Origin of the sequence: Bacillus cereus, assembly GCF_015071065.1 — a bacterium.
GTDB lineage: Bacteria > Bacillota > Bacilli > Bacillales > Bacillaceae_G > Bacillus_A > Bacillus_A cereus_BA.
This window is the reverse complement of the sequence record NZ_VOVA01000018.1, coordinates 1-57,671: the sequence shown is the minus strand read 5'-3', so window position 1 is coordinate 57,671 and position 57,671 is coordinate 1. Positions and strand designations below refer to the sequence as shown.

Below are 57,671 nucleotides of genomic sequence, written 5' to 3'. Positions count from 1 at the left end.
GACACATCGATTAATTGGGAATACAAGCAAGTGAATCGAAATGTATATGATAATCGCGGAGGAGATCGCTTATATCCACTTCGCTATAAGCAAGAAACCCAAAAGACAATCGAGGGTGATTTAACAGCAGATATGAAAGATGCTGCAGATGTGAAAAAAATGATGCTTTCAAAAGCACTTGAAAAAGTACAATTGCCACTTTCATTTAAAACGACAATTGGTTATGGTACCGGACATGAGCGTGTTTATAATATTAGTCCAAGTCAACTTGGATACTTATATGCGTATACACCAGCAGTAAATGAAAAAGGAAAAGTAACGTTTGGAGAAGTGTACCTCGTGTTAAAAGGGAATCAAAAAAGGCTTGTCGTGAAAAATATTACATCTCAAGGAATCGGAGCTGCTATTCCCATTCATGATCATTTGTATTTTAAATTTGTTTCTTCATCACATTCACAATGAAATAAAAAACGTCAGCCTATGAGCTGACGTTTTTTATTTATAACATAATATTTGATGTTTTTGATAAGAAATCTTCTTTCGGATAGTAGCTGTTTTTTACAAGAACATTTGGTCCAAGACATTTAACGGCAGGACAGTGACAGCTTAATGATTTTGCTGTTTTTGAAGCGCTCCATTTGTCGTAAGCTTCTTGTAGTGTATTTGTTTGTACATTACCTAGAAGCGGGACATCACCGAAATCGGTCACGATAATATTTCCATCGAAAATATTTACGTTCAAACGAGAACGACCATCTGGATCATTGCGGACAGTTACATTTTTACTTTCATGTAATCTCTTCAATGTGTATAAATCGCGTTCATTATCACTACATGCATAGAAAGGTAATGTTCCGAATAACATCCACACATTTTCATCACGAATTTCTAGTAAATGCTCAATTGCATCGCGAATTTCTTCTTTTGTTAAAATTTCAAGTGTGCTAGCGAAGTCACTCGGATACATCGGATGAACCTCATGACGTTTACAGCCCATTTCTTCAACGATTTGACGGTGAATATGTTCAATATGTGGTAGAGTTCGTTTGTTTAACATAGTTTCGGCTGATACGAGTACACCTGCGTTTGATAGAGCTTTACTATTTGTAATCATTCTTTCAAATAATTTAGCGCGCTGTTCATAAGTAGGTTTACGCTCCATCATTGCAAATCCGCCTTCAACGAAGTCATCAATTGTTCCCCAGTTATGTGAAATGTGCAATACATCTAAGTAGGGAATAATTTGCTCGTAACGTGCTAAATCTATAGTTAAGTTTGAGTTGATTTGAGTGCGAACGCCTCGTTCATGGGCGTATTTTAAGAGTGGTGTTACATAGTTGTCGACGGATTTTTTTGAAAGCATAGGCTCTCCGCCTGTAATACTTAAAGAACGTAAATAAGGAATCTCATCTAATCGTTTTAATAAAAGCTCCATCGGAAGCGGATTTGGATCTTTCGGCTGTAATGTGTAACCAACAGCGCAATGCTCGCAACGCATATTGCATAACGTCGTCGTTGTAAACTCAACGTTTGTTAATAGTAGTTTGCCGTACTCTTCAAGGTCCATATACGCTTCCCATGGATCGTAAGAAGGAGTAATCGGCTTCATTATTTGTGATATCGTCATATGAAATACTCCTTTGACTATTGAAATAACAATTTGTCCATTCTCTATAATAGAAGAATATGTGCTTTTTATAAAGTGAAACTTTTTTGTGAAAAAAGAGAGAGGGCTTACATTATAATGAATTACTGCGACAAATTTGATGAAATTACATGCCCATAGCAATCGTTTTTGCGGTATAATAAAAGCAACTCGAATTAAAAGGAGAGTGCCTTCATGGGAAAAGCAATTCAAGATAAAGATTCACAACTAGTATATTTGAAAGAACGTTTAAATATGTTCATTGAAGTAATTGATACGATTGAACCAGAAGAGGTAGAATTAGAAGATGTAGATCGTCTTCTTGCAATGTTAGATGAATTAGAACTGAAATGTGAGCAATTTAAAAAAGACGAATAATATATTAAAAAGGCTGCCACTACAAAGTTGGCAGCCTTTTTCTGTACGGATAATAGAAGGAATATAGAAAAAAAGGTATAATCAAGTTGTGAAAAATTTCATTTAACCTTTATTAGCCTTCACCAATCGGGCGTTAATGCGGGATAAATAAAAAGCTGAAGAGTATAACAATGGAATTTTCATTTCATAATGTTTTGGTAGCGTTCACAATTGAGGGGGAAGTAACAATGGAAAAGCTTCAAGAAAGCATGTATCAATTAATTGTTGAAACGTCAACGAACTTACCGAAAGATGTTCGTCGCGCAATTCAACAAGCGAAAGAACGAGAAAGTGCAGGAACTCGTTCGGCGATGGCACTTGGCACAATTACGAATAATATTAAAATGGCAGATGATAATATCTCGCCAATTTGCCAAGATACAGGGATGCCAACGTTTAAAATTTATACACCAGTTGGTGTGAATCAATTAAAAGTGAAGGAAGCTATCTATAGTGCGCTTGAGCGGGCGACAAAAGATGGTAAACTTCGTCCAAACTCTGTTGATTCTCTTTTTGGAGACAATAGCGGAAATAATTTAGGACCAGGTACACCTGTTATTAAGTTTGAACAATGGGAAAAAGATTACATTGATGCACGTTTAATTTTAAAGGGCGGGGGCTGTGAGAACAAAAATATTCAATATAGCTTGCCTTGTGAAATAGAAGGACTTGGACGAGCTGGGCGTGATTTAGAAGGAATTCGTAAATGCCTTCTTCATGCAGTATATCAAGCGCAAGGGCAAGGATGTAGCGCTGGGGTAATCGGTGTCGGTATCGGGGGAGACCGCACATCAGGTTACGAATTAGCAAAAAATCAATTATTCCGTACATTAGATGATGTAAATTCAGTTCCAGAATTACAAAAGCTTGAAGAGTATGTGTTAGAGAATGCAAATAAGCTTGGCATTGGTACGATGGGATTTGGCGGAGAAACAACTTTATTAGGTTGCAAAATTGGAGTATATAATCGTTTGCCAGCGAGCTTCTACGTATCTGTTGCGTATAATTGTTGGGCATATCGTCGTCTTGGCGTAACAATTCATCCTAAAACAGGTGAAATTATGGATTGGCTATACCAAGAAGGGGAAGATACACTTCAGCAAGATGCTGCGCAAGAACAAACAGAGCAGCGTGAAATCGTATTACAATCTCCAATTACAGAAGAGCAAATTCGTGAACTTCGTGTTGGTGATGTTGTTACAATTAACGGCATGATGTATACAGGGCGTGATGCAATTCATAAACATTTAATGGATAACGATTGTCCAGTAGATTTAAAGGGACAAATTATTTATCACTGTGGTCCAGTTGTAGTGAAAGATGAGAATGACAATTGGCAAATTAAAGCGGCAGGTCCAACGACAAGCATTCGTGAAGAGCCATATCAAGGCGATATTATGAAAAAGTTCGGTATTCGTGCTGTAATTGGTAAAGGCGGTATGGGTGCTAAAACATTAGCAGCTTTAGAAGAACACGGTGGTGTGTACTTAAATGCAATTGGTGGTGCAGCACAATATTATGCTGAATGTATTAAAGAAGTGAAAGATGTTGATTTCTTACAATTCGGTATCCCAGAGGCAATGTGGCATTTACGTATCGATGGTTTTAAAGCAGTTGTAACGATGGATTCTCATGGTAAAAGTCTACATGCTGATGTTGATAAAACATCACTTGAAAAATTGGCGAGCTTTAAAGAACCTGTATTTAAGTAAAGAGAAGTGCATCTCGAATTATTCGAGGTGCATTTTTTGGTATATATAGAAAAACATGTTCAGCATGAAAGAAAGCAGGGAAACAGAAACTACAGGTACGATTATATATGGAAAGGAGACTATTTATGAAATATAAATGGTTATATATAGGTCTCATTTTTTCAATTATGATGGCACTTGTTCCAGTTTCAACATTTGCTTATACGAATACACCACATAACTGGGGAATCCCACGCCCTAAAAATGAAACGGTGCCAGATGCAGGGAAATTATATACAGAATTACTACAAAAAAACGGTGGTTTTTACTTAGGGGACACGAAGAAAAAAGATATTTATTTAACATTTGATAATGGATACGAAAATGGATATACAGGAAAGATTTTAGATGTATTAAAGGAGAAGAAAGTACCAGCAACTTTCTTTGTGACGGGACATTATATAAAAACACAAAAAGATTTATTATTAAGAATGAAAAATGAAGGACATATTATTGGTAATCATTCTTGGAGTCATCCAAATTTTACAGCAGTAAATGATGCGAAACTTCGTGAAGAATTAACGAGCGTAACGGAAGAAATTAAAAAAGTAACAGGGCAAAAAGAAGTGAAATATGTACGTCCTCCGCAAGGGGTGTTTAGTGAAAGAACGCTAGCTCTTACGAAAGAAATGGGATATTATAACGTGTTTTGGTCGCTTGCATTTCTTGATTGGAAAGTAGATCAGCAAAGAGGATGGCAATACGCTCATAATAATGTAATGACTATGATTCATCCAGGATCTGTTTTGTTACTTCATGCAATATCAAAAGATAATGCAGAAGCACTTGCGAAAATCATTGATGATTTGCGCGAGAAAGGGTATCATTTTAAAAGCCTAGATGATTTAGTAAAAAGCAATCAACCGTAAGCATGTATGCTTGCGGTTTTCTCATGCTATAATGATGTTTGACACTCCCACCCCTAAAGGGGCCAGCTGACTAACATCAGTGGGATTCTTGCTACCAAAGGCGAAGTCCATTTCTGGTATCGCTGACGTGCAAGATTGCGGTGTGCCATCACCACTCCCACAACAGACCATATAGGTTCGTGGGCTACGGTACTGTGACCATACCGTACAGATTGTTGGTTCTCACATGTTTTTACGTCTTTTGCATGACGACTTAATACATTTTACGGAGTAGAAGAATTTGCTACCCCAACCTCATATGTATTCTGTTTTCAGAGAACAGTCGTTTTAGAGTCTTTTGCATGACTATAAATAAAGTATACCATGTTTTGCTATGCAAAAATGATGCTTTCATCTCACGTCTAAAGACGGACTAAAGTCCTACGTGGGCTTTCACGTATCGTAAATTCTGTAAAAAGGATGGGGAAACGTATGTGGAGCGAACATGTTACGTTAGAATATCCGTACCATTTTGAAGAAGTGCTAAAGCGTTTATCTTTCGACCCGTTAAACGTCATTCAATTAGACGAGAAAGTAATTTATGTCCCGCTTTTTATAGACGAAGAACAAATTGTTGTTCGTTTGCAAGGGGTTGGTACTGTTCAAAATCCACAGTTTTGGATTTCTAGTCAGGCAGGAAATCAAGAGAAAGTAATGAAACGAATGAGGTCCATTTTTCACTGGAATGAACCGTTTCAAAATATACAAGATCATTTTTTAAACACATCGTTACGTCCACTATTTGAAATGTATGCCTATACTCCAATTATTTTAGAATTTGATTATTTCGCTTGTCTTCTTCGCTGTATCATTCATCAACAAATAAATTTGAAATTTGCTACTGTGCTAACAGATCAATTTGTAAAACGATATGGAACAGAGAAGAACGGTGTATTCTTTTTCCCAACACCAGAAAGAGTAGCAAATATTTCAATAGAGGAATTGAGAGAGCAGAAGTTTAGTCAGCGAAAAGCTGAATATATGGTAGGATTAGCAAAACATATTGCGGGCGGTAAATTAGATTTAGTGAGGATAGAAAGCGAAACAGAAGAAGAAGTATCGGCACAATTGTTACCAATAAGGGGTATTGGAGCATGGACAGTGCAAAACTTTTTAATGTTTGGGCTTGGGCGGAAAAATATGTTTCCGAAAGCAGATATCGGGATTCAGCGTGCAGTACAAGGTGTATTTCAATTAGAGGATAAGCCTGATGATGCATTTTTAGAAAAAGTGAAACAAGAGTGTGAACCATACTGTAGTTATGCAGCGTTATATTTATGGAAAAGTATAGAGTAGAGGTGTAATAATGATACAAAAGCAACAAGAGAGTAAGTTGGAAGTTGGTCAAACGTTTCCTGTGACAATTAAACGTCTTGGGATTAACGGAGAAGGCGTTGGTTATTTTAAGAGACAAGTTGTTTTCATTCCAGGGGCATTACCAGGAGAAGAAGTTGTTGCGGAAGCAACGAAGATTCAGCGTGGCTTCGCTGAAGCGAAAGTGAAAAAAGTTCGTAAATCATCACCACATCGTGTGAAAGCACCGTGTCCAGTATATGAGGAATGTGGTGGCTGTCAATTACAGCATTTAGATTATAAAGAACAATTAAATCAAAAGCGTGATATCGTTGTACAAGCATTTGAGAAGTACATGAATAACAGTCTAGAAGAAAAAATTCGTCCGACACTTGGCATGGGAAATCCATGGCATTATCGTAATAAGAGCCAACTACAAGTAGGGCGTAAAGACGAAAAGGTTATTACAGGACTATACAAACAAAACTCACATCAATTAATTGATATTTCTCATTGTATGATTCAACATAAGGCAACGAATGAAGCGACAAAAGTTGTAAGACGTATATTAGAAAAATTAAACGTTTCTATTTACAATGAGAAAAAACAAAAAGGTTTAGTACGCACAATTGTGACACGTACTGCAGTTCAAACAGGGGAAGTCCAAGTCACACTTATTACAACAAAAGAAGAATTACCAAATAAAGATCAATTTATCGCAGAAGTACAAAAACAGATGCCAGCTGTTAAATCAATTATGCAAAACGTAAACTGGCGTAAAACATCTGTTATTTTCGGCGATAAAACATTCCGTTTAGCTGGAAAAGAAGTAATCCAAGAAACGCTAGGTGATTTATCATTTGAATTATCAGCTCGTGCTTTCTTCCAACTAAATCCGGAACAAACAGTTGTTTTATACGATGAAGCGAAAAAAGCAGCTGCTTTAACAGGAAACGAGAAAATTGTGGATGCGTATTGTGGTGTCGGTACGATTGGGCTCTGGCTTGCGAATGATGCAGCGGAAGTGCGCGGTATGGATGTAATTCCAGAAGCAATTGAAGATGCAAAGAAAAATGCAAAACGCCACGGATTCACAAATGCAAAGTATGAAGCTGGAAAAGCTGAACAATGGTTACCAAAGTGGGTAAAAGAAGGATGGCGTCCAGATGTAATTGTTGTCGATCCACCACGTACAGGTTGCGATGATAAATTACTGGAAACGATTTTAAAGGTGAAACCGAAACAAGTTGTTTACGTGTCTTGTAATCCTTCCTCATTAGCACGTGATGTGCAAGCATTAATGGAGAGTTATGAAGTGGAGTATGTACAACCAGTTGATATGTTCCCGCATACAGCTCATGTAGAAAATGTAGTGAAACTTGTTAGAAAGTAACATTCAACAAGGATATGTCCCTCACAAAGCAGGAGCTAGGTGAGGGTATATTTTATTTAGCGAATGGAAGTAAGGAGAATATAATGAACAATTATAAATTAACAATTCAATATGACGGTGCGCGTTATAAAGGGTGGCAACGTCTCGGTAATAATGACAATACGATTCAAGGGAAAATTGAAAGTGTAATATCTGAAATGGTCGGGAAAGAAACTGAAATTATCGGCTGTAGTAGAACAGATGCGGGTGTACATGCTTTGAATCAAGTAGTTAACTTTCAAAGTGATGAGAAGTTAGTGGAACATAAAGTGAAAAAGTATTTAAATCAATATTTACCAAATGATATTAGTATTACGAATGTAGAAGAAGTTTCAGATCGCTTCCATGCTCGTTACAATTCTAAGGCGAAAACATATTTATATAAAATTTGGAATGAAGAGCATACGCACCCGTTTATGCGTAAATATAGCATGCATGTTAATAAAAAATTAAATGTGAAAAGCATGAAGAAAGCTGCTCAATATTTAATTGGTTCACATGATTTTACTGCTTTTTCGAATGCGAAGTCTAAGAAAAAGTCTATGGTTCGAGAAGTATATACGCTTGAGGTTTCCGAAGAAGCAGGATTCGTACAAATTAGAATAAGTGGTAACGGATTCCTTCATAACATGGTGCGAAAAATTGTTGGAGCATTAATTGAAGTTGGATTAGGACAATTAGAGGCGGACGCAATTCCGCAAATTTTAGAGGATAAGCAGAGAAATCAAATTAATTGCCTTGCTGAGGCGAGCGGATTGTATTTGGAGAAGGTTGAGTTTTAGAAAAGATATGGATAAGAAAAAAGCACTCATTTGAGTGCTTCTTCTTTTATGCTGATGCAGTAGTCTTATCTTTTCGGAAAATCCCCATTAATCCTCCGATTAATAATAAAACACCTGGTAATAAGTAAACAATAGAAATACAAATAAATCCACCAATGGCAGCGATAGTCATCATAATGCCACCTGCTTTAGCTTTGCTCTTAACCATAATACATCCAACAATTCCTAAAATTGAAAGAGCTACAGCAGCCCAGCCTAATCCAATAACTTGATTAGCTCCGTCAGCTTCAACCGCTGCGCCAACGCCTCCGATAAATAAAGCGATGAATGCACATAAAATCCCGAATATACCACCGATTAATCCTAATACAAATTCTGTTGTTCTTTTCATAGTATCCACCTTTTAGAAAATATTTTATTTAGAGTTAAAGAAAACTTTTTTACTTTCGTGAGTTTCGAATTGAATTTTAAAATCGTCACCAGTGTTAACCAATTGAGAGATGTAACCTTCTCCTTCGGCTCCTTTATAAAGTTTTTGATGCAGTTCATTTGGTGTTACAGCATACTGTTCGTTATTGTAAACATGTCCATCATTTGAAACAATTTTGAAATTCGATCCGAATAAATCATATTCGTGATCTTGTGTTTCGGCATCAGTAACTTTACCTTTGATTTTTACTAGGGCCCATTCTTTTCCTTCTGGAGCAGCTTCGTTAAATTGATTTTCATTTTTTAATATTTCAAAGGCTTGATTGCCACGAATTACTTCTAAAATCGATAATTCAACTTTAGCTTTAAATTTTTCAAATTTGCCGTCTTCGCTATTGAAGATAACATCGTTAACGGTAGCAGTTTCATTGAAGTTAATCGGGTTAGAGCGATTCCCTGTAGTTGATTCTTTTTTCTTTTCCTTCGCCGTGTCTTGTGGAGATGGTTCTTTTTCTTTTGTTTGTACACTATTATTTGTTTGTTCATTTGATCCGCAAGCAGCTAATCCAAAAAATAATGAACTACATGCTAATGTAAGCAAAATTTTTTTATACATAAATTAGTCCTCCTAGATGTTGAAATGTCAGATTCAGAACTTACATGATAACAAATATAATGAATACAAAATGTCGAAATTTGTCGGTGTGATTAAAGAGCATGTATTCTGTATATAATCAATTTTAAATAAAATTTCAAAGTCTTGAGATAAAGAGAGTACAATGAAAAAACACGAGAGCGGTAAACGTCTCGTGTTTGAATATGATAATTAACTTTGTCCGTTTAAGAAGATTTTTCTCTTTTCATACGTAGCTTCAAATTCCAAAAAGCAGCAAGCATAATAGCTGCAAACGAGCCACTAATTGTGCCTAATAGCTTTGCATAAGGAAAGGTGTTCATATCAGCATTAATGAATAACATCATACATAGAACGGCCGGGAGAAGGTATAAGTATTGTAATAACTTTAATTTTTTATCATTACTCATATATATAGCCCCTTTCTAGCATGTTACATGTATATTGCAACATATTTTTCCAAATAATCACTTGCACGTGGAGAAAGATTCATTTCATATGTGTAAATGCAGCTTTTTAATTCGATATTGCAAATTTTGTCTACTCAATCCTAAAAATTTTGCGGCTTGTGAAATATTACCTTTATTTTCTTTAAGAATTTGATTGATATATTTCTTTTCCATTTCTTCTATTGTATATTTTAAAGTTTTTGGCGCATCATCATTGTGACCAGTTAGTGGAGTTTGCATATTGAATCCTTTTTTTGCTAGTTCACGAAAGCGAGTGGGTATATGAAACGCTGTAATGATACTTTCATCTTCTATCAAGTTCATTGAACCTTCAATTATATGTTCCAATTCTCGTACGTTCCCAGGCCAATCGTATGTATAAAAGAATTCTCGTACATTTACATCTATACCTGTTACACTGAGACCGAATTGAATATTGTACTTTTCGATAAAGTGCTGAACAAGATATGCAATATCTTCTTTTCGTTCCCGTAAAGGTGGAAGACATAAAGTAACGACGCTTAATCGGTAATATAAGTCTTCTCTTAACCGATTGTGTGCAATAGCTTCAAGAGGGTCTTCATTAATAGTTGCTATAATACGAACATCAATTTCTTTTTCTTGTGCGCCTCCGATTCTTCGTATTGTTTTTTCTTGTATAGCGCGTAGTAACTTAGCTTGAAGCGTTGGGCTTAATGAGTTGATTTCATCTAACAACAAAGTCCCGCCGTTTGCTTCTTCAAATAAACCAGGTTTATCTATTGCTCCTGTAAAAGCACCTCGATTCGTACCAAATAGTAGACTTTCCATTAAGGTTTCTGGTATAGCCGCACAGTTTTGCGAAATAAATGGTTTTGTTGAACGCTGGCTTTCATTATGGATGCTTTGCGCAAATAGCTCTTTACCAGTCCCTGTTTCTCCGATGATAAGTATGGAGGAGGATGTACGTATTACTCTCTTTGCTTCTGCAATGACCGATTGAAGAGCTCTAGAATCACCAATTATGTGATCAAAGGTAAACTTAGTATTTTGTTTTCGAGAAGGGTTCGTTTTCATTATTTGTTTTAAATGACTAATTTCTTTTGAAATTTCAATAGCGCCTTTAATTTTTCCGTTTTCTATTATAGGGAAAGTATTGTTAATTGTCGTAATTTCTTGTCCTTTATTGTTAAAATATGTTTGTTTTATATTTTTGTTGGTCTTTCCAAGCTTTAATGCCTCTATAAGAGTACTATTTTTATTTTCTTCAAATGCAAATACTTCTAAAGGATTTTTATCTAGCACATCTAAGCGGTCCATTGATTCAATTTCCATCATTTTGCGGTTATAGATAATCGTTTTACTTTCCTCATTAATAATATGAATCCCGATATCGAGTTCATTGAGTAAAGTTTCATATAGCATATTCATTTCAATAATTTGTTTAAAATTAATTTCTTCTGTATGCATGTATCATCTTCTCCTCGTTTCACCCTATGAAGACTGACTCTTTATAATTTTATTAAAATTCTAACAAAACCGCAAAATTTTTTTGCTATTTTCTCTTAAAACTTTTCAAATGATAGAAAAATTTTGCGGTTATGCAGATTTTTTTCGTAAGAAATCCCAATTTTACATAGGTGTTGAGGTTGGTACGTATTTTGCATGAATAGTAGTTGAGATCTCTAAATTTAAAAAGTAGGGGGATTATGAATCTTTATAGGTTATGCAACGTTTCAGTGCCAATTAATAAGAGGGAGGAATTTATAAAGTGAAGACGGTTATAGAAGGTGTGTATAGTCCTTGTTACGGGAAAGTAGAGAAATTATTTGTTACTGAAAGTTCTTACGTATATGAGTGGGAGAAATTAGCATTAATTGAAACAAAAGATAAGCAGAAAGTGGAAATTAAAGTGGGAATCAGTGGTTATATCGAATCATTAGAAGTGGTAGAAGGAGAAGCTATCGCTGATCAAAAACTATTAATAACAGTGAGGGATGACCTTTTAATAACAGGTAGTGATTAATATAAGTAATATGTATTTTTGCTCTTTTAAATAATTATTTTTACTATGAAGAATTTTAAAAACGCTTACATTAAATGGATTTGCAAAGTGAAAAGGGGGGATTTATATGATGGATCAAAACCAAGGATTAAAAAGGGAATTGAAAAGTCGGCACATATTTATGATTGCACTCGGAGGGGTTATTGGTACTGGGCTTTTTTTAGGATCCAGTTATACAATTCATGAAGCTGGACCTGGAGGAGCGATTGTAGCGTATCTTGTCGGTGGATTTGTTATGTATTTAACGATGCTCTGTCTAGGAGAGTTAGCGGTTGCGATGCCTGATGCAGGATCTTATCAAACGTATGCTACAAAACACATTTCACCTGCAGCGGGTTATGTAGTGGGATGGATGTCGTGGCTAAACTGGACGGCTACGATAGGTATTGAATTAATTGCAGTTAGTATTTTAATGAAACGATGGTTTCCTGATGTACCGTCATGGATTTGGTGTGTAGTGTTCGCAGTGTTGCTCTTTGCTATTAATGCATTATCTTCAAGAAGTTTTGCGGAAGTTGAATTCTGGTTTGCGAGTATTAAAGTAATTACAATCATTGCATTTATTATTTTGGGCGGGGCAGCAATGTTTGGTTTTCTAGATATGAAAGGAAATGAACCAGCGCCGATGTTTTCTAGCTTTACTGATTATGGTGGGTTGTTCCCAAATGGATTATCAGCCATTTTAATTACGATGATTGCAGTTAATTTTTCCTTCCAAGGAACAGAACTAGTTGGTATTGCAGCTGGTGAGAGTGAAAATCCAGAGAAAACGATCCCGAAGGCAATTAATAATACAGTTTGGCGCATACTTATTTTCTTTGTACTATCTATTTTTATTCTTGCGGGACTATTTCCTTGGCAGCAAGCAGGAGTGATAGAAAGCCCATTCGTAGTTGTATTTGATAAAATTGGTATTCCTTATGCGGCCGATATTATAAATTTCGTTATTATTACAGCGGTACTATCAGTTGCGAATTCAGGATTATATGCAACTTCCCGTATGCTATGGTCTATGTCGAATCAAGGAATGATTAGCCCGATTTTTGGTAAGTTATCTAAAAACGGTGTTCCTATTTATGCATTGATTGTAAGTACGATTGTAGGCTGTCTCTCATTACTATCAGGGATTTACGCGGAAGATACAGTTTATTTATGGCTTCTTTCTATTGCTGGGTTTGGAGCGATATTAGTTTGGGCATCTATTGCTCTATCTAACCTATTAGCTAGAAGGACATACGTGAAGCAAGGGGGAGATATTAAGGATTTGAAATTTAAAACGCCATTGTATCCATTTGTACCACTTCTTGCTTTAGTATTAAATTTAACAGTAATTGTAGCTATGGCTTTTATTCCAGAACAAAGAATGGCATTATATTGTGGTATTCCATTTATGATCGTTTGTTTACTGTTTTACCGTGCTACAAGAAATAAGAGAAGCAAAATAGAATATGTTGAAAAGGTAAATACAACAGAAGCAGAAAGTTTATCCCGCATTAACGGGCAGTAAAACTCCCACCTCAAAATTCGGCTGGAGCAAAGAAGTTAGGTGGGAGATAAACTGCCCGTAAATGCCCGATTGGTGCGGGCTAATAATCAGTGGGGGATGAACAACCCCCCCCCTCACTGATTATAGTTTCACTTTATAATATTGATTAATTTGGAGACTGTCAGATTGTAAACAGTCTCTTTTTTTGTGAAAATAAAGCTGGAAACATACTACGTATGCAAAGGGGAATTAGCAATGAATCAAGAAGTTTCACAGCTATTAGAACAGATTGATTTACGAAAAGAGGAGCTACTAGAACTTACAAAAACTTTAATTCGCTTTGAAACACCTGCACCACCAGGGAGGAATACAAATGAGGCGCAAGAATTTGTTGCAGAGTTTCTAAGAAAACGAAATTTTAGTATTGATAAATGGGATGTATATCCGAACGATCCGAATGTTGTTGGGATAAAAAAAGGGACGGAAAGTGAGTTACATAAAAGTCTTATTATAAATGGCCATATGGATGTAGCAGAAGTATCGGTAGATGAGTCGTGGGAAACAAATCCATTTGAGCCGTTTATAAAAGACGGCTGGTTAGTTGGGAGAGGCGCGGCAGATATGAAAGGTGGACTAGCTGGAGCCTTATTTGCAATTCAGCTTTTAGAAGAAGCGGGAATTGAATTGCTAGGGGACTTAATGTTTCAATCGGTAATTGGAGAAGAAGTAGGAGAAGCAGGAACACTTCAATGTTGTAAACGTGGTTATGATGCTGATTTTGCAGTCGTAGTGGATACGAGCGATTTACATATGCAAGGACAGGGCGGCGTAATTACTGGATGGATTACTGTGAAAAGCCCGCAAACGTTTCATGATGCAACACGTAGACAAATGATCCATGCTGGCGGACGTCTATTTGGAGCGAGTGCGATTGAAAAAATGATGAAAATTGTGCAAAGTTTACAAGAATTAGAGCGTCATTGGGCAGTCATGAAAACATATGAAGGCTATCCATCTGGAACAACAACAATTAATCCAGCTGTTATTGAAGGCGGACGGCATGCAGCGTTTATTGCGGATGAGTGTCGATTATGGATTACGGTTCACTTTTATCCAAATGAAACGCATGAACAAATAATAGAAGAAATAGAAGAGTATATAGGAAAAGTAGCAGCATCAGATCCATGGTTAAGCGAGAACCCACCACAATTTAAGTGGGGCGGAGAATCAATGATTGTGGATCGTGGCGAAATTTTTCCTTCTTTAGAAGTAGATAGTAATCATCCGGCTATTCAGAAACTAAGTTCTGAACATGAATCTATATTACAGAAAGTCGCAACTTTAGATATGTCTGCTACAGTAACTGATGGCGGATGGTTTAGTGAGTTTAACATTCCAGCTGTTATTTACGGACCAGGTACATTAGAAGAAGCTCATTCAATAAATGAGAAAGTTGAAGTTGAGCAGTTAATTGAATTTACAAAAGTAATAACAGCGTTCATATATGAATGGTGTCATACGAAAAAATAAGAAAATAGTTTGATTTTTGAATCGTGCGAGTAAGTATGCTTGTACGATTTTTTAGTGCACTACTTCAGAGTTGAACATAGACAACAACTGAAATAGTTCCTTACTTTTCTATGTTTTTCGTCTTATTTCAATTAATTTCTCGTTCGCCAATTCAACGGCAATTGCATCATCTAAATAGCCAATTGGAAAGAGATAATCAGGGATAATATCTGTCGATAAAATGAAATAAAGTAATGCGCCACCAAGAACTGCACGTTCTTCTTTTGAAATGGTTTCAGTGCAAAATTGTTGATACATATCTGTTAATTGTTCAATGAAAGGACCAGCACTATCAATTTGTTCTAGTTTACTTTCGAAACTTTCATGAATACGTTTTTCGCCTTCTGTTGTTTGGGCATAGCGCTCGTAATTTTCAAGTTCTTGTTTTACGCGAGTTGTTGTGTAATCGAAATCGAATAAGTTAGAGGATTGTAAAGTTTGCTGAATTGTATCAAGAGATGTGTACATATCCGTCTTTTCTTTATTTATGTGAGGAGAATCAGGATACATCTCATCAAATAACAATTGAGGTGGGATTTGAAGACATTCTGCAAATTTTTGTAGATGTTTTTGTTTTGGGTGTTGTTTGCCATTCATAATTCTTGAGATTGTTGCAGGATCAATATTTGTCAGTGTTCCTAGTTGGCGCATAGATAGAGCACGCTCCTTTAACAGTTTCTTTATTAATTTACCGAGCCGCTCATTTGGATTTTCATTGGGCATAATGTAGGCACTCCTTTTCTATTGTCTATCGTTGAAAAAATGTTGAGCATTTATTACAAGTATATGAAACAGACAGGCACAGTTGCTCAACATTTTCATAATATGCATTGAAAAGTGAGAAAAGGGGTGACTGTACGATGAGTACGGCAGGTTTATTTTCAATTTTTTTAATCGGAATCGCGTCTAATTTAGATAATGCTGGTGTAGGGATTGCTTACGGTATCCGCAAGGTTCAAATTTCATGGTTTAATAATTTTATCATTGCTTTTTTTGGATTTTTATTTACTTTATTAGCTGGATTTTTTGGGAATTGGATTGCATTATTTATTTCAGATTTCACCGCAAAACTTATTGGAGCAATTGTATTAGGGATAATTGGGTTGTTTATTTTATGTCAGCCTTTCTTAGGTAAAAAGGAAAAAAAGCAAGATGAAGATGCCGGTATACTTATAGGGATTTTACGTGATCCAGAAAAAGCGGATTTTGATGGCTCTAAAACAATTAGTTTTTCTGAAGCTATTGTATTAGGAGTTGCATTATCTATTAACAATATTGCCGGTGGGTTTGATGCAGGAGTAACAAATTTAAACCTTTGGCTTACAGCGATTATCTCTGGGGCTTTTAGTTTCATTTGTATTAGTGGTTTTGCGTATGTTGGTAAAAGATTTTTAGCTGAATACTTAGGGAAATGGGCGACTATTCTTGCGGGTGTTTTATTAATACTCATTGGGATAGATCAATTGTTGTAAGAAGAATAGAGAACAATGTTCGAGTATTTCCTTGGAAATACACTAAGAACATGCATATATCGACGTACTTTTCTTCATACTAATACGGATTTCTTGTAAAGAAAGGGGGGATCCGTATGGGACGCGGGAAAGCGTTTGATCATAAGAAAAAAGGGCATGATCATCAACCACCTAAAGGTGCTCATATTCATAAAGATGTAAATGAACATACGTTAGAAGAGGAAGAATTACCTGTTAATATTGAAACGTATAAAAATAGTTTGAAAAAACATTAAAAGCACCTATATAGGTGCTTTTTAGCGTATATCTTCAATTAATTGTTCTGATTCCTCGTGCATACTGTACTCACTTAAAACTTGAATACAAAGCCATTTCAGTTCTTCAATACTATGCTCAAGTTCTTCGGGAAGTACATGGTAAATGTCTTCAAGTCCCATTCCGAAATGAATGAGTTCTAGTACTTGGTCATCAATATTCCGATCCATTAATAATTCTAGAACTTCTAAATTAAATATGTATCGATGTGCTTCATCGAGTGAAACAACTTTTAGCTTTAAACTTTCTACAATACTAAGTATGAAAAGAAGAATTGTTTTTTCGAGGACAGGCTGCTTTTCCATTTGAAATATAAGTTTCATTTTTACACCTCCACCATATAGCGCTAGGTTGTACTATATTATTCGGGAGGGGGGAGCAAATATGCATAATAAAGAGAACTTTCATTACTGTTTTTTTGAATTGTGTTGATGCCTAGTAGAACGGATTTTTTTGTGAAATAAAAAATCCTGCCAATATAGCAGGATAACTTCTAAATTAAAACATACTCCAACCTTCTTGGGCAGAAAGTAATTCAAGAATTTTAAAACCACCGATACTATTTCCGTTTGTATCTAAAGCCGGTCCGAAAATACCAATTCCCATTTCGCCTTTTACGCAGCCGAAAATGCCGCCTGCTACACCACTTTTTGCAGGGATTCCAACACGAATTGCAAATTCACCAGATTCATTATACATCCCGCAAGTAACCATAAATGTTTTACAAATTTTCGTAATATGTTTAGGGATGATCTGTTTCTTTTTATATGGATCATATCCATCCATTGCAAAAATTAAGCCAATACGTGCTAAATCGATACAGTTTACTTCAACTGCACATTGACGAGTGTATAAATCCATAAGTTCTTCAATATCACAATCGATAATTCCGTTTTGTTTCATATAGTAACAAAGTGAACGGTTTAAGTAAGCAGTCTCTAATTCTGAATTGGCAACTGTAGAAGAATAATTAATAGTAGGATTATCTGTTATTTCACGTACAAAATGAAGAATATGCTCCATTTTTTCTTCGTTATCTTTTCCTGCTAACATGCTTGTAATAGCTAGTGCTCCTGCATTAATCATTGGATTAAGAGGTTTGGAAGGACTTGTCGTTTCTAACTTAATAATAGAATTGAAAGGGTCACCGGTTGGTTCCATTCCAACTTTAGAAAATACATATTCTTCACCACGATCTAAAAGAGCAAGAGCAAGTGTGATTACTTTAGAAATACTTTGAAGAGTAAATAGTGTTTGTGAGTTACCAGCATGGACATATTCTTTCTCTTTATGGAAAATGGCAATACCTAAATCATCTGGATTTGCATTGCCTAGTTCGGGGATATAAGTAGCAAGCTTTCCTTTTTTCGTATATGGTGTTACTTGTTCTAACAACTGTTGTAAGTTGTTTGTTTTAATGCACTGCATAGTACCAACGCTCCTATTTCGAATTAACTAAGTTTACTTTTCCCGATATGCTCGGAAATAAATAATAACATGAAAAAGTGGAATGATAAAACGAAAGTTATCTGTGCTATAATTAGTTTTTTTGCCTGTATATTTTGTATTCAATAAGGAGAATTTCCCTTTTATATAACAGTTTGGAAATAGAAAACTTATCCATAAAAAGTTCGGAAATAAAAACTACACATCTATACAACTATATGTTATTATGGTTATGTAATAGAAAGCGTTTTCTAAAGCGTACTTATAATGATAACGATTTCATAAATTTGATAGGGGGAATTAAAATGTTGCAGTTTTTACAACGTATTGGTAAAGCGTTAATGCTTCCAATCGCAGTACTACCAGCAGCAGGATTATTGCTTCGTTTAGGGCAACCAGATGTATTTGATATTCCTGTTATGGCACAGGCCGGCGCAGCGGTTTTTGATAATTTAGCACTTATTTTTGCAATTGGTATTGCAATAGGTCTTTCAGTTGATGGTAGTGGTGCCGCAGGTCTTGCAGGTGCAATTGGTTATCTGGTTATGAAAAACAGTATTGATGCACTTAGTAAGGGATATTCTACTGCAGAATTACAAGATAAATTAGGTAAAGTCCAAGATTTAATAGGCAATAGCGCGAATGTAGATCCATCTAAGCTTGCAGATACAATGACACAAGTATCTAAGGCAGCCGAATTATCGACTAAAGTGGATATGAAAGTTTTAGGTGGTATTATTGTCGGTGTTATAGCAGGGTTCCTTTATAATAAATTCCATAAAATTAAACTTCCAGAATGGTTAGGTTTCTTTGCTGGAAAACGTTTCGTTCCGATTGTTACATCGGTTGTGATGCTAATATTAGGAATTCTATTCGCACAAATTTGGCCAGCAATTCAAAATGGCATCGATGCATTAGCTCATGGAATTGTTAATTTAGGTGCAGTTGGTTCAGGTCTATTTGGTTTATTAAACCGTCTATTAATCCCAATTGGTTTACACCATGTAATGAACACATACTTCTGGTTCGTATTTGGTGACTTTACAAATGCAGCAGGTAATGTTGTAAATGGTGATATCGCTCGCTTCCTTGCAGGGGATAAAACAGCAGGTATGTTTATGACTGGTTTCTTCCCAGTTATGATGTTCGGTTTACCAGCAGCATGTTTCGCAATGATTGCAGCTGCTAAACCAGAAAAACGTAAAATGGTTACAGGGATGTTAGGTGGTCTAGCATTAACTTCATTCTTAACTGGTATTACAGAACCTATTGAATTCTCATTCATGTTCTTATCACCATTATTATATGGTATTCATGCCGTGTTAACAGGTATTTCTTTATTCGTAACAACATCACTTGGCATTCACGATGGTTTCACATTTAGTGCCGGTGCAATTGATTACTTCTTAAACTTTGGTATTGCAACAAAACCAGTGTTACTAGCTGGAATCGGTTTAATTTACGCAGCAATTTACTTTGTAGTATTCTACTTCTTAATTAAGAAGTTCGACTTAAAAACTCCTGGTCGTGAAGATGACGATGAGTTAGTTGAAGATGGAGACGCACCAGTTGCAGGTTCAATTGGTGAAACTTATGTAGCTGCTTTAGGTGGAAAAGACAATTTAACAGTTATTGATAACTGTGCAACGCGTCTACGCTTACAAGTGAAAGATGCAGGTTTAGTAAATGAGCCGGCATTAAAACGAGCAGGTGCAAAAGGCGTTATGAAATTAAGTAACACAAGTGTACAAGTTATCGTAGGTACAAATGTTGAATCTGTTGCCGATGATATGAAAAAACACGTATAAATAGTTAGATAAGAGGATATCCAAAAAGATTGATAACACCAGTCTTTTACAGGATATCCTCTTTTATTATATTGAAATTTTAAAGGGAATCTTACTTTTGTAAATTTTCTTTTTCTTTTTTATACATATAGGTTGGTAATATGTTCAGCGCGTGATAAAGTAGGGATGACATAGAATGGAGTGTCTATAATCTACTGAAATGATTTGGAAAAATTTTTGTGTAGATGAATTAAATTATCGGTAAATAAGGGGAAAAGGGTAATCATGGATCAGGAAAAAAATACTGTTAATGGGAAAGTACGTCGTCCGATTGTATACATAAAAAGAACAATCATTCTCGTCCTACTACTTTCACTTGTATATTTCATGTATACAAAAATTGTTGCGCATAATAAAAAAGAGGAAACTTTAAAAGCAGCAGCAGAAATGAAGAAGCAAGAAGAGATAAAAAAGAAAGAAGAAATGAAAAGGCAAGAAGCTGAAAAACAAAGAAAACAAAAAGAACAGGAAGAACAGATAAAACAGGCGCAAGTTATAGAGAAACCTGCTGAAGGACCGCCTCAAGAAATTAATGAAAACGCTCAATTGGATCAATATTTACAAAACGCAGGATTTAGTGGAACAGCTGTTATTGTGAAGAACGGAAAAGTTCTTTTGAATAAAGGATACGGTATGGCGAACAAAGAGAAGCAAGTACCGAATAATTCAGAAACAACCTTTTATATTGGCTCTATTTCAAAGGCATTTGTAGCGACCGCTATTATGCAATTGAAAGATCAAAATAAATTACAAGTAGAGGATACGGTAGCAAAGTATATTCCGGATTTTCCTCAAGGTAATGGTATTCAGCTAAAACATTTATTAACACATACATCAGGAATTCCTGAATATGAGCAGGGAAAAGATGATATTTCTCATGAGGAATTGATAAAGCGAATAGGAAACCAAAAGCGTATTGCAGGCCCAGGAGAGAAATGGAAGTATTCAGATTCGAACTACTCTATACTTGCCTACATTGCCGAGAAGGTAAGTGGACAACCATTAGAAGAATATATTAAACAACATATTTTTGCGACTGCTGGCATGAAGCAGTCTGGTTTTGGTAAAGCGTTAGAACAAACAAGGTTCCCATCAACAGGTTATAAAATAGTGAATAACAACATGACAACACCTAACATTCCGAGCATGTCACAACTATATGGTTGCGGTGATATATATACAAGCGCGCATGATTTATATTTATTTAATGAAGCGCTATTCTCTGGAAAATTAATTTCAAAAGAGAGTTATGATCAAATGTTTACAGCCGTGAAAAAGGATTACGGATTTGGCTGGTATGTAGATCCAGGCAGTTATTCAAATCACGGTGTAATGCCAGGTTGGAATTGCTTAAATGGATTTAGTAAAAATGGAAGTGTGTATGTCGTTTTATTATCAAACATTCAAAATAACATTAAATCGTTTGGTAAAGTGAATAACGATATTTATACGATGTTACGAAATATAGAAGTGTAAAAGACTGTTCTTTTGGATAGTCTTTTTTGTATTGAGGAAATATATGTGCGGTGCGATAATGAAATAAATGGAAAAGGGGGAGGGTTATGAGTATACATAAGCATCATGCACGCAATGCGAAACGAACTTTGTGTATAGCTATCATTGTATGGATTATCGTTGTAATTGGATTAGTTATGGAATATAAAAAAGGAACAATATTCACTTCAGATAAAGAAATCCTGAAATTAATAGGTATTTTGCTACCAGCGTTTGGATTACTAATATATAGTTTTATAGAAAAACGAAGAGCGAAAGTGCTTAAGCAGGATAATTGGAATATAGAGACTTCTAAATTATTTGAGCAACAAAAATTCGTTGTTCGTGGAGAGGTAGGAATATTTAAAGTAATAACGTACTTTGGATTAGATGGACGTGCAGTAGGTGTTTTAAAAGAAGAGTATAATTCTGTTATTCAAAGTATATGGAAAGTGCTACTCTCTTTTCTTTTTAAAGGGCTACATGAGCAACAATTTTATTTATATAATCAATCGGGAGAAAAACTGTTGCGTGTTCAAAAGAAGACAGGAGTGCGTAACTTCTATATATTTTATAGTATAAATGGAAAGAAAATTGGAGAATTGAAACAAGTACTAAGTTTAACAAAATGGGAATGGATATTTTTAGAGATGAATGGTAAGGAAATTGGTAAAGTGACTGGGGACTTTTCAGCAACAATGCAGAAAATAGACTGGCAAGATGGAACGCATATTGATGTGAAAGAAGATGGTATTCCGTTAGAAGCTGCAAAATATTTTTCGGCAAGTGGTGGATCCCTTGTTACAGCTTCTATATCCAAACAAGCAGAATTATCAAGAGCGGTATATTACGGCGTAGCTCCCATTGTGACAATTAAAAATTAAAGATTAGCAAAGAGATAGATGGGACACCATCTATCTTTTTTATGCTCTGAAAAAATTATTTCTTTTAGAAAATGTATGCCTTACCTATCACAAAAAAAGCCTGCTTTGTATAAATTAAGATGTATGGATGTAAAATTTTATACTTTAAAAATAATAGGAGGAGAAGTGTATGTGTCTGTTCAGAAAATATTGGCATAAATTATCCCGACTGTTTAATAGACAATTAGGTTATTTTTTAGATGACAAGTTACTGCCTGCTGTGGAACGACTTTTATTTTCACAAAACTTCGCGAAGTTTATTCAAAGAAATTCTAAGCAAGCTACGGAAGAATTTATAGAATCAAGTGAGTTTCAAACTATTATTTGTAACATTTTAAAAGAATGTAATACATCACCTTTTAAAGAAATTGCAAAGCAGTATTTAGGTGAAAACGTGGAAATTACTGTGACAGTTGGGCAGTTAACAGGTGTTATTGTAGCAGTTGGTGACGATTTCTTAACGCTGCAAGAAGGAATAGGAACAGAAGTTTTATTACCATTTACAAGTATTATATCAATTAAAGAAGCGTAAGAAAGGAGACTTATATATGTTATTTACTGATGAATTGCGTAACCATGTTGGTGAACTAGTGCAAGTTGTGACAGCTGTTGAAATTGTTGCGGGCATTCTTTTATCTGTGACGGACGGGGCAGTAAGTGTTCGTACTTCTCCTTCTTATGGACCACCGGAAGATGTACTTGTACGTACTCCTATTATTGCTTATGTTCGCTTGGAAGGGTAAAAGTGATACAAATATGAGAGTATCAGTTGTTATTCCAGCGCACAATGAAGCAAGTACTTTATCACAAGTTTTAGTAGAAGTGGAAAAGCTCGAGCCTTATGAAATTATTGTAGTAGATAATGGATCGACAGATGGAACGAAGGAAGTCGCATTACAACATCATTGCCGTGTAATTTATTATAAACATTCTCTTGGCAATGATGTAGGAAGGGCAATTGGAGCTAGAGAAGCCAAAGGTGAAATTGTATTGTTTTTAGATGGTGATATCGTCATTGATAGTAAAGAACTACAACGTTTCGTGAAAGGAATTCAGCAGGGGCATCAAATTGTTGTTAATAATTTAACATGGTCTGTTTATTTAAAGATGAGACCACATTATACGACAGTTGGAAAATTCATGTTGAATCGTTATTTGAATAAAAAAGAGCTTGTTGTTGGTTCTTTAATCGCAATTCCACATGCGATGAGCCGGGAAGTTATCGAGAGACTTGGATGGTGGAATTTAGCAGATCCCGCATTATTTCAAGCGATGGCGATGTCTAGAGGAGTAGATATTGTTGATATGGCTTCGGTCGATGTAATTCACACGAATAAGGTTCGTCCTGTGCATACTGGTACATCACCTGGTTCTCCTTATCCGAAAGCGACTAGTCGTATTATGGGTGATCATTTACGTGCTTTGCAATACGTAATCGAAACATATGGTAAACGCGGCGGTTTTTCGGAGGGAAACAGGGATAGAGAGTTTATAGGGAAGTATAAACCAGTTTTATTACAAGGAGAAAAAGCGAAATACAGTGCGATTATACCAGTATCAGAAGAAAAAATGACTATAATATCTGTCATACAGGAAGTGAAAAAAGCAGGTGTAGATGAAATTATAGTTGTTGCGAATGGAGCAGATGCCGAGACAATTAAACAAGCGAAACTAGAGAATGTTATTGTTCTTGAATTTTCAAAAGCGCTTGGGCACAATGTGGCACGGGCAATAGGAGCTATGCATGCTACAGCTGATATTTGTTTATTTTTAGATGGTGATTTTGTGATTGGTGCGAAAAAACTAATTCCATTTTTGCATGCTATTGAAGACGGAAATGATGTGGCGTTAAATGATTTGCAATGTTTGTTAGATATGTTTCACCCCGCAGATCCAATTAGTATGGGGAAATATTTCGTGAATTTGGTAGCAAAACGACCAGACTTATGGAATAACTCATTAACGGCAGTACCACATGCTATGCATAAAAAAGTAATAGAGAAGATTGGATACGAGGCCCTCGTTATTCCACCATTAGCTCAAATGAAAGCTATTTTAGCTGATTTTTCTGTAAGAGCAATAGACTTTGTGGATGTTATAAAACCGAACCGTATACGTCCAGAACAACACGGGTTTGTAAACGGACGAATTCCTGCATTTGATCGTATTTTTGGAGATCAGCTTGAGGCGATTGCTTATTTATTACAACATACGAATGGGCGTGGGAGTTTTACAGACGGAGAACGGGATAGAGATATAATACTACAATTGAGAAGGGAAGAAGAGAATATAGATGAATGCTAGTAGTAAAGTAACCATTATTGGATTAGGATATGTTGGCCTTCCTTTAGCGGTCCTTTTTGCAGAAAGAGGACATGCTGTACTTGGATTAGATAAGGATACTAGAAAAATAGAATCAATTATAAAAGGAGAAAGTTATATTCCTGATGTGTCTTCTAAAGTATTACAAGGCTTAATAAACGAAAGAAAATTAATAGTGAATACACCAGATAAAGGTGTTGCGGATTTTAAGCATAGCGATTATGTCATTGTGACCGTGCCGACCCCAATTAATGAGCAGAAAGAACCAGATTTAAGTGCCCTCATTTCAGCCTCCCATTATATACAACAAAACCTTCAAAAAGGACAAACCTTCATTTTTGAAAGCTCCACATATCCAGGTACGCTTGAGGAAGTTATCATTCCAATTATTTCTCAAACAGGTAAAAAGGTAGGAGAAGATTATTATATTGGATATTCTCCAGAGCGAATTGATCCAGCAAATAGTCAATATTCAGTTCAATCGATTCCAAAAGTTATTAGTGGACAAACCGAGCGGTGTAAACAAAAAGTACAGGATTTGTATAGCACTATATTTGATGTTGTTGTTCCAGTTAGCTCTCCGAAAGTAGCAGAGATGTGCAAGTTGTTTGAAAATATTCAGCGTTTAGTTAATATTTCATTAGTAAATGAGTTAAATATACTTTGTGAAAGTTTGAATATTAATTTTTATGAGGTACTTGAAGCAGCATCTACAAAACCGTTTGGATTTACTCCGTATTGGCCAGGACCAGGAATAGGAGGACACTGTATTCCGGTAGACCCTTTATATTTTCAGTGGAGAATAAGAAAGGCTGGAGCAATTAGTCAATTAATTGAAGCGGCACATGTAATTAATGAAGAAATGCCAGAGAAAATAGTCGGGAAAGTAAAAGGAATGGTGCAATCACCTGCAACGGTTTTAATTGTAGGGATTGCATATAAGAAGGATGTAAATGATTTGAGAGAATCACCAGCGTTGCCAATTATTCAATTATTAATAAAAGAAGGATACGAGATAGAATATCATGATCCATATATTTCTTCTGCGGAAATTGGAGATAAGGTGTATCAATCTGTTCCTTTGGATGAACAAACAGTTAAAGAGGCGGATTGTATTTTAATTTTAACTGATCACTCTAATATTGATTGGAAGCTTTTTAAAAGAATTGAGCGATTAATAGATACACGTGGAATCGTAAAGAAGGTGAGTGTATGAGTAAAAAATGTTTAATTACAGGTGGAGCAGGATTTATTGGATCGCATCTAGCTGAAGAATTGGTGAAAAGAGGTTATGCAGTCACGATTGTGGATAACTTCTATAAAGGGAAAAATAAATATCATAATGAGTTAATGAAAGAGATTCCAGTTATTTCAATCAGTGTTTTAGATAAAAAGACAATAGATGAATTAGTAAATCAACATGATGTAGTATTCCATTTGGCGGCAATTTTAGGTGTTAAAACGACAATGGAAAAGAGTGTAGAGCTCATTGAAACGAACTTTGATGGAACGAGAAACATTTTGCAAGCAGCGTTAAAAGGGAAGAAGAAAGTAGTATTTGCATCTACTTCTGAAGTATATGGAAAGGGAGAGCCACCATTCTCTGAAGAAGGAGATCGTTTATACGGTGCAACTTCCAAAATACGTTGGAGTTATGCAATTTGTAAAACGTTAGAGGAAACATTATGTTTAGGATACGCATTAGAAGGTTTACCTGTAACGATTGTTCGTTATTTTAATATTTATGGTCCAAGAGCGAAAGATGGTCCGTACGCAGGAGTAATTCCACGATTTATTCGTGCGGCTTTGCAAGGTGACGATATTCTCGTGTATGGAGATGGAAGGCAGACACGTTGCTTTACGTATGTAAGTGATGCGGTCGAGGCAACAATTCGTGCAATGGATGAGAAGGTAAATGGTGAAATTATTAATATAGGTTCTGAGAATGAAAAAAATATAAGGGTAGTAGCGGAAGATATAAAAAAATTAACGAAGTCTATTTCCAAAATTGTGCACGTTCCATTTGAGGAAGTATATCCACATGGATTTGAAGAGATTCCAAATAGAAGACCAGACGTAACGAAATTAAGAGAACTTCTTCAGTTTCAAGCGAAAGTAACGTGGGAACAAGGATTGAAAGAAACTATTAAATGGTTTCGTGAAGAAAACAATGGTTAAGTCGTTATCAGTTATTATTCCCGTATGTAATGAAGTGGATACGATTTCAGACGTGGTTCAATCGGTAAAACCATTAAATCCAGTAGAGATTATTGTAGTAGCAAATGGTTGTAATGATGGTACAGAAGTAATTGCTGAGAGCTTAGGATGTACAGTAATCCAATATAAAGAGTCACTTGGTAACGACGTTGGACGCGCGGTTGGTGCAAAACATGCGATAGGTGATGTATTACTGTTTGTAGATGGTGATTTTGCTATTCAAACTTCAAAATTACAATTGTTCCTTAATCCGATTTTGCATGATCAGGCGGACATCGCTTTAAATAATTTGGACGCATTATTTTTAAAGAAACAAAAACCACATTCTATTACAGTGTGGCGCCAAATATTAAATGCAATGTTAGAACGCGAAGAATTGAAAATTGATTCTTTATTATCTGTACCTCATGCGTTGACGAAAGAAGTCATTCAAAGTATTGGATACGAATGTTTTGTTAATCCTATTGTGGCTCATTTACGTCTAGCACAAAGTAAATGGAGAATTAGTCGCCATTGTGCAATTGACATTATTACGCCGAATAAATTTCGGCCGACCGAGCATGCTGCATATGGCACGGATCTTTCTCAATCTGAAAAACGAATGATAGGTGATCATATAGAAGCTGTAGCAGAGCGGATAGTAGGCAGCGATGAGCGGGGAGGATATTATGATGGAAATAGGAAAAGAGAGTGTGTCTGTCATACTTTAAATTTTGAAGATTTTTATCAAGGATGGGGCGTTACATCTAAGTTGTATAAAGGAGAGCAATTATCGGTTGTAATTCCTGTACAAGATGAAGAGAAAACAATTGGAAACGTTATAGAAGAGCTTCGCAAAATTGAACCTTTTGAAATCATCGTTGTTGTAAATGGTTCGTCCGATAAAACGGCAACAATTGCAAAAGACAAGGGAGTAACAACAATTGTGTATAAAGAAGCACTTGGAAACGATGTGGGGCGTTCGCTTGGAACTTATTTTGCCAAAGGAGAAATTGTTTTATTTATAGACGGTGATTTTGTTATTCCAGCTAGTGAGCTATATCCCTTTGCAAAAGCTATTGCAGATGGAACGGATGTCGCATTAAATGATTTAAATCATTATTTAGATTTGAGAGTACCACTTCATCTTGTAACAGCATTTAAATATGCACTAAATTTAGCTTGTGATAGAAAAGATTTAGGAGTAGGCTCTCTTATTGCTGTACCTAATGCGTTTAGCCGGACGTGTTTGAAATCAATTGGGTATAGATCTTTACTGTCACCTTGCGTAGCGCAAGTGAAAGCTATTCTTTCAGGATTCGAAATTGCATGTGTAAGTCGTGTTGAGGTCGATAAGATGAACCGTATTCGGCCCAGTGAACATTTTGCAAAAATAGGTCATCCTCCAGCTGTCCTTCGAATTATTGGTGATCATATAGAAGGATTAGAGCAATTAATTGCATTAAAGGGTAGTCGTGGTGGATTCTATGATGGAAATAGAAAAAGGGATGTTTTAGAGTAGTAACAAAAAAAGTGTACAACGTATGTACACTTTTTTGCTCTGCTATAAAAACTATAACAGATTAGGAGATAAGAGTATTACAGCTCTACAATGGGTATCGTTCTTATATTACAAAATAGGACTCGTATATAAGAATACCAAAAAAATACAATTAAAGAAAGGGTTAATTATAAAGACTTTTAAACGAAGTTAACACTACGAGCATAGTAGTTTGTTCAACATTTCACAAACATGTCACAACTATTTCGTCCACTTTCGAAAAAAAGTAGTATTCTAAGTGTGTAAGCTGTTATATAAAAAAACGTAGTCCTGTACTAATCAAAAATGGAGGAGATTAGGATGACTCAAGTATTAGAAAATGTAAAAAACGCGTGGGAAAACTTTAAAGGTGAAAAATGGAAAGCAGAGATTGATGTTCGCGATTTCATTTTAAATAATGTAAACGTTTACGAGGGAGAAGACTCTTTCTTAGCGGAAGCAACTGAAGCAACGAAAAAACTTTGGGATCAAGTAATGGATTTAACAACAAAGGAACGTGAAAACGGTGGCGTTCTTGATATGGATACAAAAATTGTTTCTTCTATTACATCACATGAACCAGGATATTTAAATAAAGATATTGAAAAAGTGGTCGGTTTCCAAACTGATAAACCATTTAAACGTTCTTTACAACCATATGGTGGTATTCGTATGGCGGAACAAGCTTGTGAAGCGTATGGATATGAAATGGATAAAGAACTTAGCAGTATTTTCAGAGACTGGCGTAAAACTCATAATCAAGGTGTATTTGATGCATACACGCCAGAAATGAAAGCGGCTCGTAAATCAGGTGTTATTACTGGCCTTCCAGATGCATATGGACGTGGACGTATTATCGGTGACTATCGCCGCGTAGCGCTATACGGTATAGATCATTTAATTGAAGCGAAAAAGGTTGATTATAATTTAACTGGCGGTGTAATGAGCGAAGATACAATGCGTTTACGCGAAGAATTATCTGAGCAAATGCGTTCGCTTCAAGAGTTAAAACAGATGGCTGCTTCTCATGGATTCGATATTTCTAAGCCAGCTACAAATGCACAAGAGGCTTTCCAATGGTTATACTTTGCTTATCTCGCAGCAATTAAAGAACAAAACGGGGCAGCAATGAGCCTTGGACGTACCTCTACATTCTTAGATGTTTACATTGAAAGAGATTTAGCAAATGGTACTTTAACAGAAGAAGAAGCACAAGAAATTGTTGACCATTTCATTATGAAATTACGTCTTGTGAAATTTGCAAGAACGCCTGATTACAATGAACTATTCTCTGGAGATCCAACTTGGGTAACTGAATCTATTGGTGGTATGGCGTTAGACGGTCGTCCGTTAGTAACAAAAAACTCATTCCGTTTCTTGCATACATTAGATAATTTAGGACCAGCACCAGAACCAAACTTAACAGTTCTTTGGTCTAAACAATTACCAGAGAACTTTAAAAACTACTGTGCAAAAATGTCTATTAAAACATCAGCAATACAGTACGAAAATGATGACATTATGCGTCCTGACTACGGTGATGACTACGGCATTGCTTGTTGTGTATCAGCAATGAGAATCGGTAAACAAATGCAGTTCTTCGGAGCACGTGCAAACTTAGCGAAAGCATTACTATATGCAGTTAACGGTGGTAAAGATGAAAAGTCAAAAGCACAAGTTGGTCCTGAATACGCACCAATTACTGCTGAAGTATTAGATTATGAAGAAGTTATGCGTAAATTCGATATGACAATGGAATGGTTAGCGGGTCTATATTTAAATACATTAAATGTAATTCACTATATGCACGATAAATATAGCTATGAACGTATTGAAATGGCACTTCATGATACAAATGTTCTTCGTACAATGGCAACAGGTATCGCTGGATTATCTGTAGTAGCTGACTCTTTAAGTGCAATTAAATATGCAAAAGTAAAACCAATTCGTGATGAAAATGGTATTGCAGTTGATTTCGAAATCGAGGGAGATTTCCCTAAATACGGTAACAATGATGATCGCGTAGATGAAATCGCAGTAAATCTTGTGAAAACATTTATGAACAAACTTCGCAAACATAAAACATACCGTAATTCTGTTCATACAATGTCAATCTTAACAATCACATCTAACGTTGTATACGGTAAGAAAACTGGTAACACTCCAGATGGACGTCGTACTGGAGAACCATTTGCACCGGGCGCAAACCCAATGCATGGCCGTGATACAAAAGGTGCATTAGCGTCATTATTATCTGTAGCTAAATTACCATATGAAGATGCACAAGATGGTATTTCAAATACATTCTCTATTATTCCAAAAGCACTTGGTAAAGAAGATGATGTACAAGTACGCAACTTAGTATCTATGCTTGATGGATATGCAATAAAAGAAGGACACCACTTAAATATTAACGTATTTAACCGTGAAACATTAATGGATGCAATGGAGCACCCTGAAAAATATCCACAATTAACAATTCGTGTATCTGGTTACGCTGTTAACTTTATTAAATTAACTCGTGAACAACAAATTGATGTAATTAACCGTACAATGCATGAAAGCATGTAAGTGAAAAAAGTGTCCCTCCGCTTTTAATATATGGCGGAGGGAGGCTGTTTCAATAAAGGAGGAAGTAACATGGTAAAAGGAAGAATACATTCTGTAGAGTCTTGTGGTACTGTTGATGGCCCAGGAATTCGTTATGTCATATTTACACAAGGGTGTTTATTACGTTGTCAATATTGTCATAATGCTGATACGTGGGAAATCGGTAAAGGTAAAGAAATAACAGTTGAAGAAGTGATGCAGGATGTGACATGTTACCTTCCATTTATTGAAGCTTCTGGAGGCGGTATAACAGTTAGCGGTGGAGAACCACTATTACAGCTAGACTTCTTAATTGAGTTGTTTAAAAAGTGCAAAGAAGCTGGTATCCATACAACAATCGATTCTTCTGGCGGTTGTTATTCTGAAGAACCAGAATTCCAAAATAAGCTAGATATTTTAATGGAGTATACAGATTTAGTTTTATTGGATTTGAAGCATATTGATTCAAAGAAACATCGTAAATTAACAGGGAAACCAAATGAACACATTTTACAGTTTGCTCGTTATTTATCGGATAGAAAGAAAACAATTTGGGTAAGACATGTATTGGTTCCCGGTGTTACCGATGGTGAAGAGGATCTGCAAAAATTATCAAACTTTATTCAAAGTCTATCTAATGTTAAGAAAGTGGAAGTGTTGCCATATCATAAACTCGGTGTTTATAAATGGGAGGCACTTGGACATAAGTATCCACTTGCAGATGTGAATCCACCGGCAGAAGAAAACGTTGAGCATGTGAAACATATTTTAAAAGCAGTCTAATCCAAATATTGGATTAGACTTTTTGTTTCTTTATAATAAAATCTAGAGTATATATTTAGAAAAGAGTATACTGAAGAGATAATATCCATATTTTTGTAAAGGATAGGCGGAGAAATTTACATAATCGTAAAGGGAAATCAAAATAGTAAAAAGAATTAAGAAGTAAAAGAGTGAGTATCATGAAATATAGAACATTTGTAAGTTATTGCGAAAGCTCTTATAGGAAAGTATAATGTAAAGATATGAGCACAGATAGGATTAAGGGGTCAATCTTATATGCTTTGCATATCCACGACAGGTACATAGCTAACAGGGGAATATTGGAATCCAAGTATGTAATGTTTAAGGAAAATGTTTTTCCTATTGTCGTATATGCAATATGGAGAAACAAAAAGCTAGGAGTGGATTTGTTTGATAAAAAACCCCAAGGTTTTAATATTAACTGCACATTACGGTAACGGTCATGTGCAAGTAGCGAAAACATTAGAACAAACCTTTCGTCAAAAAGGAATCAAAGATGTAATTGTATGCGACTTGTTTGGAGAATCACATCCAGTTATAACCGATATTACAAAATATTTATATTTAAAAAGCTATACGGTAGGAAAAGAATTATATCGTTTGTTTTATTATGGTGTAGAGAAAATTTATGATAAAAAAATAGCATCTTGGTATGCGAATTTTGGGAGAAAGCGTTTGAAGACGCTATTACAGGTGGAGAAACCGGATATTGTTATTAATACCTTTCCAATCATCGCTGTACCAGAATTGAAAAAGCAAATAGGTATTTCTATTCCTGTTTATAACGTATTAACGGATTTTTGCGTGCATAAAATATGGATCCATCGAGAAGTAGATCGTTATTTTGTAGCAACCGATCATGTGAAAAAAGTGATGGTTGATATCGGTGTACCTGCAGAGCAAATTGTTGAAACAGGGATTCCGATTCGTAGCAGTTTTGAGCTAAAGATAAATCCAGCAATTATATATAATAAATATCAGTTATGTAAGGATAAAAAGATGTTACTAATTGTAGCAGGTGCTCATGGTGTGCTGGGGAGTGTAAAAGAGCTATGCCAGTCATTTATGTCAGTACCAAACTTACAAGTAGTTGTCGTTTGTGGGAAAAACGAAGCTTTAAAGCAGGATTTAATGGAACTACAGGAACAAAGTTCTGATGCTTTAAAAGTATTTGGTTATGTTGAAAACATTGATGAGTTGTTCCGTGTTACTTCTTGTATGATTACGAAGCCAGGTGGTATTACATTAAGCGAAGCAGCAGCATTACAAGTACCTGTCATTTTATATAAACCTGTCCCAGGACAAGAAAATGAAAATGCGTTGTATTTTGAAAAAAAAGGGGCTGCAGTTGTAATTCGTGATGATAGTGAAGTTTTTGCAAAAACAGAGGCGTTATTACAAGATGATATGAAGCTTCTTCAAATGAAAGAAGCAATGAAAAGTATTTATCGTCCTGAGCCAGCTGGTCATATTGTGGATACAATTTTGGCAGAAAATCATGCAGAGCCGAATCATATACCTATCAAATCACCAGCTCTTGCCGAATCTTTTACTTAATATGAAACCCCTCTTTTAAGCATTTAAAGAGGGTTTTTTTATTGTTGTAAAAAAAAACGTGAATTATTAACTTATCCACAAAGGATTGCGCTTCAATTAGACAGTAAAGTCGGAATATTAACAACTATATCCACACAATCCACAATTTTTAGAAAATTATCCACAATTCTCACGTTACGAATTCATGTTAATAAATGAATTCGTAAAATACTTTTGGAATTTATGCACAATTTTACGATTTTTGTGGATAAAGTTGTCCACAAAAAAGGTTCCTTATTTATAAGGAACCTTTTTTGCCAATCCATTGGAAAATCTTATGTAATGAAACTGAATAATTAGGGGGGAAACCTTCTAATTATTCAGTTTCACTTTAAATGCTTTTTGAGCGATAGCCCGCTGCACGATCTGCTTTTCGAAATTCTCGTTGATAGAGAACTTCTTGTGTACTAGATAATGTATTTTTTGCTTTATCACGTTTCTTTTTATCCATTACAAATCACCTCGTGTCCTAAAGTCACTATCTATCGTTTCCAAAGACATGGGGTGATATACATATATGTCAAACTATCACTAGTTAATTATCATTTCTGAATTTTTAGATTACGCTTCTTTTAATTGGTGTGCTTCTTGGAATGTTGTATCTCGCATTGTTGCAAGTGTATATTGATCTTTTGGAATTTCATATAAATTATATACTTCTTCATGCGCGTTAATTTCATCATAAACGGCTTTTCTTGTTTCATTTGCTAGATTTACATATTCTAGTTTTTCGGCAGCTTTAATAGACCGGATATTTATTTTACGAATACGCATAAAGATCGTTTCAATATCTAATTCGTAGAAAAGTTCGCTAAAAAATGAATCTTTCGCTAATTTATTATATCCTTTACCATGATAGGGTTTGCCAAGCCAGGTTCCGAGGAATCCGGCTTTTTCTTGCACATCAAATAAAGTAATTGTACCGATAGGGTTACCCCATTCATCTAAAATTGTGCGTGAGATTAATTCTCCACGCTCTTCGGCTTCAATTGTTTGTTTCGTTAAAAATAAATATTCTTCATAAGAATAAGCCTTTTGACGCACAAAAGGGAAGACAGCTGGATCCACCATTAACTCGTATAGAACGTGGCTGTCGTGTAAGTCGCGTTTTTTCAACACACTAACTCCTCCTCACACGAGGGTAGCATGACGAAAAAACACCCACCCTCGAAATTTTTATATCGATCTTTAAAAAATTTCGGGGTGGGAATCGAACCCACTAGAACCAGTCTATAACGCTGGTGGCGCACCATTTGCCTTCCCCATTCATCAATTTGAAAATGATACTCACGACACAAATTGATTATGGTTTCATTCAGTTTATAATCGTATAATACTTTATCTAGTCAAAAAAATAAACTAGTTTTTTTTATTTTTTTTGTAAATTATTTTTCCGTCAATCATGGTGAGTACAGGCTTGGCTAAATAATGGAAAGGATGGTGAGTCCATAACACGAGATCAGCATCTTTTCCAACTTCAATGCTTCCAATTCTATCTTCTAAACGTAAATTACGAGCTGGAAAAATGGTTATTCCTTCCAAGGCTGTTTTTTCATCTAATCCTTCTCGAACAGCGATAGCGGCACAAACATTTAAATATTGAATCGGTGTATAAGGGTGATCTGTTGTAATAGAAACTTCTATGCCACTTTTCGATAATATATGATAAGTATCCCATGTTTTGTTTTTAAGCTCGATTTTCGAACGTCGTGTAAGAGTCGGACCAACTGAAATCTTTAAATTATGTTTCGAAAGTTCCTCAACAATAAAGTGTCCTTCTGTACAATGTTCAATACGTAAATCAAGATTGAATTCTGTCGCAAAGCGTAAAGCTGAAGTGATATCATCTGCACGGTGAGCGTGGATACGTACCGGTATTTCTCGGCGGAGTGCTTTTAAAATAGGGAGCATTCGAAAATCAGCTTCATGCCCGTAGTGTTGTGCGTCATAGAATGATTCACGAAGTAACCCCATAATTCCCATACGTGTTATTGATTCTTTTGTGCCGTTGCTATGGACTTTTTTAGGGTTTTCTCCAAAGGCAATTTTTAACCCAGCAGGTTCCTGAATAATCATATGATCAATACAAGTTCCAGCAGTTTTTATTACACAAGTAGTACCGCCGATAATATTTTGACTTCCGGGCATAACGTGAACGGTCGTAACTCCATTTTGTACAGCGTCTTGAAATGCAATATCAAAAGGATGGATCCCGTCTAAAGAACGGATATGTGGTGTTGAAACTTCAGATGTTTCATTTGCATCATTACCAGCCCAACCAGTGCCTTCATCATAGAGACCAAGGTGAGTATGGACATCAATAAATCCAGGTAAAAGATGAAGGGCTCGTGCATCTATAACGGTCATATCTTGAGTAGGCTGAATAAAAGGTTTGACCTCGGTGATTCGTTCTCCTGTAACGAGTACATCTCCTTGAAATTTTGGAGAGGTAATAGGATATACAATGGCTTGTTTGAGCAATGTTTTCATAGTTACCTCATTTCTGGTACTTTGTAATATTTAGTGTAAGTTAAGACAAAGTAACTGAAAGGTTGTTCGTGTAGTAATGCTCCGGAGTTTAGAAAGTGAGAAGTTTTGAAGGAGATAAACTACCCGTAAAACTATTTTAGAAGTACTACATTGTATGCAAGAGTATATTTTGTAATGCATGGTTAACTGTAGGAAATGTGTATTGATATCCATGTTCAATCGCTTTATTGGGTAATACATGTTGCCCTTCTAATACAAGTATACTCATCTCACCGAGTAAAGCGCGAAGTACAAATGAAGGAACAGGTAACCAATGAGGTCGCCTAGTTATAGTGGCAATAATTTCACCGAACTCTTTCATCCGTATTGGCGTTGGCGCTGTAATATTAAAAGGTCCGTCAATTTCTTTTTTGTGAATGATGAAATCAATCATGCGAACGACATCGTCTATATGAATCCATGATAACCATTGGTTTCCAGATCCAATTGTACCCCCAATATATAATTGATAGGGAAGTAGCATTTTTGGAAGAGCTCCTCCGTCTGCACCTAATACGACTCCAAATCTTGAGTAGATTGTTCTTATTCCAAGAGAACGTGCTTTAGATGCTTCTTGCTCCCATAAAAATACTGTTTCTGCTAAAAAGTCATTTCCGGGAGTTTCTTGTTGCTCGGTAAAAGACTCTGTTTCAGATGGTCCATAGTATCCAATAGCACTTGCGTTAATAAATGTGTGTGGTTTTGTTGCGAGTGCTTGTAATTGTTTAATGAGTCCTCTTGTTGTTTGAATCCTACTGTTTAAAATTGTTTCTTTTTGTTTCTTTGTCCACCTACTATTAATAGACTCTCCAGCTAGATTAATAACTACATCGATAGAGGAGAGGGGGAAGGTCTGTAAATCCGGTGTCCATTGTACGTATTGAAGGTTAGTGTGTGAAGTTTCAGCAGTTTTTTTTCGAGTAAGAATGTAAACAGTATATCCCTTTTGAATAAAAAAACTAGAAAGGTAGTTGCCTATAAAGCCAGATCCACCAGAAATTGCGATTTTCATAATCATTTCCTCCTCATTATATATATTCTTGAAAAGTAAAAACGTGCCTTGACTATGTTAAAATAATAGAGAGGTGAGAGTATGACTGTCATTACAAAAATAGAAGTGCAAAAACGATCGAAAGAACGATTTAATATTTATATTGATAAAGGTCAAGGTCAAGGTGAAGAGTACGGATTTAGTGTGAATCAAGTAATCTTAATGAAACATGGATTACAAAAAGGCCTAGAAATTGATGAAGTAGCGTTAGGGAATATTTTGTACAATGAAGAGGTGCAAAAAGCATATTTACAAGCAATCTCCTATCTATCCTATCAAATGAGAACGAAACAAGAAATAGAAGATTTTTTACGAAAAAAAGAAGTGGGACAGGCCATCATCTCTGAAGTCATTTCGAAATTATTACATGACCGATATATTAATGATAAAGAGTACGCTATTTCATACGTGCGAACGCAAAGTAATGTGAATCAAAAAGGCCCAACTGTTATTAGAAGAGGGCTGTTAAGTAAGGGTGTTCAGGATTTAATCATTACACATAGTTTACAAGAGTATCCAAAGGAGAAGCAAATTGAGAATGCTTTGTTTCTTATAGAGAAGAAGAAAAAATCTTATCAAAAGCATTCATTTTTACAAATGAAGCTAAAGTTAGATGAAATGCTTGTTCGTAAAGGATATTCTAGAGATGTGATTCAAATTTGTTTGGAAGAATTGAAAGACGAAAAAGATGACGAACAGCAACAAGAGGCGTTACACTATCATGGGAATAAATATTATGAGAAATATAAGAAGTATGATGGTTGGACATTCGAAAATAAGGTGAAGCAAGCGTTATATCGAAAAGGATTCTCTATTGATGAGATAGAGACTTTTTTACAAATGAAACGTGAAGAGGGATGAGGAAATAAGATGGGTATGCCAAAACGCTACAGTGAAATGACGCCACATGAGCTAAGGGAAGAAATTGGGATTCTGAAGGAGCAAGCAGTAAAGGCTGAGCAACTTGGAATTGTAAATGAATTCGATGTATTAATGAGAAAAATGGCTATGGCTCGTGCTTATATGATAGATATAAATAAATTCCATATTGGTGAGACATATGAATTAGTAGAAGAACCTGGTGTGGTATTTAAAATTACGTATTTCAATGGGGTATTTGCTTGGGGATATAAGCAACATGATAATGAAGAGATTGGAATACCAATTTCCTTGCTACAAGAAAAATGAAAACCAGAGAGCGAATCTCTCTGGTTTTCATCTTTGGTAGGCGTTAAAGGAGATAGGAGATTCTAAAATTGGCGTTTTTTACATTCGTTTGCCAGTATAATGAGAGACTGGGTTTGTTGCGTCTGTCCGTTAACTTGCGCCTTCGCATGTTTTGGACGAGTCCACGTATGGTTAAATAATTCAGAACGACTATCTAAATGGTCACGGTAGCTCATCTTTATCACCTCGTGTAGGAATTTAATTTGTACTACTCTTCCTGCTGATTTGCAGCACGCATACGTTCTTGTGGGTGCGTGTTAATTGTGCCGTTAGGTCGTTTCGAAGCGAAGCGTGATTTCGCTTTCGGTTGACCGTCGATTTTGCTGTTGTTTTTTGACTCAGACCAAAATTCGGCTTGTCTACCCATTAAGAACGCCCCCTCATTATCAGTTGATACCTCTTTAAGAAGTATCAATTATAGAATGTGCAAAATTGAAGAAACTATTCTTTAGAAATGAAGGGAATAAAGTGCAACTTTAACCAGTTTTTTTCATCCACCACCGGTTATTAGCTCGCACCAATCGGGATAAATAGATAAAAGGAGAATAGAACATGAATGATATTTATGAAATATTAACGAAAGAATTATTAGATAAGAATGATCACCTTTCTTACGCACAAGCTCGTGCATGGGTCGAATTACTGTGGGAAGACTTCCAAACAACTTATGCTAAATCAGGTCGTTACCAAGGTGAGAAAATGGCTGAACAAGTGGTACGAACATGGATTAATAATCATGGAGGGCGCCTGCATGAAATGCGTACAAATAATCCGAAGTATAGCCATTTAATCAATCAAGAAGATCATTTGAAACATTAAAAAAAGCGACGTAGGTCGCTTTTTTTAATGTGGAAGCAATTCCAGTTTCTTTCGAAGTTTTTCTTCGCTGAAAATCCATCCTGTATATGAACTAATAATATTTAAATTTTGATCGAGCTGAACGATTGCGACGAATGGATAATAATCTTTACTTCGATACCGCAAATCAATAAATCGAACTTCATAATAGTTATCATAATCGAAAATATCCCAGCGATATACAGGCGAGAAAGATAAGAAAGCAGATATATTTTCATCTCGCACAGCAGCTTGCATAATGGCAGTATTCGGGAACGGTATACGATCAAATTTATCGTATACAAGGATGTTACCGCGGTGCCATCTTGCGACGTAGTAATGTTCAGTTGTAACGATTGCTAAATGATAATGATAAAATTTGTAAGAAGGAGAAATAATTACTTTCTCTACATTTTTGAAACGTTTATATACTACACTTTTAATATTTCGATGCATCATAATGCGGCCGATATAGTAAACAAACATTAATATATACGCTGCTAAAGCAGTATAGCCTTTATGTGCTCCGACAAGCATACAGGCGATAGCGAGTATATGGATAAAGAAAATGACAGTATCAAACGTATTAATTATGCCGAGCGCTACCCATTTTTTTGTGAAGGGCCTTAATGCCTGTGTACCATAGGCATTGAAAATATCCACAAAGACATGAAGAAAGACGGCAATAAATGACCAAAGTAGTAGATGCAGATAGGGAGCGTCTGAAAAGAAGGCGAAAGAGATGCCACTTATAAGGAGTGACCAAAGAATCACTGCAGGAATGGAATGAGTAATTCCGCGATGATTTCTTATATATTTAGCGTTATTACGCAATTTTAAAACTGTATCGATGTCAGGAATATTGGAACCGGCAATTGTTGCAAGCATCACCGCTTGTGGCCCGATATCACTTTGTGCTATAGCGGGATCTAATGTTGCCAAACTGCCTAGAGTAACGCCCATAACAAGGTGAGTGGCTGTGTCCATAGAAATCCACCTCCGTTTTTTATTAATGTAACTCTTTTTATTCGATACCTCAAGTCCTTTGCCTTCTATTTCCTATGTCATCTTACTTAAATTTTTTCCTAAAATCTTTATAATAGTACGTATATGCAAAAAAATGAGGGGGATCAAGTTTGACACTTGAAATATTAAATGAGTTTAACATAGAACAGTTTCAAAATGATTTAATTGGTTGGTTTGAAAAAGAACAACGTGATTTACCGTGGCGAAAAAATAAAGATCCATACCGTGTTTGGGTTTCGGAAATTATGTTACAGCAAACAAGGGTAGAGGCTGTAAAACCATATTACGCAAATTTTATGGGGAAGTTTCCGACGCTTGAAGCGCTAGCAACTGCCGATGATGAAGAAGTATTAAAAGCATGGGAAGGCTTAGGTTATTATTCTAGAGCACGAAATTTACATGCTGCAGTAAAAGAGGTAAAAGAAGTATACGGCGGGACAGTACCGAGCGATGTAAAGAAAATTGAAAAATTAAAAGGAGTGGGACCATATACAAAAGGTGCCATTTTAAGCATTGCATATGGCATACCAGAGCCAGCGGTTGATGGAAATGTTATGCGCGTATTATCTCGTATTTTATCAGTGTGGGATGATATTGCAAAACCGAAGACGAGAAAAGTTTTTGAAGAGATTGTGCGTGAAATTATTTCGATAGAAAATCCATCTTATTTTAACCAAGGTTTGATGGAATTAGGGGCATTAATTTGTATACCGAAAAATCCATCTTGTTTACTTTGTCCTGTACGTGAACATTGCAGAGGGTATGCTGAAGGTGTTCAAAAAGAACTACCAGTGAAGAGTAAAGCGAAAGCACCTACAATGGTACCGCTCGTTGCAGGAGTACTTCAAACTGAAGATGGCCGTTACGTAATTAATAAACGCCCAAGTACGGGATTACTGGCTAATATGTGGGAGTTCCCGAATATTGAACTAGGTGAAGGTATTCGTAATCAGAAACAACAGCTTACGGATTATATGAAGGAGAGCTTTGATCTCTCTGTTTCAATTGATGAATACGCGATGAATGTACAACATACTTTTACACATCGTACTTGGGATATATTTATATTTTACGGAAAAGTAACAGGTAATATTGTCGAAACGGATACTTTAAAGTTTGTATCGAAAGAAGCGTTTGAACAGTTACCTTTCTCGAAATCACATCGTACAATTTACGAAAAGTGTGTTGAGAAAATTACAATGCAATAAAGTGAAACTTTAATCAGTGGGGGTTTTCTTCATCCCCCACTGATTATTAGCCTTCACCAATCGGGCTTTTACGGGCAGTTGATCCCCACCTAACTTCTTTGCTTTCGCTGCATTTTGAGGTGGGGGTCTTACTGCCCGTTAATGCGGGATAAATAATAAAAACGTGTTCCAGAACTTTGGAACACGTTTTTTATATTGAAAATAAATTTGTATTTTAAGGTTGAAAATCCACGCGTTTATAATCCGCCCCGTGACTCGATTTCTTTCACAATTTCTTTATAAATCGTTTGGCCCTCTACATTTAGATAAGGCATAATTTGCTGAAATGCATGATGAAAATAAGCTAATTCATCCTCTTTCCATTCATTTTTGGAAATCATAGTTAGCTCAGTCATATCACGTCCAGTATACATATTCCCACCTCCATCATATGTAGTTTGAATGAGTGATAAGAGATATATGCGTGAATTTTTTAAAAGAAAATTAAGGATAACTTCTAAGTGAATTGGTTACATTATTGGTTGTGGAGGTGAGAAAGATGAGTAAAAAACAACAAGGTTATAATAAGGCAACTTCTGGTGCTAGCATTCAAAGTACAAATGCTAGCTATGGTACAGAGTTTGCAACTGAAACGAATGTACAAGCAGTAAAACAAGCAAACGCACAATCAGAGGCACAGAAAGCACAAGCTTCCGGTGCTCAAAGTGCAAATGCTAGTTATGGTACAGAGTTTGCAACTGAAACAGATGTGCATGCAGTGAAACAAGCAAATGCACAAGCAGCTGCAAAAAAATCACAATCTTCTAGCTCAAATCAGTAATGAAGGAAAAACACTTCTCCGTTCGAGAGAAGTGTTTTCTTTGTGTGCGTGTCACTGTAATGAAAATAAAGGGAACGACATAACTTCTAATAAGTCAACAAATGTAGTCAAAGGAGAAAGAAGTTCACGATTAGAAATATGTAATAGGAATTATAACTGGCGAATGAATCAAAAAGGGGGTAAGTGATGAACGATTTTGATAAGTTGGTAGGAGAGCAGTTGGAAACGATGGATGAGCTTTTAAAGTTGCAATCACATTTAGAGAAGTATCAGCAAATTGAAATGAGTGGAAGGAATACGTGCGATAAAAAAGAATTGCATTTTATCCGTCAAGAAATATACAGAACAGAAATAGCATTAAAACTTTTGCATGAAAAATTTGAACAGCAAACGAATAATGTGATTCAATCTTTTGAAACCGAAAAAATAATTTAAAATTAAGGGTGAGATATGTTGTTGATTTTAGGGGAAAGTCCTTTCTTAAACAGAGATGAGGGGACTTTTCTTTTTGTTATATCTTCGTTTAATCTTCTAAAATACGTATTGATAACTCATAGAGGATTTTCCTTTATTAAAAGGGTTGGTGATGTGGTATTCAATAATACAAACTTCATTATATTCCTCATGAAAACAAGTATCCTATCGCTTTAGTTTTAAAATTTTGACAAAAAAGTTATAATAGAAAAAAAGTGAATGCAGTTCAAGGGGTAGTTAAGACAACTTAAGAATGGCATTTGCAGTTGAAAGAAGGGAGCATATATGGGATTTCCCAAAGAAGGAGAAAAGGTACAAATACATAGTTATAAACATAATGGCTCCATTCATAGAATGTGGGAAGAGACAACGATTTTAAAAGGGACGCAGAGTCTTGTGATCGGAGCGAATGATCGTACAGTAGTTACGGAATCAGATGGCCGAACATGGATTACTCGCGAACCTGCGATTTGTTACTTTCATGCCAATTATTGGTTTAATGTGATTGGAATGCTAAGGGAAGAAGGAGTATATTATTATTGTAATTTAAGTTCTCCTTTTGCATATGACTCTGAGGCATTAAAGTATATTGATTACGATTTAGATATTAAAGTGTATCCGGATATGACATATACACTTTTAGATGAAGATGAGTATGAGAAGCATAGCCAAATCATGCAGTATCCGCCTGTTATTGATACAATTTTAAAACGAAATGTAGCACATTTAACACAGTGGATTCATCAAAGAAAAGGTCCATTTGCACCGGATTTCGTAGATATGTGGTATGAAAGATATTTAATGTACAGAAATTAAAACAAACCTGCAGGGAATTTCCCGGCAGGTTTGTCCTATTAGAGGGGGAATTATGTGCAAGGTATAAAAAGATATTTACAATTTGTTAAACCATATCGATGGCTTATTGCTATTACAATTATTATTGGTCTTGTGAAGTTTGGTATCCCACTTATTATGCCATGGTTATTAAAGTATATTATTGATGATGTTATTCAAGGCACGGGATCGCTTCAAGAAAAAACGTCTCAATTAATAACCGCAATTGGGATTGCTTTTTTTATTTTTGCAGTAGTAAGACCGCCGATAGAATATTATCGTCAATATTTCGCGCAGCGCATTGCCAATACAATACTATACGATTTAAGAAAATACATTTTTGGGCATTTGCAAAAATTGAGCTTACGTTATTATTCGAACACAAAAACAGGGGAGCTTATTTCACGTGTAATCCATGATGTAGAACAAACGAAGGACTTTGTAATTACTGGTCTTATGAATGTTTGGTTAGATACTGCAACAATTGTTATTGCTATTATCGTTATGTTTTCTATGAATATAAAATTAACTTTTGTTGCTTTATTAATCTTACCTATTTATGTAGTTGCAGTGAAATATTTTTTCGGGCGCCTTCGAAAATTGACGAAAGAGCGCTCACAAGCGTTAGCAACTATGCAAGGGTATTTACATGAGCGTATTCAAGGGATGCAAGTGACACGTAGTTTTGCATTAGAAGAGTATGAAAGAGGACAGTTTGAAAAGAGAAATAATGAATTTTTAACGAAAGCACTAACTCATACGAGTTGGACGGCGAGAACGTTTTCGGCAGTGAATACGTTAACGGATTTAGGTCCATTACTTGTTATTGGTTTTGCAGCATATGAAGTGATTCAGGGGCAGTTAACATTAGGGACTATGGTTGCCTTTGTCGGATATATGGATAGTTTATATAGTCCGCTCCGCCGCCTTGTTAATTCATCTACAACATTAACACAGTCTTTCGCATCGATGGATCGAGTATTTGAACTGCTGGATGAAAAATACGATATTGTTAATGTACCAAATGCGGTACGAACGAAAAAATTAAATGGTGAAGTTATATTTGATAATGTTTCTTTTCGTTACAATTCGGATGAAAAAGAGATATTACATAACCTTTCGTTAACTATGTTGCCAGGAGAGAAGGTAGCACTTGTAGGAGCGAGTGGGGGAGGAAAGTCATCTCTTGCTAGTTTAATCCCGCGTTTCTATGATGTTTCTTCAGGCGCAGTTTATGTAGATGGGATAGATGTAAGAAAGTATGATACGAGAAATTTACGTAGTCATATTGGAATTGTACTACAAGATAATTTATTATTTAGCGATACAATCGGAGCTAATATTTTATATGGGAATCCGAAAGCTACAGAGGAAGAAGTGATTTCAGCTGCCAAAGCTGCGCAAATTCACGATTTTATTATCGAGTTGCCAGATGGTTATGATACTGTTGTTGGGGAACGCGGTGTGAAGTTATCTGGTGGACAAAGGCAACGTGTAGCAATTGCACGAGTTTTTATAAAGAATCCATCGTTACTTATATTAGATGAAGCAACTTCTGCTTTAGATTTAGAAAATGAACGATATATTCAACAGGCGCTTCAGACGTTAGCTGCTGATCGGACGACGATTATCATCGCACATCGATTGGCGACGATTACGCATGTTGATACGATTATTTACATTGAAGATGGTGAAATTAAAGAAACAGGTTCTCATGAAGAGTTAATGAAAAAAAGAGGATTTTATTACAATTTATATCAGCTTCAACATATAACAGAAACAGCTCCTTTAGCGTAAAAGGAGCTGTTTTTTATTCGTCTTCTTTTTTATCTTCGATTTTGAGTTCGCTTTCTGGCTTATGGTATGTGTAGAAGCTATCCACAAGTAAATCTAAATGCTCTACTTCCTCACTGTAGTTAATAATTGAAGAAATAAGAGGGAAGAGGTGTAACCATATTTTATATGCTTCCTCATCGTCTTTATTTTGATAATCCATAAAGATATCAATCAATTCTTGTTTACCTGTTTCAACTTCATCAAGCATCTCAACGGATTGTTGTTTCTTTGCTTTACCAATAAATTTTAATAACACTTGTTCGTGATAATGCGTTAATGAATCAAGTTCGTTTTGAATAGATTCCTGAAACTCTTCTGGCATATAGCGCAGTTCATTTTCAGTGCGATGTAATGACTTTAACGTGCTTAAAGCGCGGCTTGTTGTCGCTAACATTTGTCTGAATAAAACGAGCTTACGAATTTTTGCGAATTGTATTTTCTTCGTGTAACTTCTTTCTTCTTTATAAAGCAAATAGTAATGATTTAGTTTAATCATTTTTTCTTTCATGCGATCAATATCGGTTTTTAGCGTTGTAAAATCAGAAGCTTGCCTACTGTTCATACGAATCCATTTAACAATTTCCTCTGTATTATCAACGATGCGATGGTAAAGTTTTGTTTCATATTTTGGCGGCATAAATACTAAATTTACAAGCGAAGCCGCAATAATTCCAATCATAATCGTCGCGAATCGAAGTAAGGCAAAATTAAAGAAATCTTCGCCTTGATACTCCATAATGGCGATAACTGTTACTAAAGCGATTGATATTGTTTTTTCTAAGCGTAATTGTAAAGTAAGAGAAATTACTAATATACACGTTAATCCAATAATAAAAGGATTATGTCCAAAAGCAGTAGCAAATACGATAGCGAATATCGCACCAATTACGTTTGCTTGAATTTGCTCAAGAGCTGTTAAATACGAGCGGTATACAGACGGTTGAACAGCAAAGATAGCTGAGATTCCCGCAAATACTGGACTCGGTAATTGAAGTAAAATACAAGCAAATAAAGCTAATGTAATGGCAATACCTGTTTTTAAAATGCGAGCACCAAGTTTCATACCCTTATTGATATCCTTTCTCTTGTCATAATGAATGTACAACATGATACTATACATTCATTACAATATGTTAGCAAGTGATATTTTAGTGACGTTAAAAAGTTTAATAAATAAATTACAATCAATTTATAATTTCTCCAAATTCTCTTTAAACATCGATTCTTTAATAAAAAAACCTGCTGAATTTCAGCAGGTTTCAAATTGTTATTCTAGATTACTATGCGATGCTCGCTTCGTCAATTTTTTTTATGAAAATAAATATTGTACATATCATTCAGTTGAAATAGATGGATCAGCCTGTTCTTTTTTCGGGATAATTTCATAGAAGTGGAGCTGGATAGCATCTAATAATGGTGTTAACAAAGCGACTTCTTCATATTGTTCATGCTCATTTAATACACGAATGTAGTCTAATAATAATTCATTCACATCTTGCAAACCATTTTTACTAATTGGCTGCAAAGTTACATTTGCACCTTTAGCAATCCTTCTTTTTAAAGCGTGTTCTGTTAAACCTAAGTTTGGCTCATGACGTAAATAAACAACACCACCAGTCATGCCAGCACAAATCCATGGACCAGGATCTCCTAAAACAAGAGCACGACCATTTGTCATATATTCAAAAGCAAATCCTTTTATATTAGAATATACTCCGATATTTCCTTGTTCTTTTTCGCGGAGTGTTTTTGTAATTCTGCCTCCAATTATCATATCTGCTCCAGAAAGGCGAATACCAGCACGAGCATCAGCGTTACCTTGCACGTATAATGCACCTTTTTGGGCGCCGTATCCAAATCCTTTTCCGACAGAACCGTTATAATATGTTCCATCTTTTCCTTTTGCTTTCGTTATATAAATGCCACCGCCAAATGAAGTTTTCCCAATTCCGTCTTGCGCGCCGCCATTTACGTGTATAAATAAGTTCTCGCTATTGTACGCGCCTAATCCGTTTCCGGGAACAGATCCGTTTGTATACTTTAATGTAAGTGGTTCAAGATGAGTGTTTTCATATAATTTGCTCCGAATACGATAACAGGATTCTAGACCGCCCATTACGCGTTGCTCTACGCCGACGCTTACTAATTCTTTTGACTGGAGAGAATTTGTTGTTTCAAATTGTTCTTCTTGTACAGATGCCGTTATTTTCACGGATGAATCTTCTATCGTTTGTATTAAATTACTTAAGTCTAATAAGTCCTTGCCTCGAGTTTGTTTTAATAAATCCGATCGTCCGATAATATCTTGTAAGTTTGTGTAACCGAGCTGCCCTGTTAAACGTTTCAATTCTGTACCGAAAGTAGTGAATAGGCTTAATAGCCCTGTAACTGCGCTTTCTAATTCACGTGGAACGAAACGGCGCAGTCCATGTTCTTTCGCTTGAGCTTCAGATTCAATTTGTGTTGCAATTCCGACGTGGCACGTATCGAGATGGCAACCACGGCAAGTTGTACAGCCAATTGCAATCATTGATAATGTGCCAAATCCGATCCGGTTTGCTCCGAGGAGCATGATTTTTAAGGCGTCATTTACACTTCGAATACCGCCATCTGCCCAAATTTCTACTTTATGTCTCATATTTGCTTCTAGTAACGCATTGTGAGCAGCTTTAACACCAATCTCTACAGGAAGACCTACATGTTGCAATGCGTGAATACGCGCAGCGCCTGTTCCGCCATCAAATCCACTAATGTTAATAAAGTCAGCGCCAGCTTTTGTGATACCAACAGCGATTGTTCCGATGTTAGGAACGACAGGAACTTTTACAGCTACTTTTGCAAAATGATTAGCCGTTTTAATTTCTGTAATCATTTGAGCCAAGTCTTCAATTGAATAAATATCATGGTTGTTAGAAGGTGAAATTAAATCCGAACCAATTGTAGCATTACGTGCTTCCGCAATTTTGGCAGTCACTTTTGAACCAGGCAAATGTCCACCTTCACCAGGCTTTGCTCCTTGACCGATTTTAATTTCAATTAAATTTGATGAATTTAGTAGTTCAGCGTTTACTCCAAATCGGCCAGATGCAACTTGTTGTCCGCGTGTATGTGGGTACTTACCAATCATATCTTTAATTTCGCCGCCTTCACCGTTCAAACTAATCATATTTAGCTGATCGGCAGCTTCTGCATACGCGCGAAAGGCAATTTCATTTTGAGAACCAAATGACATAGAACTAATAATAAATGGTAAATCATGATTGTGAATGCTGATGGACACTTCTTCAGTCGGAACTACATGCTGTGCTTGTTTTGTTTGAACAAGGTGCCGAATTGAGATGGGAGTGTTTTCTTCTAATTCACTTAACTTGTCGCGGTAATCATCATAAGAGTTTCCTTTTGCAACATCACCAATTGCTTTCCAAATCCGCGGGAATATATGAAATGATTTTCTCATTCTAACTTTTGGATTGTTATAATCATCAGCTCGAATTTTTGCATCTTCAGCAAGTGATTCAAGTGAAAAAGCTAAATTATTTGAACCGCAGAAGTTTGTAATTTGTAATATATTTGCGATTTCCTCATGTAATCCGATAGAGGAGAAGAGGCGACCGTAACCGCGTAATTCATGAATTCCAATCGTTGAAATTACTTTCTCTAGTCCTTTATTAAGTGCAGTATACAAATTAGCAATTGGTGCTTTTGTTCCATCATTTACCGTTGCGAACAATAAATATGGATTAATACCATCTGCCCCTAATCCGTATAGTGTGACGATATCGTGTAAGGAGCGAAGGGCACCGGAACGTATAACGAGAGAGCATTTCCGGCGTAATTTATTTTCAGTTAATGCTTGATGTACTTTAGCAGTAACTAAATGTGGATCAATCCATAATAGTCCATTTTGATGAGATTTAGCATCATCTAATAATAGTAGGGAAGCCCCATTTTTAACGGCTGCTATCGCTTCGGAACTAATTCTATTTAATGCGATTTGTAGAGTTTCTGATGGACTAAATGTAACAGAAATTGTAGAGACAGAGCTATGAGTAATGAATAGCTGTATAAGTTGTTCGTACGTAATCGTGTGTGAGTCTGCCGCGATAGATTGAGCTAAATTCCCTTCTAAAATAATGGGTGAGGGCATCTCGATTATAAATGGTTGTTTAGAGTTATCTAATAAACCCGGACGCTCTCCGAGTACAGTACGTGTGGAGAAGTGTTCGACTTCTCGATCACGATCGATTGCTGGATTTGTAACAACGGCCACACTTTCCTTAATGAAATCAGCAATGTTTCGTCTATCTGTATCAAGTGCGGCAAGTGGTGAGTCATGCCCAAGTGACCGAATTGGTTCGACGCCTTTTGTTGCCATCTGTTCAAGGAGCTGAATATGTTCCCGATCCCAGCCGAAAGCAACGTATTGCTTCGTTTCAACTTGAACAGAATCACATAATCCCTGGGTTTCTTTCATTTCAGGGATAGATAAGTTTAAATGATAATTGGTAACATCGATTCGTTTCTTAAAACGGTTATATACTTGGGTTTGGTAATTGTCGTATTCATAGAGAACGAGCTCATCTTGTTCATTCCATTTTAATCCAACTTTTTCTCCAGGAGCGAGTGGTTTCGGCTCTGCTACATATTCAGTTGGTGATACAACTCCAGGTTCAGAAGAGAAAATATAGGAGCTCTCTGTCTCTACTTTCCAAACTGGGCGTAATCCAAGAGAATCAACGCTGAAAACAGCTTCATCTTTATAACGTGAAATAATACCAGCTGGACCTTGTGCGAAATGCCCCCAAGCCTCACGTATATAAGTGTATAAGTTTTGTAAGTTTGTTTCGTAAAGTTTTATTTCATTAATAATTGGTGGAAATAATATATCCATTGCTTCAAATAAACTGTAGTTATACTGAACAAGAAGGGTTTCTAAGGTGCGGTTTAAATCTTGGGAATCACTACCCCCGGCAGTAAGTGGTACATTAATCATTTCAGCTTGATCGCGTAATTTTGCAATCGTGTTAATTTCGCCATTATGTCCGAGAATGCTAAATGGTTGTACACGAAAAAAATTAGATAACGTATTAGTAGAATAGCGATTATGTCCCAGTGTCATAGTTGAAGCGATAAGTGGGTGTTGTAAATCATTGTAATAAGCAACGAGTGTATCGCCAGCACCGAGAACTTTATATACAACATGTTCATGACTTAATGAGGCAACATGAATTGCTTCATTTTCTTCGATTTTTATTGTTACAGAAAATAATGTTTGTTCAATATTTTTAACTTCACTTTCGGCGATAAGGGCAATTTGCCAAAAGAAAGGTTCTTCTTGTTTACCAAGAGGACCGAGTGCATCTGAGTTTATTACATCATCATTTTCAAGAACAATTGTAAAGTTTTCATTGTGTAGTTGCGTACGAATGTAATTTTTTAACTCAGCAATGTTTTCTTTTTTGTTTAGAAAAAAATGTCCAACGATAAAGTGGGGATGATCCACAATCGTTGGATTATATCCGCTACTTTTCAATTTTTCATTCCAAAGTGCTTTTGGCATATCGATATGAATCCCGATACCATCTCCTTCGCCATTAATGAAACCGGCTCTATGATTCATTTTGACTAGCGATTGTATACAAAGGTCGATGTTTTCTTTTGTAGGAATTCTTCGTTTCTCCATAACGGAAACGATTCCACACGCATCATGTTCTGCATTTTTATAATTCCGAAATAAAGACGGTGTCCATTTATTTTTTTTATTGAGCATCCGTCAATCCCCCCTCTGGAAAATGAATTTTGAATAATCTTACTATTCAAGGCGTAATCAGCCTTATATACAGGGATAGTAAGGATATAAAAGAATATAAAACAGATAATTATGAATAATTATACTATTAATGAGGGATTTATGAAATAGAAAAAAGGAAAAAAGAAAGATGTGCTTTCTTTTTTCCTTTTTGAATGAAGAGATTATTTATTGTTCGCTAGGGTAGAAAATGCTCTGCCAACAGCTTCAATTGTATATTCAATATCTTCTTTTGTATGTTCTGTCGTTAAGAACCATGCTTCATATTTAGAAGGTGCTAAATTAATACCTTCTTGAAGTATCAGCTTGAAGAATCTACCGAACATTTCACCATCTGTATTTTTTGCTGCATCGTAATCTTCAATTGTATTTGTCGTGAAGTATACAGTTAATGCACCCTTTAGACGGTTTACTGTAATGTCGATGTTATGTTTTGTAGCTTGTTCTAAAATTCCTTTTTCAAGCATTGCGCCAAGTGCATCTAATTTCTCGTATACACCTTCTTGTTGAAGTACTTCTAGGCAGGCAATACCTGATGCCATAGAAGCAGGGTTCCCGGCCATTGTACCAGCTTGGTATGCAGGGCCGAGCGGTGCAACTTGTTCCATAATTTCTTTCTTACCACCGTAAGCACCAATTGGAAGTCCACCGCCGATAACTTTACCAAGTGCTGTTAAATCTGGTGTTACGCCAAGTAAGTCTTGAGCGCCGCCATACATAAAGCGGAAAGCAGTAATAACTTCATCATAAATTACTAGTGCGCCAGCTTCGTGAACAAGTTCATTAACTTTTTCAAGGAAGCCAGGTTTTGGCTCAACAATACCGAAGTTTCCAACGATTGGCTCTACAAGGATAGCTGCTACTTCATGTCCCCATTTATCTAACGCTTCTTTTAAAGTCTCTACATTATTAAATGGAACAGTAATAACTTCTTGAGCGATACTTTGTGGCACACCAGCTGAATCAGGAATTCCAAGAGTAGAAGGACCAGAGCCAGCTGCTACAAGTACTAAATCGGAATGACCGTGGTAACAACCGGCGAATTTCATAATTTTTGTGCGGCCAGTGTAAGCGCGAGCGACACGAATGGTTGTCATAACGGATTCTGTACCAGAGTTTACGAAGCGGACTTTATCTAAAGCAGGCATTGCTTCTTTTAACATTTTTGCGAATTTTACTTCTAATGCTGTTGGAGTACCGTATAGTACGCCGTTTTCAGCCGCTGTTTTAATTGCTTCTGTTACGTGTGGGTGAGCATGTCCAGTAATAATAGGGCCATACGCTGCTAAATAGTCGATATATTTATTTCCATCTACATCCCAGAAATAAGCACCTTTCCCACGTTCCATTGCAACAGGGGAACCGCCTCCAACTGCTTTAAAAGAGCGAGAAGGACTATTAACACCACCAACGATATGTTCTAAAGCTTCTTTATGTAACGCTTCTGATTTCGTGAAATTCACTACAATTCATCTCCTTACAAAAATCTATGTATTATTCTAACATGTTTTTTGAAAAGACGTATTGTTTGTGATAGAAGGAGCAGTTGGGTAAACTATTCGTTGTGACATTTAGGAAGGGGGTCCGATTATGAAATCGGTAATTGAGGTACAAGGGTTACGTAAAGAGTTTACAGCCTATTCAAGTCGTCCGGGCTTAAAAGGTGCATTTCGCGATTTATTAAATCGTAATTATAAAATAGTACCAGCAGTAAATGATGTTTCTTTTACTGTAAAGCAAGGTGAAATGGTTGGTTATATTGGTGAGAATGGTGCTGGTAAATCAACGACGATTAAAATGCTTACAGGGATTTTGACTCCGACATCAGGACAAATTACAGTGAATGGAATGAATCCACACAAACAGAGAGAAGAATTTGTAAGAACAATCGGTGTTGTATTTGGCCAGCGTTCGCAGCTTTGGTGGGATATCGCTGTACAAGAATCATTTCGTTTATTGAAGAAAGTGTACGGTGTATCAGACGCTCAGTATAAGGAACATATGGAGCATGTTATTGAAACATTAGATATTGGTCCTTTATTAGATAAGCCGGTACGAAAATTATCTCTTGGTCAAAGAATGCGTTGTGAATTAGCGGCAGCATTAATTCATAATCCGCCGTTATTATTTTTAGATGAGCCAACAATTGGGCTAGATGTTCTTGTGAAATTGAAAATACGAGAATTCTTAAAAGAGATGAATGAACGTTATAAAACAACAATTTTGTTAACAACACATGATATTACTGATATTGAAGCTTTATGTGAGCGCGTCATTATGCTTGATGAAGGAAGCGTTATGTATGATGGATCTTTAGATAACCTTCGCACGCAGTGGGGAGCGGAGAAGGAAATACATTTTCAGTTTGTTGCTCCGGTTTCACACCAGGCGTTATCAATGGTTATGCCTGATAGTCATGTCGTTTGGTCAAAAGCGAAAGAAGAAAACGCATGGGTTGCAAAAATACCGAATGAAGAAGTTATCATTTCCATGCTGATTTCTAAAGTAGTACAAGCCTTTCAAATTAAAGATTTGAAAATTAACGAAGTGTCTACAGAGGAAATTATTCGTAACATTTATGAAGAAGGTATTATGCATGGGTAAGTATATTGAAATGATTCGGATTCGCTTTTTAATGATGCTTGCTTATCGTACAAATTATTACAGCGGGATTTTAATTTATACGATTAACATTGGTGCGTATTATTTTTTATGGCAAGCAATTTATAGCGGGAAAGAGAATATTGAAAGTTTATCTATTTCACAAATGACTACGTATATTGCGATCGCATGGATGGCACGTGCCTTTTATTTTAATAATATAGATAGAGAAATTGCGATGGAAATTCAGGAAGGACGTGTGGCGGTAGAGCTAATTCGTCCGTATAACTATTTAGGTATGAAAGTTATGCAAGGTCTTGGAGAAGGGATATTTCGTTTTGCTTTCTTTTCAATTCCAGGTATGGTTATTGTTACGTTATTATTTTCATTACAAATTACAACAAATTTTCAAACGTGGTTATATTTCTTCTTATCTTTAATATTTAGTTTCATCATTAATACACAAATAAATTTAATGACAGGGATGCTTACATTCTTCTTATTTAATAATAGTGGAATTATGTATGCGAAACGTGTCGTGATTGATTTATTTTCTGGTTTATTATTACCGATTAGTTTTTATCCGTTATGGGCCCAAAAAGCAATGGTGTTTTTGCCGTTTCAAGCAATTAGTTATATTCCGAGTATGATTTTCTCTGAAGGTATACAAGGAAGTAAGTTATATGAAGCTTTATTATTTCAAGTGATGTGGGCAATTATACTTATTATTCCAATTGTACTGATGTGGAAAACGGCGAGAAAACGTCTAATCGTACAAGGGGGATGACGAGATGATATATATAAAATTATTTTTGCAATATGCAAGTCAATATATAAAAACAAAATTGGAGTATCGTGGCGATTTTATCGTCGGATTACTTTCGGATTTATCACTACAAGCTGTTAATTTAATCTTCATTCTCGTCGTGTTTGGGCATACTCAAGCACTAAAAGGGTGGGGCCGAGAAGAAGTAATCTTTATTTATGGTTTCTTTTTAGTACCGTTTGCTATTTTTTCAGCTTTCTTTAATATATGGGACTTTAATGATCGTTACATTATTAAAGGAGAAATGGACCGTATATTAACGAGACCGATTCATAGTTTATTTCAAATTATATTAGAAAGAATGGAACTTGAATCTTTAATTGGAGCTATTACGGGGATTATTGTGATGGGTTATGCAGCAATGGAGCTGCAATTATCTTTTTACTGGTATGATTTCTTCTTATTCCCACTTATGGTAGGGGGAGGGGCACTTGTGTACGGCGGGATATTTGTTACGCTTGCAAGTCTTGGCTTTTGGTCGGATGCGAAAAGCTCCATTATGCCGCTTATGTATAACATAGGGAATTATGGACGCTACCCTGTTGATATTTATAACCGTGTTATTCGCTTTGTTTTAACGTTTGTTTTACCATTTGCATTTGTTGGGGTATATCCAGCAGCATACTTTTTAAGAAAAACAGAGTGGAATAGCTATGCTTTCGCAACGCCAATTGTTGGTGTTATCTGTTTTACTATTGCAATTACCCTCTGGAATCAAGGGGTTAAACGATATCGTGGTGCAGGGAATTAATTATAGAAGCTTGTCGTTTCTAAGGGATAAATCAGCTATAGTCCTCATACATATAAAATGAGGTGGAGGACATGTTATGGGGATTTATTCTATTAATTGCAGCAATCGCTATTTTGAGAAGTGTCCAATTATTATGGAGTTCATATTCAAATTCCAATCGTTTCTTTTCGCTGTACAATTTAGCTACGTTGTTTTTAATTTATACAACGGTACTGATTGCGTTTGGATTAAGTTATGTTGTGCTAGAGGAAATGGGTTTTGCAGTTTTGAAAGAAGATGGGGATAGGCTAAGTGCCCATTCCTTTCAACTCGTTGAAATATGTTTATATTTTAGCGCGGTTACTTTATTGTCCGTTGGATATGGTGATATAGCTCCGATTGGAATCGGAAGATGGATTGCAATTGGAGAAGCACTAATTGGATATACATTACCGTTTGCCTTTGTGGTAAGGACTGTAATGGACAATGAAAAATAAGGTAGCATTTGTTATAGTAATAGAAAAGAAAAGGAGTGATAGCAATGATCACAGTAGGAGAAATGGCACTGGAATTCACATTAGAGGGAAGTACCGGAGAACAAATTCACTTAGCTGATTTCCGAGGTAAAAATGTAGTTTTATATTTTTACCCGAAAGATATGACTCCAGGGTGTACAACTGAAGCATGTGATTTTCGTGATGCATATGGATTATTCCAAGAGAAGGACACGGTCATCCTTGGTGTAAGTCCTGATTCGGTGAACAGACATATGAAATTCATCGAGAAGCATGAGCTTCCATTTGTACTTTTAGTAGATGAAGATCATAAAGTAGCAGAATTGTACGATGTTTGGAAGTTGAAAAAGAACTTTGGAAAAGAGTACATGGGAATCGAGCGTTCTACATTCCTTATCAATAAAGATGGTGAACTTGTGAAAGAATGGCGTAAAGTGAAAGTGAAAGGACATATTGAGGACGTTCTTTCTTATATAAAATAAATCTATATTAATGTGGAGAAAAAATAAATATGTAAGGCATGCGTCTATACATATTTTCTTGCGATACATAAAGTGAAGGTGTAGGGCATACCTCCTCAGATGATAGTATTCCAAGTGCGATTATGTCGCACTTTTTTCTATGTAAATGTATAGGGAATGGGGGAAGGTACATAAGAATAAGGCTAGATACAAAAATAAACCACATACTTATAGTAGAAATATTGACGGTTTATAAGAAAAAGAGTACACTCTTTATAAGAATTATAAAATAATAATCCGTATAGAATCGGGGTGCATGACGGTGGTCAAAGAAGAATTAAAAGAAGCGCTAGAAATGCTGAAAAATACGGGTGTACGCATTACTCCACAGCGTCATGCTATTTTAGAGTACCTTGTGGAATCAATGACGCACCCAACAGCGGATGACATTTATAAAGCATTAGAAGGTAAGTTTCCAAATATGAGTGTTGCAACTGTCTATAATAACTTACGTGTGTTTAAAGAAGTTGGACTTGTAAAGGAATTAACTTATGGAGACGCTTCAAGTAGATTTGATTATGTTACAAGTCAACATTACCATGTGATTTGCGAAAAATGTGGTAAAATTGTTGATTTTCCTTGTGGAGGTTTGGAACAGCTTGAAGAGGAAGCTGCGAAAACGACAGGCTTCGTTATTAATAGTCATCGCTTAGAAATTTATGGCGTTTGTCCAGAGTGTCATAAGGCGTAATATATAATAAAGAAAGAGGTCGACGGCTACGTCGACCTCTTTCTTTATTATATAGAGATGAAGAAAAGTACTAATCGAAGTGCATGTTATCCTTTATAGCTTTTTTTATTGTACTTTTCATCAAATTCTTTTCCTTCTAAACCCGGATCGAGTGTTAAAGGTTGGTTGCAATGCATACATGCGTCGACACGACCAAGCATTTTTGTTGGTTTATCGCAGCTTGGACAAATAATTTGTACGGTCTTAGTAGATAACATACCAATCCAAAAGTAAACAACAGTACTAGCGATAACGGCCAAGAAGCCGACCATCATAAATGTTGTCATAATAATAATGTTGTCACGGAAAAAGACTCCTAAGTATGCAATGAAGAGGCCGATAAATACTAAACTTAATGCGAAGGTCCGAATTTTATTGATTTTGTTTGAATGCTTAATGCTCATTCTCACCACGCTCCTATAATAATAATATAACATAAAATTTAGAATTTTCACTCGTATATAAACTTAGTAAAATGATAAGGAGTGTAGCTATGTGTAAAGAATGAATGGGGAGAGATGATGTTGGGGGAGATGTTTTTTTAAAGCTTTTAACGGGATGTGAAATTTTTTTATAAAAAGTATTGACCCTACATATACTGCATGATATATTAATAAACGTCGCTGATGCGGAAATGCAGAAAACGACAAAAAAGAAAATGAAAAACTTAGTTGACATCGAAAAACGAAGATGTTAACATAAGGAAGTCGCAAA

The 57,671-nt window shown here is 35.9% G+C and carries 58 protein-coding genes (1 of these 58 running past the window's edge); 38 read left to right on the top strand and 20 right to left on the bottom strand.

Annotation, left to right across the window (positions count from 1 at the left end; all coding sequences use genetic code 11):
- A protein-coding gene (locus FT637_RS24960) for a YfkD famly protein (protein ID WP_193648582.1) crosses the window boundary here: on the top strand, window positions 1-462 show its 3' portion. Its footprint begins 336 nt before the window's first position; only the last 462 of its 798 coding nucleotides appear in the window; its start codon lies off the left edge, out of view; its stop codon occupies window positions 460-462.
- Between the two features lie 37 nt (window positions 463-499).
- On the opposite strand, the gene yfkAB is transcribed toward FT637_RS24960, so the two are convergent.
- The gene (gene yfkAB, locus FT637_RS24955) at window positions 500-1,627 is read right to left on the bottom strand and encodes a radical SAM/CxCxxxxC motif protein YfkAB (RefSeq protein WP_193648581.1); all 1,128 of its coding nucleotides are present in this window, start codon (window positions 1,625-1,627) and stop codon (window positions 500-502) included.
- Window positions 1,628-1,840: 213 nt separating this feature from the next.
- On the opposite strand from yfkAB, the gene FT637_RS24950 reads away from it, so the two are divergent.
- From FT637_RS24950 to truA, 6 genes are all read left to right on the top strand, one after another.
- Window positions 1,841-2,023, top strand: coding sequence for an SE1561 family protein (locus FT637_RS24950; protein WP_002174720.1), 183 nt, complete (start codon window positions 1,841-1,843; stop codon window positions 2,021-2,023).
- 227 nt (window positions 2,024-2,250) lie between these two features.
- Window positions 2,251-3,774: a class I fumarate hydratase gene (fumA, locus tag FT637_RS24945; protein WP_193648580.1), complete on the top strand. Its 1,524-nt coding sequence runs from the start codon at window positions 2,251-2,253 to the stop codon at window positions 3,772-3,774.
- 125 nt (window positions 3,775-3,899) lie between these two features.
- Window positions 3,900-4,682, top strand: coding sequence for a delta-lactam-biosynthetic de-N-acetylase (gene pdaA, locus FT637_RS24940; RefSeq protein WP_193648579.1), 783 nt, complete (start codon window positions 3,900-3,902; stop codon window positions 4,680-4,682).
- Between the two features lie 471 nt (window positions 4,683-5,153).
- Window positions 5,154-6,017, top strand: coding sequence for a DNA-3-methyladenine glycosylase family protein (locus FT637_RS24935; protein WP_193648578.1), 864 nt, complete (start codon window positions 5,154-5,156; stop codon window positions 6,015-6,017).
- A gap of 10 nt (window positions 6,018-6,027) precedes the next feature.
- On the top strand, window positions 6,028-7,407 hold the full coding sequence (gene rlmD / locus FT637_RS24930; protein WP_193648577.1) for a 23S rRNA (uracil(1939)-C(5))-methyltransferase RlmD: 1,380 nt from the start codon (window positions 6,028-6,030) through the stop codon (window positions 7,405-7,407).
- 83 nt (window positions 7,408-7,490) lie between these two features.
- Window positions 7,491-8,228 carry a tRNA pseudouridine(38-40) synthase TruA gene (gene truA, locus FT637_RS24925; RefSeq protein WP_193648576.1) on the top strand — a complete coding sequence of 246 codons (738 nt, stop codon included), beginning with the start codon at window positions 7,491-7,493 and terminating at the stop codon, window positions 8,226-8,228.
- A 46-nt stretch (window positions 8,229-8,274) separates the two neighbouring features.
- On the opposite strand, the gene FT637_RS24920 is transcribed toward truA, so the two are convergent.
- From FT637_RS24920 to FT637_RS24905, 4 genes are all read right to left on the bottom strand, one after another.
- Window positions 8,275-8,619: a DUF4064 domain-containing protein gene (locus FT637_RS24920; protein WP_193648575.1), complete on the bottom strand. Its 345-nt coding sequence runs from the start codon at window positions 8,617-8,619 to the stop codon at window positions 8,275-8,277.
- Between the two features lie 24 nt (window positions 8,620-8,643).
- Window positions 8,644-9,273 carry a hypothetical protein gene (locus tag FT637_RS24915; RefSeq protein ID WP_193648574.1) on the bottom strand — a complete coding sequence of 210 codons (630 nt, stop codon included), beginning with the start codon at window positions 9,271-9,273 and terminating at the stop codon, window positions 8,644-8,646.
- A 224-nt stretch (window positions 9,274-9,497) separates the two neighbouring features.
- A complete protein-coding gene (locus FT637_RS24910; protein WP_193648573.1) occupies window positions 9,498-9,701 on the bottom strand; it encodes a hypothetical protein in 204 nt (67 codons plus the stop codon).
- Window positions 9,702-9,785: 84 nt separating this feature from the next.
- Window positions 9,786-11,189 (bottom strand): sigma-54 interaction domain-containing protein, encoded by a 1,404-nt coding sequence (locus FT637_RS24905; RefSeq protein ID WP_193648572.1) that lies wholly within the window; start codon window positions 11,187-11,189, stop codon window positions 9,786-9,788.
- Window positions 11,190-11,490: 301 nt separating this feature from the next.
- On the opposite strand from FT637_RS24905, the gene FT637_RS24900 reads away from it, so the two are divergent.
- The 3 genes from FT637_RS24900 to FT637_RS24890 all read left to right on the top strand — a co-directional run bounded on the left by FT637_RS24900 (window position 11,491) and on the right by FT637_RS24890 (window position 14,800).
- A complete protein-coding gene (locus tag FT637_RS24900; RefSeq protein ID WP_193648571.1) occupies window positions 11,491-11,745 on the top strand; it encodes a biotin/lipoyl-containing protein in 255 nt (84 codons plus the stop codon).
- Window positions 11,746-11,851: 106 nt separating this feature from the next.
- Entirely contained in the window at window positions 11,852-13,291 is a 1,440-nt protein-coding gene (locus FT637_RS24895) for an amino acid permease (protein WP_193648570.1), read from the top strand.
- 234 nt (window positions 13,292-13,525) lie between these two features.
- The gene (locus FT637_RS24890; protein WP_193648569.1) at window positions 13,526-14,800 is read left to right on the top strand and encodes an acetylornithine deacetylase; all 1,275 of its coding nucleotides are present in this window, start codon (window positions 13,526-13,528) and stop codon (window positions 14,798-14,800) included.
- A 108-nt stretch (window positions 14,801-14,908) separates the two neighbouring features.
- On the opposite strand, the gene FT637_RS24885 is transcribed toward FT637_RS24890, so the two are convergent.
- Window positions 14,909-15,562 (bottom strand): helix-turn-helix domain-containing protein, encoded by a 654-nt coding sequence (locus FT637_RS24885; RefSeq protein ID WP_193648568.1) that lies wholly within the window; start codon window positions 15,560-15,562, stop codon window positions 14,909-14,911.
- Between the two features lie 137 nt (window positions 15,563-15,699).
- On the opposite strand from FT637_RS24885, the gene ytaF reads away from it, so the two are divergent.
- Entirely contained in the window at window positions 15,700-16,311 is a 612-nt protein-coding gene (gene ytaF, locus FT637_RS24880; RefSeq protein WP_264675745.1) for a sporulation membrane protein YtaF, read from the top strand.
- 116 nt (window positions 16,312-16,427) lie between these two features.
- Complete coding sequence (locus FT637_RS24875) at window positions 16,428-16,586, top strand: hypothetical protein (RefSeq protein WP_080743487.1); 159 nt, start codon at window positions 16,428-16,430, stop codon at window positions 16,584-16,586.
- Between the two features lie 21 nt (window positions 16,587-16,607).
- On the opposite strand, the gene FT637_RS24870 is transcribed toward FT637_RS24875, so the two are convergent.
- Together FT637_RS24870 and glsA are read right to left on the bottom strand one after the other, a co-directional pair.
- Window positions 16,608-16,949 carry a DUF3969 family protein gene (locus tag FT637_RS24870; RefSeq protein ID WP_193648566.1) on the bottom strand — a complete coding sequence of 114 codons (342 nt, stop codon included), beginning with the start codon at window positions 16,947-16,949 and terminating at the stop codon, window positions 16,608-16,610.
- A 175-nt stretch (window positions 16,950-17,124) separates the two neighbouring features.
- Entirely contained in the window at window positions 17,125-18,054 is a 930-nt protein-coding gene (gene glsA / locus FT637_RS24865) for a glutaminase A (RefSeq protein ID WP_193648565.1), read from the bottom strand.
- A gap of 323 nt (window positions 18,055-18,377) precedes the next feature.
- On the opposite strand from glsA, the gene nagE reads away from it, so the two are divergent.
- The 12 genes from nagE (at window position 18,378) to FT637_RS24805 (ending at window position 33,344) form a co-directional block, all read left to right on the top strand.
- Window positions 18,378-19,880, top strand: a complete 1,503-nt coding sequence (nagE, locus tag FT637_RS24860; protein WP_193648564.1) for an N-acetylglucosamine-specific PTS transporter subunit IIBC — start codon at window positions 18,378-18,380, stop codon at window positions 19,878-19,880.
- A 264-nt stretch (window positions 19,881-20,144) separates the two neighbouring features.
- Entirely contained in the window at window positions 20,145-21,395 is a 1,251-nt protein-coding gene (locus FT637_RS24855) for a serine hydrolase domain-containing protein (protein ID WP_193648563.1), read from the top strand.
- 86 nt (window positions 21,396-21,481) lie between these two features.
- Complete coding sequence (locus FT637_RS24850) at window positions 21,482-22,297, top strand: sugar ABC transporter ATP-binding protein (protein ID WP_193648562.1); 816 nt, start codon at window positions 21,482-21,484, stop codon at window positions 22,295-22,297.
- Between the two features lie 169 nt (window positions 22,298-22,466).
- Window positions 22,467-22,868, top strand: a complete 402-nt coding sequence (locus FT637_RS24845; RefSeq protein WP_193648561.1) for a DUF2642 domain-containing protein — start codon at window positions 22,467-22,469, stop codon at window positions 22,866-22,868.
- 16 nt (window positions 22,869-22,884) lie between these two features.
- Window positions 22,885-23,079: a hypothetical protein gene (locus tag FT637_RS24840; protein WP_002063684.1), complete on the top strand. Its 195-nt coding sequence runs from the start codon at window positions 22,885-22,887 to the stop codon at window positions 23,077-23,079.
- Window positions 23,030-24,640, top strand: a complete 1,611-nt coding sequence (locus FT637_RS24835; protein WP_193648600.1) for a glycosyltransferase family 2 protein — start codon at window positions 23,030-23,032, stop codon at window positions 24,638-24,640. Before FT637_RS24840 ends, FT637_RS24835 begins: the two co-directional genes overlap by 50 nt.
- A complete protein-coding gene (locus FT637_RS24830) occupies window positions 24,630-25,874 on the top strand; it encodes a nucleotide sugar dehydrogenase (protein WP_193648560.1) in 1,245 nt (414 codons plus the stop codon). Before FT637_RS24835 ends, FT637_RS24830 begins: the two co-directional genes overlap by 11 nt.
- The gene (locus tag FT637_RS24825; protein ID WP_193648559.1) at window positions 25,871-26,836 is read left to right on the top strand and encodes an NAD-dependent epimerase/dehydratase family protein; all 966 of its coding nucleotides are present in this window, start codon (window positions 25,871-25,873) and stop codon (window positions 26,834-26,836) included. The genes FT637_RS24830 and FT637_RS24825 overlap by 4 nt, the downstream gene beginning before the upstream one ends.
- Window positions 26,829-28,376: a glycosyltransferase family 2 protein gene (locus FT637_RS24820; protein WP_193648599.1), complete on the top strand. Its 1,548-nt coding sequence runs from the start codon at window positions 26,829-26,831 to the stop codon at window positions 28,374-28,376. Before FT637_RS24825 ends, FT637_RS24820 begins: the two co-directional genes overlap by 8 nt.
- A 339-nt stretch (window positions 28,377-28,715) precedes the next feature.
- On the top strand, window positions 28,716-30,965 hold the full coding sequence (gene pflB, locus FT637_RS24815) for a formate C-acetyltransferase (protein WP_193648558.1): 2,250 nt from the start codon (window positions 28,716-28,718) through the stop codon (window positions 30,963-30,965).
- 69 nt (window positions 30,966-31,034) lie between these two features.
- On the top strand, window positions 31,035-31,766 hold the full coding sequence (gene pflA, locus FT637_RS24810; protein ID WP_193648557.1) for a pyruvate formate-lyase-activating protein: 732 nt from the start codon (window positions 31,035-31,037) through the stop codon (window positions 31,764-31,766).
- A 411-nt stretch (window positions 31,767-32,177) separates the two neighbouring features.
- A complete protein-coding gene (locus FT637_RS24805) occupies window positions 32,178-33,344 on the top strand; it encodes a diglucosyl diacylglycerol synthase (RefSeq protein WP_002113823.1) in 1,167 nt (388 codons plus the stop codon).
- Between the two features lie 370 nt (window positions 33,345-33,714).
- Here FT637_RS24805 and FT637_RS24800 read toward each other — a convergent pair whose 3' ends face one another.
- The 4 genes from FT637_RS24800 to FT637_RS24785 all read right to left on the bottom strand — a co-directional run bounded on the left by FT637_RS24800 (window position 33,715) and on the right by FT637_RS24785 (window position 36,924).
- On the bottom strand, window positions 33,715-33,834 hold the full coding sequence (locus tag FT637_RS24800) for a YfhE family protein (protein WP_000358484.1): 120 nt from the start codon (window positions 33,832-33,834) through the stop codon (window positions 33,715-33,717).
- A 110-nt stretch (window positions 33,835-33,944) separates the two neighbouring features.
- Entirely contained in the window at window positions 33,945-34,502 is a 558-nt protein-coding gene (locus tag FT637_RS24795) for a GNAT family N-acetyltransferase (protein WP_193648556.1), read from the bottom strand.
- 240 nt (window positions 34,503-34,742) lie between these two features.
- Window positions 34,743-35,873, bottom strand: coding sequence for an amidohydrolase (locus FT637_RS24790; protein ID WP_193648555.1), 1,131 nt, complete (start codon window positions 35,871-35,873; stop codon window positions 34,743-34,745).
- Between the two features lie 145 nt (window positions 35,874-36,018).
- Window positions 36,019-36,924 carry a TIGR01777 family oxidoreductase gene (locus tag FT637_RS24785; protein WP_193648554.1) on the bottom strand — a complete coding sequence of 302 codons (906 nt, stop codon included), beginning with the start codon at window positions 36,922-36,924 and terminating at the stop codon, window positions 36,019-36,021.
- An 81-nt stretch (window positions 36,925-37,005) separates the two neighbouring features.
- Here FT637_RS24785 and recX point away from each other — a divergent pair, with 81 nt between their 5' ends.
- Together recX and FT637_RS24775 are read left to right on the top strand one after the other, a co-directional pair.
- Window positions 37,006-37,824 carry a recombination regulator RecX gene (gene recX / locus FT637_RS24780; protein ID WP_193648553.1) on the top strand — a complete coding sequence of 273 codons (819 nt, stop codon included), beginning with the start codon at window positions 37,006-37,008 and terminating at the stop codon, window positions 37,822-37,824.
- 9 nt (window positions 37,825-37,833) lie between these two features.
- Complete coding sequence (locus FT637_RS24775) at window positions 37,834-38,151, top strand: YfhH family protein (RefSeq protein ID WP_105587381.1); 318 nt, start codon at window positions 37,834-37,836, stop codon at window positions 38,149-38,151.
- Window positions 38,152-38,213: 62 nt separating this feature from the next.
- Here FT637_RS24775 and FT637_RS24770 read toward each other — a convergent pair whose 3' ends face one another.
- Both FT637_RS24770 and FT637_RS24765 read right to left on the bottom strand, forming a co-directional pair.
- Window positions 38,214-38,366 (bottom strand): YpzG family protein, encoded by a 153-nt coding sequence (locus FT637_RS24770; protein WP_002174744.1) that lies wholly within the window; start codon window positions 38,364-38,366, stop codon window positions 38,214-38,216.
- 32 nt (window positions 38,367-38,398) lie between these two features.
- Entirely contained in the window at window positions 38,399-38,557 is a 159-nt protein-coding gene (locus tag FT637_RS24765; RefSeq protein ID WP_002010326.1) for a small, acid-soluble spore protein K, read from the bottom strand.
- A 185-nt stretch (window positions 38,558-38,742) separates the two neighbouring features.
- On the opposite strand from FT637_RS24765, the gene FT637_RS24760 reads away from it, so the two are divergent.
- Window positions 38,743-39,009, top strand: coding sequence for a YfhJ family protein (locus FT637_RS24760; protein ID WP_193648552.1), 267 nt, complete (start codon window positions 38,743-38,745; stop codon window positions 39,007-39,009).
- 24 nt (window positions 39,010-39,033) lie between these two features.
- Here FT637_RS24760 and FT637_RS24755 read toward each other — a convergent pair whose 3' ends face one another.
- Complete coding sequence (locus tag FT637_RS24755) at window positions 39,034-40,014, bottom strand: metal-dependent hydrolase (protein ID WP_193648551.1); 981 nt, start codon at window positions 40,012-40,014, stop codon at window positions 39,034-39,036.
- Between the two features lie 149 nt (window positions 40,015-40,163).
- On the opposite strand from FT637_RS24755, the gene mutY reads away from it, so the two are divergent.
- Entirely contained in the window at window positions 40,164-41,261 is a 1,098-nt protein-coding gene (gene mutY, locus FT637_RS24750; protein WP_193648550.1) for an A/G-specific adenine glycosylase, read from the top strand.
- A 236-nt stretch (window positions 41,262-41,497) separates the two neighbouring features.
- On the opposite strand, the gene FT637_RS24745 is transcribed toward mutY, so the two are convergent.
- Entirely contained in the window at window positions 41,498-41,674 is a 177-nt protein-coding gene (locus FT637_RS24745; protein WP_193648549.1) for a hypothetical protein, read from the bottom strand.
- A gap of 125 nt (window positions 41,675-41,799) precedes the next feature.
- Here FT637_RS24745 and FT637_RS24740 point away from each other — a divergent pair, with 125 nt between their 5' ends.
- From FT637_RS24740 to FT637_RS24725, 4 genes are all read left to right on the top strand, one after another.
- Window positions 41,800-42,081: a gamma-type small acid-soluble spore protein gene (locus FT637_RS24740; RefSeq protein ID WP_193648548.1), complete on the top strand. Its 282-nt coding sequence runs from the start codon at window positions 41,800-41,802 to the stop codon at window positions 42,079-42,081.
- Window positions 42,082-42,267: 186 nt separating this feature from the next.
- Entirely contained in the window at window positions 42,268-42,516 is a 249-nt protein-coding gene (locus tag FT637_RS24735) for a YgaB family protein (RefSeq protein WP_193648547.1), read from the top strand.
- A gap of 324 nt (window positions 42,517-42,840) precedes the next feature.
- On the top strand, window positions 42,841-43,371 hold the full coding sequence (locus FT637_RS24730) for a DUF402 domain-containing protein (RefSeq protein WP_000506627.1): 531 nt from the start codon (window positions 42,841-42,843) through the stop codon (window positions 43,369-43,371).
- 54 nt (window positions 43,372-43,425) lie between these two features.
- Window positions 43,426-45,186: an ABC transporter ATP-binding protein gene (locus FT637_RS24725; protein ID WP_193648546.1), complete on the top strand. Its 1,761-nt coding sequence runs from the start codon at window positions 43,426-43,428 to the stop codon at window positions 45,184-45,186.
- 13 nt (window positions 45,187-45,199) lie between these two features.
- Here the strand turns inward: FT637_RS24725 and FT637_RS24720 are convergent, their stop codons facing one another.
- From FT637_RS24720 to hemL, 3 genes are all read right to left on the bottom strand, one after another.
- A complete protein-coding gene (locus FT637_RS24720) occupies window positions 45,200-46,288 on the bottom strand; it encodes an aromatic acid exporter family protein (RefSeq protein ID WP_193648545.1) in 1,089 nt (362 codons plus the stop codon).
- A 270-nt stretch (window positions 46,289-46,558) separates the two neighbouring features.
- Window positions 46,559-50,995: a glutamate synthase-related protein gene (locus FT637_RS24715; protein WP_193648544.1), complete on the bottom strand. Its 4,437-nt coding sequence runs from the start codon at window positions 50,993-50,995 to the stop codon at window positions 46,559-46,561.
- Between the two features lie 203 nt (window positions 50,996-51,198).
- The gene (gene hemL, locus FT637_RS24710) at window positions 51,199-52,497 is read right to left on the bottom strand and encodes a glutamate-1-semialdehyde-2,1-aminomutase (protein ID WP_193648543.1); all 1,299 of its coding nucleotides are present in this window, start codon (window positions 52,495-52,497) and stop codon (window positions 51,199-51,201) included.
- A gap of 127 nt (window positions 52,498-52,624) precedes the next feature.
- On the opposite strand from hemL, the gene FT637_RS24705 reads away from it, so the two are divergent.
- From FT637_RS24705 to perR, 6 genes are all read left to right on the top strand, one after another.
- Complete coding sequence (locus tag FT637_RS24705; RefSeq protein WP_193648542.1) at window positions 52,625-53,638, top strand: ATP-binding cassette domain-containing protein; 1,014 nt, start codon at window positions 52,625-52,627, stop codon at window positions 53,636-53,638.
- Window positions 53,631-54,422, top strand: coding sequence for an ABC transporter permease (locus tag FT637_RS24700; RefSeq protein WP_193648541.1), 792 nt, complete (start codon window positions 53,631-53,633; stop codon window positions 54,420-54,422). Before FT637_RS24705 ends, FT637_RS24700 begins: the two co-directional genes overlap by 8 nt.
- 4 nt (window positions 54,423-54,426) lie before the next feature.
- Window positions 54,427-55,212, top strand: a complete 786-nt coding sequence (locus FT637_RS24695) for an ABC transporter permease (RefSeq protein ID WP_193648540.1) — start codon at window positions 54,427-54,429, stop codon at window positions 55,210-55,212.
- Window positions 55,213-55,283: 71 nt separating this feature from the next.
- Complete coding sequence (locus FT637_RS24690) at window positions 55,284-55,688, top strand: potassium channel family protein (protein WP_002091112.1); 405 nt, start codon at window positions 55,284-55,286, stop codon at window positions 55,686-55,688.
- Between the two features lie 44 nt (window positions 55,689-55,732).
- The gene (gene bcp, locus FT637_RS24685; protein WP_193648539.1) at window positions 55,733-56,188 is read left to right on the top strand and encodes a thioredoxin-dependent thiol peroxidase; all 456 of its coding nucleotides are present in this window, start codon (window positions 55,733-55,735) and stop codon (window positions 56,186-56,188) included.
- Between the two features lie 301 nt (window positions 56,189-56,489).
- Complete coding sequence (gene perR / locus FT637_RS24680) at window positions 56,490-56,918, top strand: peroxide-responsive transcriptional repressor PerR (RefSeq protein WP_193648538.1); 429 nt, start codon at window positions 56,490-56,492, stop codon at window positions 56,916-56,918.
- Window positions 56,919-57,004: 86 nt separating this feature from the next.
- On the opposite strand, the gene FT637_RS24675 is transcribed toward perR, so the two are convergent.
- Window positions 57,005-57,361: a YgzB family protein gene (locus FT637_RS24675; RefSeq protein WP_193648537.1), complete on the bottom strand. Its 357-nt coding sequence runs from the start codon at window positions 57,359-57,361 to the stop codon at window positions 57,005-57,007.
- Between the last annotated feature and the right edge of the window lie 310 nt (window positions 57,362-57,671).

Bases quoted from the DNA above. Each gene is read 5' to 3' on its own strand.
- yfkAB (WP_193648581.1), bottom strand. From the start codon at position 1,627: ATGACGATATCACAAATAATGAAGCCGATTACTCCTTCTTACGATCCA.
- FT637_RS24950 (WP_002174720.1), top strand. From the start codon at position 1,841: ATGGGAAAAGCAATTCAAGATAAAGATTCACAACTAGTATATTTGAAA.
- fumA (WP_193648580.1), top strand. From the start codon at position 2,251: ATGGAAAAGCTTCAAGAAAGCATGTATCAATTAATTGTTGAAACGTCA.
- pdaA (WP_193648579.1), top strand. From the start codon at position 3,900: ATGAAATATAAATGGTTATATATAGGTCTCATTTTTTCAATTATGATG.
- FT637_RS24935 (WP_193648578.1), top strand. From the start codon at position 5,154: ATGTGGAGCGAACATGTTACGTTAGAATATCCGTACCATTTTGAAGAA.
- rlmD (WP_193648577.1), top strand. From the start codon at position 6,028: ATGATACAAAAGCAACAAGAGAGTAAGTTGGAAGTTGGTCAAACGTTT.
- truA (WP_193648576.1), top strand. From the start codon at position 7,491: ATGAACAATTATAAATTAACAATTCAATATGACGGTGCGCGTTATAAA.
- FT637_RS24920 (WP_193648575.1), bottom strand. From the start codon at position 8,619: ATGAAAAGAACAACAGAATTTGTATTAGGATTAATCGGTGGTATATTC.
- FT637_RS24915 (WP_193648574.1), bottom strand. From the start codon at position 9,273: ATGTATAAAAAAATTTTGCTTACATTAGCATGTAGTTCATTATTTTTT.
- FT637_RS24910 (WP_193648573.1), bottom strand. From the start codon at position 9,701: ATGAGTAATGATAAAAAATTAAAGTTATTACAATACTTATACCTTCTC.
- FT637_RS24905 (WP_193648572.1), bottom strand. From the start codon at position 11,189: ATGCATACAGAAGAAATTAATTTTAAACAAATTATTGAAATGAATATG.
- FT637_RS24895 (WP_193648570.1), top strand. From the start codon at position 11,852: ATGATGGATCAAAACCAAGGATTAAAAAGGGAATTGAAAAGTCGGCAC.
- FT637_RS24890 (WP_193648569.1), top strand. From the start codon at position 13,526: ATGAATCAAGAAGTTTCACAGCTATTAGAACAGATTGATTTACGAAAA.
- FT637_RS24885 (WP_193648568.1), bottom strand. From the start codon at position 15,562: ATGCCCAATGAAAATCCAAATGAGCGGCTCGGTAAATTAATAAAGAAA.
- ytaF (WP_264675745.1), top strand. From the start codon at position 15,700: ATGAGTACGGCAGGTTTATTTTCAATTTTTTTAATCGGAATCGCGTCT.
- FT637_RS24875 (WP_080743487.1), top strand. From the start codon at position 16,428: ATGGGACGCGGGAAAGCGTTTGATCATAAGAAAAAAGGGCATGATCAT.
- FT637_RS24870 (WP_193648566.1), bottom strand. From the start codon at position 16,949: ATGAAACTTATATTTCAAATGGAAAAGCAGCCTGTCCTCGAAAAAACA.
- glsA (WP_193648565.1), bottom strand. From the start codon at position 18,054: ATGCAGTGCATTAAAACAAACAACTTACAACAGTTGTTAGAACAAGTA.
- nagE (WP_193648564.1), top strand. From the start codon at position 18,378: ATGTTGCAGTTTTTACAACGTATTGGTAAAGCGTTAATGCTTCCAATC.
- FT637_RS24855 (WP_193648563.1), top strand. From the start codon at position 20,145: ATGGATCAGGAAAAAAATACTGTTAATGGGAAAGTACGTCGTCCGATT.
- FT637_RS24850 (WP_193648562.1), top strand. From the start codon at position 21,482: ATGAGTATACATAAGCATCATGCACGCAATGCGAAACGAACTTTGTGT.
- FT637_RS24845 (WP_193648561.1), top strand. From the start codon at position 22,467: ATGTGTCTGTTCAGAAAATATTGGCATAAATTATCCCGACTGTTTAAT.
- FT637_RS24840 (WP_002063684.1), top strand. From the start codon at position 22,885: ATGTTATTTACTGATGAATTGCGTAACCATGTTGGTGAACTAGTGCAA.
- FT637_RS24835 (WP_193648600.1), top strand. From the start codon at position 23,030: ATGTACTTGTACGTACTCCTATTATTGCTTATGTTCGCTTGGAAGGGT.
- FT637_RS24830 (WP_193648560.1), top strand. From the start codon at position 24,630: ATGAATGCTAGTAGTAAAGTAACCATTATTGGATTAGGATATGTTGGC.
- FT637_RS24825 (WP_193648559.1), top strand. From the start codon at position 25,871: ATGAGTAAAAAATGTTTAATTACAGGTGGAGCAGGATTTATTGGATCG.
- FT637_RS24820 (WP_193648599.1), top strand. From the start codon at position 26,829: ATGGTTAAGTCGTTATCAGTTATTATTCCCGTATGTAATGAAGTGGAT.
- pflB (WP_193648558.1), top strand. From the start codon at position 28,716: ATGACTCAAGTATTAGAAAATGTAAAAAACGCGTGGGAAAACTTTAAA.
- pflA (WP_193648557.1), top strand. From the start codon at position 31,035: ATGGTAAAAGGAAGAATACATTCTGTAGAGTCTTGTGGTACTGTTGAT.
- FT637_RS24800 (WP_000358484.1), bottom strand. From the start codon at position 33,834: ATGGATAAAAAGAAACGTGATAAAGCAAAAAATACATTATCTAGTACA.
- FT637_RS24790 (WP_193648555.1), bottom strand. From the start codon at position 35,873: ATGAAAACATTGCTCAAACAAGCCATTGTATATCCTATTACCTCTCCA.
- FT637_RS24785 (WP_193648554.1), bottom strand. From the start codon at position 36,924: ATGAAAATCGCAATTTCTGGTGGATCTGGCTTTATAGGCAACTACCTT.
- recX (WP_193648553.1), top strand. From the start codon at position 37,006: ATGACTGTCATTACAAAAATAGAAGTGCAAAAACGATCGAAAGAACGA.
- FT637_RS24775 (WP_105587381.1), top strand. From the start codon at position 37,834: ATGGGTATGCCAAAACGCTACAGTGAAATGACGCCACATGAGCTAAGG.
- FT637_RS24770 (WP_002174744.1), bottom strand. From the start codon at position 38,366: ATGAGCTACCGTGACCATTTAGATAGTCGTTCTGAATTATTTAACCAT.
- FT637_RS24765 (WP_002010326.1), bottom strand. From the start codon at position 38,557: ATGGGTAGACAAGCCGAATTTTGGTCTGAGTCAAAAAACAACAGCAAA.
- FT637_RS24760 (WP_193648552.1), top strand. From the start codon at position 38,743: ATGAATGATATTTATGAAATATTAACGAAAGAATTATTAGATAAGAAT.
- FT637_RS24755 (WP_193648551.1), bottom strand. From the start codon at position 40,014: ATGGACACAGCCACTCACCTTGTTATGGGCGTTACTCTAGGCAGTTTG.
- FT637_RS24745 (WP_193648549.1), bottom strand. From the start codon at position 41,674: ATGTATACTGGACGTGATATGACTGAGCTAACTATGATTTCCAAAAAT.
- FT637_RS24740 (WP_193648548.1), top strand. From the start codon at position 41,800: ATGAGTAAAAAACAACAAGGTTATAATAAGGCAACTTCTGGTGCTAGC.
- FT637_RS24735 (WP_193648547.1), top strand. From the start codon at position 42,268: ATGAACGATTTTGATAAGTTGGTAGGAGAGCAGTTGGAAACGATGGAT.
- FT637_RS24730 (WP_000506627.1), top strand. From the start codon at position 42,841: ATGGGATTTCCCAAAGAAGGAGAAAAGGTACAAATACATAGTTATAAA.
- FT637_RS24720 (WP_193648545.1), bottom strand. From the start codon at position 46,288: ATGAAACTTGGTGCTCGCATTTTAAAAACAGGTATTGCCATTACATTA.
- FT637_RS24715 (WP_193648544.1), bottom strand. From the start codon at position 50,995: ATGCTCAATAAAAAAAATAAATGGACACCGTCTTTATTTCGGAATTAT.
- FT637_RS24705 (WP_193648542.1), top strand. From the start codon at position 52,625: ATGAAATCGGTAATTGAGGTACAAGGGTTACGTAAAGAGTTTACAGCC.
- FT637_RS24700 (WP_193648541.1), top strand. From the start codon at position 53,631: ATGGGTAAGTATATTGAAATGATTCGGATTCGCTTTTTAATGATGCTT.
- FT637_RS24695 (WP_193648540.1), top strand. From the start codon at position 54,427: ATGATATATATAAAATTATTTTTGCAATATGCAAGTCAATATATAAAA.
- FT637_RS24690 (WP_002091112.1), top strand. From the start codon at position 55,284: ATGTTATGGGGATTTATTCTATTAATTGCAGCAATCGCTATTTTGAGA.
- bcp (WP_193648539.1), top strand. From the start codon at position 55,733: ATGATCACAGTAGGAGAAATGGCACTGGAATTCACATTAGAGGGAAGT.
- FT637_RS24675 (WP_193648537.1), bottom strand. From the start codon at position 57,361: ATGAGCATTAAGCATTCAAACAAAATCAATAAAATTCGGACCTTCGCA.